The sequence below is a fragment of the Rhodococcus sp. NyZ502 genome (assembly GCF_041464245.1).
GTDB classification, from domain to species: domain Bacteria; phylum Actinomycetota; class Actinomycetes; order Mycobacteriales; family Mycobacteriaceae; genus Rhodococcus_F; species Rhodococcus_F qingshengii.
Window position 1 is genome coordinate 5,772,959 of sequence record NZ_CP167155.1, and the last position, 57,671, is coordinate 5,830,629.

Below are 57,671 nucleotides of genomic sequence, written 5' to 3' on the forward strand. Positions count from 1 at the left end.
TCACCGCCGCGGATGATCATGTCCTTGAGGCGGCCGGTAACCCGGACGTATCCACGTTCGTCCATCGTCCCCAAATCGCCGGTATGCAACCAACCGTCCTTGTCCACGGTGTCGGCCGAAGCCTCCGGATTACGGAAGTACTCGGTCATGACGAGGTACCCGCGCGCGCAGATCTCGCCTTGTTCGCCGAGCGGCACGCTGTCCCCGGTCACGACGTCGGAGATCTTCACCTCGACCTGCGGCAACGCGAGTCCGACCGTCTCCGACTTGTCTTCGTGGGTGTCGGCCGGGCTGGTCTGTGTGATGACGGGGCTGGCCTCGGTTTGTCCGTAGACGATACTGAACCCCGCCCCGAAGGCCGACTCCACCGTGCTGACGAGTTCGGGCGGGACCGACGACCCGCCGGATACGACCACCGAACAGGCCGAAAAGTCGCGACTCGCGAAGCTGGCGTCGTTGATCATCGCGATCAGCATCGTCGGCACTCCACTGACCACGTCAGCGTGAAAGCGTTCCGCCGCATCGAGAACCGCAGTCGGATCGAAGTACTGGATCAGGCCGATCGACATTCTTCGCTGCGCGGCGCCGAGAACCAGGATGCCGCACCCGGCGGTGTGGAACAGCGGCATGGCCGACACAACCGAACCCCGCTCAGGGAATCGGCCTCTCCGACTCACGAAATCGGCATTGTTGACCAATCCTCGGTGATGCAACAGAGCACCTTTGGGAACCCCGGTGGTTCCCGACGTGTACTGGATCTGCGCATTGTCGTCAGGCGAGACTTCGGGCAGAGCGCCCCGCTCGCCCGCCCAACCTCGAACCTGGCGATCCCACTCCTCGAAGTTGACTGCGAGAACTTCTTCTCCCGAAATCGAAATCGCCTCGGATGCAACCGCTGCCATATCGCCACCGCGGAACTTTCCGGTGTGGAAGAGCCCCCGAGACTGGGACTGCGACAGGACGTACGCGAGTTCCTCCGCACCCAACGCCGGATTGGCGGTCACCAGAACCATCCCGGCGAGCGCGGCGCCGTATTGCAGAATCATCCATTCCGGAACGTTCGGAGCCCAGACGGTGATCCTGTCTCCGCGATCGAACTGGGACAAGAGGTAGTGCGCACACCCCTCCGCTTCGTCCAGCAGTTGCGCGAAGGTCCACGTGCGATCGGTTTCAGCCGCCCCGGAAAGCGAATGCGATTGCGTCGGAACCACTTCTCTGATTGCAATCAGATTCGGCGAGTCCGCGGCGCACTCTCGCAGCAGCCCACCCACCGATTGCTCCTCTATCGGGTCAGACACGTCAGCGGGGAAGTACGACGTTTCGAGAACACTGCTCATCTCACATCCACTTTCTATCGAGGAGGGGCGTCGGACGCGGGGAGCGGCCCGCCTCCGTCTGGAATCTTGCGTCCGGAATCGCGGTACTGAACCGCGGCATGGAATCCGTCGCGCTCGGCAAAATCCTTGAACCAGCGCCCCTCCGGGGAGTGACGCGTAATTCCGTCGAACAGGGTTGCCAGCACCTGGGTGCCCTGCAGCCCCATGTTGTCGTACGCCTGGTTGATCATCATCTTCTGCATGGCCAACTGATTGAGCGGAACACCGGCGATGCGATCCGCCAACGCTTCCACCGCCGAGTCCAATTCGTCGGCCGGCACCGCTTCGAGCGCCAATCCCCAGTCAGCCGCAGTGACACCGTCAATGGTGTCTCCCGTCAACAGCATTCGCTTGGCACGCTGGGCGCCGAGCCGGTACACCCACATCGCCGTCGTCGGGCAACCCCACACACGCGCAGGCGGGTATCCGATGCGAGCGTCGTCGGCCATGATCAGCATGTCGCAGGACAGCGCGATGTCACTCCCACCGGCAATCGCATATCCCTGAACCTTGCAGATCGTCGGCTTGAGCGATCGCCAGAGCGTGAAGAAGTCGTCGGTGTTCTGCTTCATCCCGCGAAAGTCCTTGATGGGGTCCCAGACCGGGCCCTGGTTCCACTTTCCGTCAAGGTCACCTTCGGCAAACTTCTTGAGGTCGTACCCGGCACAAAACGCCTTGCCCGCACCTTGCAAGACGATCACACGGACCTCGTCGTCGTCATTGGCTGCTGCCACCGCGTTTCGAATGTCAGACGGCATCCGGTCGTCGATCGCGTTGAGCCGATCGGGACGGTTGAGCGTGATATACGCTTTACCACCGGACGTCTCGTACTTCAGGGTCGCAAAATCCGTCATCATCGGTCCTGTCGACAGAGCGCGCCTCGCTCGGAACGAGTTGCGCTAGTTCTGGGTGAGGAGCAGACGAACGACGCCTGCCCATTGACTGATCGAACGACGCGCAGACGCGTCGCTCTTCTGCACTGCCCGGGACAGCGCCAAACCACGGAGCATCAGCACCGTCAGATCTGCAATCTGCGAATAGTTCTCGGAAGCAACAATTTCGGGACCGAAAGCGTCGTGGACAACTCGCCGCAGATCCCGTCCGGCGATTCGCTCCGATTCCCGGAGCACCTCGGCCAACACCGGATCCGTCCGCGCTGCGGACCACAGTTCGAGTTCCGCTTGAAATGGCGGCTGAGTCAACGCCGAATACAGAGCGGAGATCGAGTTCTCGATCGTGTCAACCGACGAATCCTGCCGAGACATGGCAGCTCGTACCGCCACCTCGTTCCGTACGACGATGTTCGACACCAACGCCGCAGTGAGCTCCTGCATGTTCGGAAAGTGGTGCAGCAGAGCGCCCCGACTGACTCCGGCAGCGGTTTGCACCGACTGCGCCGTCAGAGATGAATAACCGTCCGCTATCAGTAAATCCGTTGCCGCATCGAGAATCCGGTGGCGCGTCGCTTCGCGCTGCGCATCGCGCAGGGTCACGGTCTCACCTCCAACTTCTCGAGTGGCATGGCTCACAGTTTCACAGTCCATTCAGACTGTCAATGGCCGAAAGCCTCCGGCGTACTCTCGATGCACCGGCCCTTCGGACTGATCGGAGCAACACGTGACGACCTCACCGCCGACCGTCTCGCTGACGCTCGACCAACTTGCTTCACGCGCTGCTTCCCTGATCACCGACGACGGTCGGAGAATCCTCGGCATCACGGGCGCACCGGGAGCCGGAAAATCGACGGCGTCACAGGCAATTGTGCGGAAATTGGGTTCTCGTTGCTCCATCGTCGAGATGGACGGTTTTCATCTTGCCAATCGGGAACTCGACCGACTCGGCAGGCATGAACGCAAAGGCGCACCGGACACCTTCGACGTCGACGGCTACGCGGCTCTACTACGCCGACTCCGAGCCTCGAACTCGACGGTCTATGCTCCGGTCTTCGATCGCGAGTTCGACGAATCAATAGGCAGCACAACGGCTGTCGATCCATGTACACCGCTGATAGTCACCGAGGGGAACTATCTCCTCCTACCCAGTGGTGGATGGCAGGAAGTGCGAGCAGCACTCGACGAGGTCTGGTATCTCGACGTTCCGGAGGAAACTCGGACGAAGCGCTTGGTGAAACGCCACAGCCGCTTCGGAAAGAGTTCCGAAGCGGCTGCAGAGTGGGTGAAACGGGTAGATCAGCCGAACGCCGAGTTGATCAGCGCAGTCAGGCCACGCGCGGATCTGATCGTCAGAATCGAACGGTCCGAGCCTCACTGATGTCAGCTGAAAACCTAAGAACCGCCGCCGGTTCCGAGAAAAGTGGCCAGCCCGGCAACTCCGGCGATTCCGCCGAATATCGCCGCCAATGCACCGGCGACGGTGATAACGCTGTCGAGCGCTTTGAGATCGGTGTCGGATGAACCCATGGCAGTCTCCTGGAGTCAGAATTGAAAGTGGGGTTGAATGTGCGCCGAAGTGCGCAATGTTGCACACGTCACTTTACCGGCATTCGCGACCCGAATCAACGAAAATTCTCTCTAAACATGTTGCACTGCAACATATTAAAACAGCAGCTTGCAGGTCCACCGAGGCACGACGACGGCCACCGTCCCGCAGCGCGGGCAGGTGGCCGTCGTTGGATATTGCCGAGGAGTCAGACGCTCGTCACATGCATGACGTGCTTGGCCCTCGTGTACTCCGCCAGTGCGAGCTCCGACAGATCCTTGCCGTAACCCGACCCAGCGAAGCCACCGTGAGGCATCTCAGCGGCGAGCATTCCGTGGGCTCCCACCCAGACGCAGCCGAAGTCCAGTTCGGCCGTCATCCTCATCGCGGTGCCGTGGTCGGACGTCCACACGCTCGACGCGAGAGCGTACTTGGTCCCGTTCGCAAGTTCGATCGCTTCAGCCTCGGTGGAGAACGACTGTACGGTGACAACCGGCCCGAATATCTCTTCCTGGACCAGTTCATCTTCCTGCTGCACCCCGGAAATAACAGTCGGCAGATAGAAAAACCCTGGTCCAGCTGGCTTTCCCCCGCCAATACATACGTTCGTATTTGCTGAGCGTCTCTCTACCAACTCCGCCACTCGATCACGGTGAGCGCGGCTGACCAGGGGGCCGAGACAATCGCCCGATTCCGGTCCGCCCAACCTCAAGTCCGCGGCCGCAGCCGTCAACTTCTCGGTGAACTCCTCCGCAACCTCCTCTTGAACGAGAATCCTCGTCGCAGCGGTGCAATCTTGACCGCTGTTGTAAAAGGCCCCGGCAACAATCCCCGCGACTGCGCCGTCGAGGTCCGCGTCGGCGAAAACAACGGCAGGTGCCTTGCCTCCGAGTTCGAGATGCAACAGCTTGACGTCTTCCGACGCGGCCTTTGCGACCGAAATACCCGCTCTCGTCGATCCCGTCAGCGCAATCATCCGAGGAACCGGATGAGCGACGAGCGCGGCTCCGGTATCGCGATCGCCGCACACGACGTTCAGCACCCCGGGCGGATAGATCTGCGCTGCAAGCACTCCCAGCATCACCGCGGTTTCCGGAGTCTCCTCGGCCGGCTTGAGCACGAGGGTGTTTCCCGTCGCGAGTGCCGGCGCGATCTTCCAGATCGCCATCATCAACGGGTAGTTCCAAGGAGCGATCGCACCGATCACGCCAATGGGTTCACGTCTGACATAAGACGTAGCACCCTCCGTGTACTCCATTGCGGCAACGCCCGGCAGAGAGCGGGCAATACCCGCGAAGTACCGCAGAAAGTCAACACACTGCGGGATCTCGTCGTCTCGCACCTGCCTGAGAGGCTTGCCGGTACTGCGGCATTCGACCTCGAGGAAATATTTCGCGTTTGCTTCCAGCGCGTCCGCGAGGGCCAGCAGCAACTCCTGACGGCGCGCAGGGGTGGACCGGCGCCAGGACCGCGCAGCCTTCTCGGACGAACGGCAGGCTCGGTCGACGTCATCGGAGGAACCGACGGCAGCACGGGCATACGGATTGTCGGTCACCGGATCGACCAGCACGGAAAGTCTACCTGCCGGGCTCTCGCACGTTCCGTCGATCACGTGACCAAACGCTGCGACAGTCATCGAAGTTTCCACCGTCATGAGCGCGATCCGGGGAGCGCGACGAAGAACTTCTTCGACGGCTCAACCGTCTCCCAGGTACCGCGAAACGACTGCGGCACGAAAAATGCTTCCCCAGCGGAGAATTCGCGACGGTTTCCATCGAGGTCGATCAGCGCCACCCGGCCGCTGATCATGATGCAGACCTCGTCGTACGGATACGGGTCGCACAAGAGCGTGCCGGGCTCGCCTTCCCAACCACCGCCGAAGTATTCCCCGTTCGGATCTCCGAATGACCTCCATTCGGATTCCGACCAGTTCGGGCTCGCGTCGTCACCCCACTCCGGGATGAACCGCGTCCCCTGCCCTGGCCCGAACATTCGAATGTCGTTGACACTCATGTCATTTTTCCTTCGTGTTGGAGCTGGAAATTCGTGCAGCAAACAGATTCAGTACGTTTGCAGTTATTCGTTCGGTGAACGGATCGTGATGGATCAGCCCGTTCACCCATTCGGTGGAACCTGCGTTGAACACGGAGCCGAGACCTCGCTTGTGACAGGCGACCATTCCCGATCCGTATTCGAGATCACGAAGGTGATCTGGAGGCTCACTGCCATAGAAGCATTCGATGATTCCCTGCACTTCGGCGAAAGGCGCACCGATCGGAACTTTCCCGTTCCATTTGTCCCGCGAACCCGAAACTGCCGGCGCCATCGCGATGATCTCCAGATCCTCGGGAGCGCCGTCGACGCCGGTCGCATACGGCTGGCCCTTCCGGAACGTGAAATCCACGCCGTCCATCTCGAATCCGGCAACACAGATCGGGGCGATCCCGAAGTTGTCTCCGTAGTACAGGTCGGTTCCGTTCAACGCCCAATGATCCGGCCGGTATACCGTGAAACCGCCCGAAGACCTGGGAGTTGTTGCACCGTAACGATTGTAGACACCGGCCATGCCGGTCAATCCCATCGTCCACGCCCCCGGTCGGGCAACCTCGGGCGAATCCCACGCCGTCGTCACCCGGGTCGGGTCGACTTCTCGCATCGGATCGTCGAACGGATTCTTGTAACAGACTTGTGCGTCGTTTTCGAGGCGTACCTGCCACAGGAAGTTCCCGCCGAATCGCGCCAGACCACCACCCTCTTCGACGAAATCATCTATGCGGTCACGCATCTCCCAGGACCAGTACTCGTCGTGACCGACGACAACTGCGCATGAATATCCATGCAGCGCTGACGGATCGTTATGCAGATCGTGTTGTGTCACGTGGTGGACGCGGAACCCCTGCTCTTCCGCCCAGACCGTGAACGGCCTCTCGTAAGTGGCCCAGAAGGCGTCCGCATGGTGACGCGAGTAGCCGTTCACCCACGCCCATTCGTACGGCGGGTGACGGGGTATCCATCCGATTCCCGGTGTGTCGGTGTGGATGTTGCGTGCTGCGCCCTCGGGTTTGCGCAACATCCCCCGCGCGACGGGACGCTGCGTCGAGGAAATCGGTGTCGGCACATCGCCGGAGCCGTCCGGAACACCTCGGTAGTGGTTTGCCCCACCCCAGTCGTTGTAGGCCAACATCGTGCTGGTGGTGTGAATGAGTACGAAGTCGGCATGCTCGGGTTCGCGCGCCTTGACGACGAAGAAGCCCTCCCGCTCAATAGTCACCCCTTCGTGGAGCATCCGGACCAGAACCAAGTACATGCCGGACGTCCATTTCGGATCTATCTCGACGGCAAGGGATTCCGCCCAGTCGCAGCCCACTGCGTACGCGTCGGCAGGCGTCTGCTGCTGCTTGCCCGGCAGACCGACGTATTGCGCGACCTGTTGCGGCCGGGCGCCGTCTCGAACAATTTCGAGGTCGTATTCTTCTGCGGTGGTATGCACTCGGATCGAGACGGTGTCACCACCGAAGTACGAGAACCTGTCCGCATAGACCCATATCTCTGGAGCGCCCGGAACAATTCCGGGACGTTCGACCAACCCTCCGGGGACCGACCATGCGTATTCGCTCATGCCGACAACTCCTCGACCGAGTGTTCACGTACGCGCATCCCGCGGACCACGCCGAATGCGAAAGCCAACAGCAATGGCGCTGCCAACAAGAAGTTTTGCGCGGTGGTCAACCCGGTCAGGTCACTCATGTTCATCAAGAGGTATCCGAGCGCGACGATCAACGCCACTGCAGCGAGCGAGGGTGCAATCAACCTCTGCCACAGACCTTCACCGCGAGAATCCTGCGAGAAGAACCTGAGCACGGCGACGGAAGTGAGAACCTGCAACACCAGCACACCGATGATCGTTGGTGTATTCGTCCACACGACTACTTGGGTGTACGGGTCTGCGGGCGTCAGCGCAAAGCCGGCGATTGCCGCGAATACCAGTGCGCCTTGTGTGATTCCGGCGACGCTCGGCGTTCCAGTGGTCGGCGAAACCCGTGCCAGCGCGGCAGGAAAGACTCTCGCGCGCCCCATGGTGAGCAGATAGCGACTGCAAGCATTGTGGAGGGCAAGGCAACCCGCGAAGAAGCTCGTGACGATCAACAGATGCATCATGTCGGTCATCATGGAGCCGGCAAATTCATTGTTGAGATCGAAGATCAGCTCGGACGGGTCACCGCCGAGTAGGTCGCCCATCCGACTCGGGCCGACGGCCTGCACGATCACCCAAGCACAGAATGCGTAGACCACGGCCAGAACAGTGACTGCTGTGTAGGTCGCACGCGACACTGTGCGTTTGGAATCGACAACTTCCTCGCTGTAGATCGCCGTCTGCTCGAAACCGACGAAGGAGGTGAAGGTCAACACGAAGACGCTCGCCAGTCCGGCTGTCATGAAGGTCGACGGCGAAAAACTGTCGAGCGACAGTCCTTCGTGGCCGCCTTTCAACAGAACCGCCACACAGAAGACTGCGAGGACGCCGAGCTCGAGCGCCATCAAAACGGCCAGCACCTTCGCGCCGATATCGACCCTGCGATATCCCACCACCACGACCAGAACTGCGACCGCCAATGCGCAGGTGTAGACGGAAACGGTTACTCCCAAGAACAACTCGATCGTCGACGAGAGAAAGATGCCGCAAGCGACGACGAATCCGATCTGGCCACCGAGATAGCCGATGTAAGCCAGCACAGAGGCGCCTGCGCCGACTGTTTTTCCGAGCCCTTCGGTGATGTAGGCGTAGAACGCGCCCGCGCCGCGGATATGCCTGCTCATCGCCGTGAAGCCGACGGCGAACAGTAGATAGACGATCCCGGGAACGACGTACCCCACCGGAAGCGCAGCGCCGGAAACCATCAGGCCCAGTGGCGCGAATCCCACCAGGATCGTCAGTGGCGCCGCTGCGGCGATGACGAAGAAGACCAGATGACGGCTGTTGATAGTTCCGGCACGCAGGCCCGAGGATGACGTGGGAGAACCGGATTCAGAATGCGTTCCTGCACCGGGAGGGTCGGTTTTTTCGGTCATGGGGAGGCTCCGCGAGTTAAGGCAAGTATGCGCCTGCCTGGTCAGGTTTCCCGAGGTTCGCCCGAATTTCTCTCGACGTTCGCCCGGTGTTCCTAAGAGAGTGCCGAATCGTTTCATCAGTGTCAATACCTGCGCTGAAACGATTCGACGATTTGCTTTGAGGTGCCCCTTAGCGGTGCACGCAACATGCCGAAACGATTGATCGATAGGCTGGAGACAAACCGACCAACGAGTAGAAACGATCCGCAGTGGCTACCCCTGTTTCGCCGACGCTTCGTGATGTCGCCAACGCCGCCGGCGTCGCGGTGTCCACGGTCTCCTATGCACTCAACGGCAAGGGCCGGGTCGACGCGGCCACTCGCGCTCGGGTTCAAGAGGTTGCCGACCGCCTTGGATACCGTGCCAATCGGTCGGCCCAGAATCTCAGGTCAGGCCGGACTGCCACCCTCGGGTTGATGCTCCCCGCTCCCGACCAACTGTCATCGGCCGAGTACCTCAATTTCGACTGGTACGGGCGCGTGGCGACCGCCGCGACCCAGGCTGCATTCCACGCCGATCACTCACTCCTCCTACTGCCGTCGATGAAAGATCCGAACGGACTGCGGCGCATCGAGATGGACGGCGTACTGGTCGTCGACCCGATGGTCGACGACCCGCGCGTCGAAGTTCTGCAGAAGATCGGAATCCCCTCTGTCGCAGTGGGTCCTGGACAATCCGGGCAGTTCGGATACTCCACCTCACCGGACCTCGTCTCCACCACGGAGACTCTTCTGAACCACCTCGCCGAACGTGGCGCAAGGGACATTTTCGTCCTCACTCCCGGAATGCATTCGGAGTGGACCCGCGCAACGACTTTCGCTTACTTCGAGTGGTGCCGCGCCCGAGGCGTGGCACCACGCACCAGCGAGGAATTGACGTCGTTTCCGGGCGCCAGCACCGTCGGAGGCCTCATCGGGGCCGCGTATGCGGCCACCCGCGAGGCCCTCGACTCCTCGACTCCGCCTGACGCGATCCTGTCGTTGATTCTCGGTTGCGCCCCGGCAGCGGCGCGAGCGGCCCTCGATCTCGGGCTGTCGATTCCGGGTGACGTCTTGATTGCACAGGACAGTGACGAACCCGCCCTGCTGGTTTCCCAGCCCCCGATCACTGCCTTCGACTTCTTCCCCCAAGAACAGGCGGCAGCGGCCGTAGATGCACTGTTGGCTCTGGTCAACGGTGACGAACCCCCAGTTCAGAGCTATACGCGTAGCGAACTCCGCGTGCGAGCGAGCACGGCCCATTCGCTCACACCATAAATTCACCTGGCACCGATAGACTGATTTCCGAATTATCGTCCGTCGCCTGCCGAGAGGAATCAGGTCATCGCGCACCGCTCCCGCGACCGCTTGGCCGGGTATCTCGCCGTAGTGCTGGTCTGTGCACTCGCCCTCCTCGCATCTGTCAGCAGTGCGACCGGCCTCGACCGCGACGTCGCTCCGGTCCGCATCGCCTACGCCGCGGCCGCAGACACTTTCGGCGATCTGTATCTTCCAGAAGGATCGGACGGTGACCTGCCGGTCGTCGTACTCATTCACGGCGGTGGATGGGCCCAGAAGAGCAATCTCGAATACGCGGGCGCGTGGGCAAAAACCCTGACCCCGTACGGAATTGCGGTCTGGAACATCGAATACAGACGCGTCGGCGGTCAGGGTGGTTGGCCGACCACGCTCTCCGATACCGTTACGGCCACCAACGCCCTGGCCGGCATCGTTCAGGAAAAGGCCTCCGGGCGACTGGATTTGAGCCGTGTACACATCGCCGGCTACTCCGCGGGTGGACAACTTGCCGCCTGGGTCGCATCGCGATCCCAACAGGGTGCAGACGCCCCGGAACCAAACCTCTCGGTGCCGGTTCGCTCGACGACGATCATGGCCGGCGTCTTCGACATGACGCTCGCCGCAACCGCGGGCAAAGATCGATTTGTTCGAAATCTTCTGGGCGGCATGCCTACCGATCATCCCGATCGCTACCGCATCGCATCACCGATCGAGCACCTCCCCACCGGCCTCCCCGTCACGGTGATCCACGGACTCGGAGACAAGGTCGTGTCGGTCGAACAGAGTCGGCGCTATGCCCGTGCCGCCCGAGCAGCAGGCGACGTGGTCGATCTGATCGAACTTCCCGGCGTCGGCCACGGCGAGTTCGGCAACCCGACGACCGACGCCTGGGCTACCACCAAGCAAGCAATAATCGGCCACATAAATGCCTCTTGAGCAGGTAATACGGGCCACAGTGCTCTCAGCCGCTCGAAATAGAATTAGCTGAAACTCAATCGATGACGTACGGTGGGGTTATCAGAGGGCAGCCGTCAGTCAGGCAGCCGGTCGCTTCGCCCGGAACAACAGTTCCAGTATTCGTTCCAGGGGCAGACTTCCAGTTCGGTGCAAATCCGCGCCTTTGATCACTACGCACTTTCATCAGTCCCGCAGATTGTTGACCAGGCCGAAGGCTCCGACGGAGTCCGCCGCCAATCGCGTACCGACTGCACCAGTATCAACATGCGCTACACACCGCACGGGCCCAAAGACCCTGCGGTTCAAAGGAATACCTTGATCAACACCATGATTCACCCCGACGACACGAACAACCAGACGAACAGCAACTCGACGAACGGTCTACGGATCCCGACTACTTCGGGCCGGATCCGCGAGCGCGGTATCGAAATCGTCTGCACCCTCTACCGTTGCAGCACCGACGAAGCCGCCGAGCTCTTGCTCCGACATTCTCAGACCAACAACCTCAAGGTCACCAGCCTGATCAAAGCGCTTGTCGCCCTGATCGACGAAGACACGTCCGGCACTGGTTACGGAAGCAGTAACACGCTGGCGTCTCACTTCTGGCTGCGTGAGATCAGAAATCTCAGCCAGGCCCACCGACGCAGCGATCATTTTCATCGCCATCTCGTCGGCGCGTAACCGGCGCTGAACGACAACTGACCTGAAACGACAGCTGGGGCAGTACACGGAAATCGTGTACTGCCCCGGCTGTCGTGTTTTCAGTTGTCAGGCGGAAGCCGACTCTCGGCAATCAGGCGGAAGCCGATTCCTTGTTCAGGCCCTGCGGAGCACCGTCGGTATCTGTCGCCTCGTCCACATGCTGCGGAGCGAAGAGCAGGCAGACGATGCTCAGGACGCACATGCCGATCAGCAGTGCGATGACCGGCCAGATGCTGCCGGTTGCCTTGTACATCAGCGTCGACACCAGCGGAGACAACCCACCGAAGATCGCGCCTGCACCCTGGTACGCCAACGAAATGCTCGTGTAGCGGGCCTGCGGCTTGAACATCTGCGACAGGACGGCGGCGATCGGGCCGTACGTGGCCGCCAGCACCAGTCGCATGACAGCGAAGGTCAGGAAGATCAGGAACACGGATCCGGACTTCAGCACCAGGAACTGCGGCGCTGCGAGAATCGCGACTGCCGCAAGGCCCCAGATGACCACGCGGACGCGTCCCACCTTGTCGCCGAGCCACGCCACGCCGAGAGTCGCGATCAACTCGACCACTGCAGCGACACTGAGCGCGTTGAGAATCAACGTCTCCGACAATCCGACGTCGGGGTCGGTTGCGTATGCCGTGATGAAGGTCGTCACGAGGTAGTAGCCGCCGACTGCGACGGGCAGAATGCCGATGCCCAGGATGATCGGGCGCCAGTTGGTCACCAGCGCGTACTTGAGCGGGAGCATTTCCGGTACGTCCGCGGACTTCACCTCGGATTCGAAAACCGGGGACTCTTCGACCTTCAGGCGAACGACCAAGCCGACGAGAATCAGCAGCGCCGAGCAGAGGAACGGCAGTCGCCAAGCCCACTCGCGCAGAGCGTCGTCGCCGAAGGTGGAGAGAATGCTGAAGAAACCTGTGGCCAGGAGCGCGCCGGCCGGGTTGCCCAGCTGAGCGAAACCGCCGTAGAAGGTCTTCTTGTCCTCGGGTGCATGCTCGACGGCCATCAGGACCGCGCCGCCCCATTCGCCGCCGACGGCAAAGCCCTGGACGAAGCGGAGCAGTACCAGCAGTAACGGCGCCCAGAACCCGATGGACGCGTAAGTGGGCAACATGCCGATGAGGAACGTGCCTGCACCCATCAGCGTCAAAGTCACAACCAATGCGGTGCGTCGGCCCATCTTGTCACCGACATGGCCGAACACGATTCCGCCGAGCGGGCGAGCGAAGAAACCGACGGCGTATGTCGCGAACGCCGCCGCAACGCCGGTCAGGCGGTCGGTTCCAGGTGGGAAGAAGATGTCACCGAACACCAGGGCTGCTGCCGTGGCATACACGTAGAAGTCGTACCACTCGATAGTTGTACCGACGAAGGCTGCAAATCCCGCCTTGCGGGCCTTCACGATCTGTTGCTCTCGGTTCATTACTTTTCCTCGGTGGTCGAAGTGCTCGACAATAGGTGGTTATGACCTGAATGTGCGAGTTCGCCGTCGATCCAGGTCTCTCGGACCTCGATCTGCGCAATCGCGTCGGTCGGAACCTCGAGGGGATCCGCGCCCAGAATGACGAAGTCGGCCCGCTTGCCGACCGAGATGCTGCCCAGCTCTGCTTCGCGGCCCAGCGCACGCGCACCGTTGAGGGTATGAGCCTGCAATGCCTGGTCGGCGGTGATGCGGAGTGCATCGGAGCCGAGCTGATGGCCCTGACGCGTCACACGAGTAACGGCTGCCTGAATTGCTTCGAGCGGCTTCGGCTCTGCGACGGGGGCGTCGGAGCTGATGGTCACGGGAACTTCGGCAGCGATGAACTCGCCGAGCGGGTTGAACCGCTCGCCCGGAGTGCCGATCGCAGCGGTGACGCCCTCGCCCCAGTTGTAGTAGTGCTGTGGCTGGTTCACCGGGTAGACACCGGCCAGGTTCATCCTTGCGATCTGCTCGGCCGTCGGGAGTCCGCAATGCTCGATGCGGTGACGAGCGTCGGCGTCGGGGTGAGCCTTCTGCGCAGCTTCGATGGCATCGAGCACCATGTCGATGGCGGTCGGTGACTGAGCGTGCGTGGCGGTCTGCAGACCCACCGAATGTGCCTTGGCAATCAGCTCCGAGTAGTCCGCCGGCTCGTGGTAGAGCTGCCCGGTGCGGCACGGGTCGCCCACGTAGCCGTCGGGGAAGTATGCGGTCCAGCCTCCGAGTGTGCCGTCGGCGTAGAACTTGATGCCCCCGAACGCGAGCCGCGAATTGCCGAAGGCTCCGTGCATTCCCGTGTCGATGACGTGATCGAGGAGGTGGCTGAGCATGTACATGCTGACGCGGGTCTTGAGCTGATCCTGCTCGGCCAGACGCAGGTACATGTCGAATTCACGCCGGGTCACCTGGCAGTCACCGATGGTGGTGACGCCACCGGCCAGGAACTTGTCCTGAGCGACCGACAGCTGGCGAAGGTGCTCTTCCGGCTCGTCCTCGAGATGGAAGTTGGGGCCGTGATGGCCGACCTTCACTCCGTTGACGCCGGTGAGAATGTTGCACGCGGCGTCGGAGAGCTCACCGGTGAGTTCGCCGTCTTCATCTCGGAAGAACTCGCCACCGGCCGGATTCTCGGTGCTCGCGTCGATACCGTGCTTGTCGAAAGTGAAGGAGTTGACGACGCCGCCGTGACCGCTCGCGTTCATGAGGTAGACCTCGCGATCGGTGGCCACCTGATCGAGCTCTTCCTTGAGCGGGTGACGCCCTTCGATCAGGTTGCGGTGCTCGTAGCCGTATCCGCGAATCGGGACGCCCGCAGGTGCTGTGAGCGCCGCTTCCTGAAGTAGCGCAATGATTCCGGGGATGGAATGTGCCTTCTCCGGCCCACAGTCCACCCAGCTGAGCATCTGCCCGTACATCAACGGGTGTGCATGTGGATCGACGAAGCCGGGGACGACGGTGGCGCCGTCGAGTTCGACCACCGCGGTTGTGCGAGTGCTCAGCCGACGCGCCTCGGTGCGGCATTCCTCGAGCGTTCCCACCGCTGCAAAGCGGTTTCCGAACACCAGGAACGCTTCGGCTCCCACCGTGCTGTCGTCAACGGTGTGGATCTTGGCGCCGGTGAAGATCGTGGCGGTGGCGTCGAGAGGCGAGGCTTCGTGCGTGTGCAACTTGCGCATGGTGGTCCTTCGTCGAGATGGTGGTGCAGGTCACTGCGTGTTGAGCGAAAACTACGCCCTGACCTGGAGCTATGCAATGCATCAAAGTTTCAGACCAGGCGGTATACAACTTTTTTGTATGAGTTCTTGAGCATTTCTGCACTTATCCACATCATCCATGGCCACATGCGACTGTTCTAATAGGAAGCTCATACAGAAAAATCTCTGGAAAAGTTGGGGCAACCATGACGGTCGATCTCGATTCCAAGCTCATTGCCGCACTTCAGCGCAACGGGCGAGCGACGTACCGCGAACTGTCCGTGGCGGTCGACGCCCCACGAGCGGCGGTGTCCACCAGAGTGCAGGCGCTACTCGACTCGGGAACGGTGTCCGTAGTGGCCGTCGCGCACCCCGAACTTCTCGGGCTGAAGGCGCTTGCACACGTCTCGATCGCAGTGTCCGGACCGATGACCCCGGTGCTGGACGCATTGATCGCATCCGAGGCCGCCGTCTACATCTCGGCAGTCAGCGGGCAGTACAACGTGATTGCGGAACTTCGGGTGCCCAGTCACGACGATCTGTACCGTGCCATCGCCGAACTCCGCTCACAACGTGGCGTTCGATCCGTGAGCACGCTGGTCTACGTCGACGTCATCAAGGGAATCTTCATGCCCGAGACCGCTTTACAAGCCGATATCCGACTCGACTCGACAGATGTCGCGTTGATCGAACTGCTCGAGCGCAACGGGCGAATGCCCTTTCTCGAACTGGCCGAACACACCGGACTGTCGCCGAGCGCCGTGCGCAACCGGGTCAATCATCTGATCGCGAGCACGGCACTGCGCGTCGGCGCTGTCGTCAAGCGGCGAGGTGGTGGCCGAACGCTGGCGATGGGCATCGGCGTCAATCTGGGCTCACGGGACGACAACGCGGTATCGGAGATCGAGTCGCTGCCCGGAATCGAATTCCTCGCCCGGACCCTCGGACGATACGACGTGATCGCGACGGTCGCCGCCAACTCGTCCAACGACCTCCATGCCCTGTCCGAGCGAATCCGGGGCATCGACGGTGTCAGCGGCTTGGAATCGTGGGCGCATCTCGAGGTCTTCAAGGAGCACTACGCCCGCAGCCTGGACGTACGCGGATAATTCCCAAGTCATTGACCCACTCGTGAGAGCACGCTAACCTCGGACAAAGTCATTGACTCACTTACCCGAGGTGGCACACATGTCCGACTCCGGACGCAAGGTAGACATCGTCGCCGCGGCGATCGAGGAGGCGATCTCGACCGGTCGATGGCCCGTCGGATCGAAACTCCCGCCGGAGACCGCACTGGTCGAGGAATTGGGAGTCGCCCGAAACACCATGCGCGAAGCGGTACGGGCGCTTGCACACGCCGGAGTTCTGTCCGTTCGTCACGGTGGCGGCGTGTACGTCATGGCGGCGTCGCCGGTCGAAGGACTACTCGGGCGCAGGCTCGCCAGAGGTGACGTTCTCGACGTACTGAGCCTGCGACGCGGACTCGAGGTCGAAGCCGCGCGACTTGCAGCGCAGCGCCACACCCCCGAAGATCTCGCGCGGATACATGCAGCCTGGAATGCCCACCCCGGTCACGTCGGTGGCTTCACTGTCGAAGCCGGCATGGCCCTGCACCTTTCGATCGTCGAGGCGTCCCACAATTCCGCACTGATCGACGTCTACCGGGGAGTCCTTGCCGCCGTGACGGATTCGCTGTCCGCAGTCAGTGTCGGTCCAGGTTTCCACGTCGACGAGCACCGACCCTTGATCGCAGCCATCGAGGAACGCAACCCCGACGAAGCAGCGCACGCGGCAGGCGCAGCGCTCGACACGGTCATCGACGCCGTCGAAAGGAGCTTGGCGTGAATCGGGGAAACTGGAACGGTACGACCTATTCGACTCTTGCCGAGCAACTCTCACCGGCATCGACGGAGGCACTGCGCTCGATCGGGCATGTGAGCACGGTGTACGACGTCTGCGCCGGAACCGGGAACTTTGCGCTCCCGGCGGCTCAGTCAGGCATGACGGTCCACGCACTCGACCTCTCCGCCAGCCAGCTCGAGGTCGCACGCGAACGCTGGATTCCCCACCCCGGCACTACCCAACCCAACTTCACGATCGGCGATGCGCAGTCTCTACCCTGGCCGAATTCGAGTGCCGACGCCTGCGTCAGCATCTTCGGGATCATCTTCTGTCCCGACCCCTCGATTGCCCTCGCAGAGATGATGCGGGTGACCCGGCCAGGCGGAAAGATCTGCGTCGCAACGTGGTCGGAGAACGGGTGGGCAGCAGCACTCCGCCGGGAGGCCGCCTCGGCGTGGAATGGCATCACACCACTACCGACGACATGGTCGAGCTCGAGCGAATTCGAGAAGGCAGCAGCCGGATTGGAGTCGGTGAGCTCGGCCTCCCACCTGCTCGAGTGGCAACTACCAGCCGGATCGGATCCCGTCGAGGAACTGTGCGACCAGGCACCGGCGTTGAAGAACTTTCGCGAGGCCGTTCGAAGCACAGGGAATTGGGCTTCGATGTCAGCGCACCTCCGCTCGACGCTCGAGCCCTATCTCAGGTCGAGCGCGGCCGGCCCCGTCGCCACCAGCGAATACATCCTCCACGTTGGCACTGTCCCGAACTCTGACACCGCGCTCTTCCGAACGCGCGGGTAACCCTCTTTGCCGGATACGGTCTCTTCACCGTCCACCGAACCGAGGAGGCCCGCTTGATGTCTGAATCGAACTCCCTACCTGAATTGAAACAAGCATCGCAGCAAGCATCGAAACAAACCTTGTCCATGTCCGTCCTCATGACGCCGGACATGTCAAACTTCTCGGGCAACGTGCACGGCGGAACGATTCTGAAGTTTCTCGACCAGGTTGCCTATGCGTGCGCGAGTCGATATGCCCAGACCTACGTCGTGACTCTGTCGGTGGATCGTGTGGTGTTCCGCGAACCGGTGCATGTCGGCGAACTCGTCACGTTCAGCGCTTCCGTCAATTACACCGGGCGCACCTCGATGGAAATCGGAATTCGAGTCGAAACCGAAGACATTCTTCTCGGAAAATCTCGCCACACCAATAGTTGCTATTTCACGATGGTGGCGATGGGAAGCGACGGGAAACCGGCTGAGGTACCCCAACTCCGGCCGACCGGAACAATCGCCAGGCAGCGATTCGAGGCCGGGCGACGGCGTCGTGAACTGCGCAGAGAGAACGAGCTTCGTGAACAGTCCATCCGGGCCGCAGTTCGGGACTTAACGCCCGAACACGATGACTGAATCCAGTCATATTTAAGTTATAACCTTATGCATTAAGCTGATCGAGTGACTTCGAAGGCACGGGAAAAGTATGACGTTGTGATTGTCGGCGCGAGCATCGCGGGATGCGCGGCCGCAATCATGTACGCCCAGCAAGGTCTGCGGATAGCGCTTCTCGACGCTCGCTCCGACATCCGGGCGCACAAAGTCCTGTGCACTCACCACCTGCAACCGTGCGGTGCCCCGATCTTGCAACGACTCGGCGCCACGGAAAAACTGCTCGCCCTGGGAATGGTGGAAACCGTTCCGACATTCTGGACCCCTTGGGGAGTGATCACCCCTGACGCGGCAGAGAACTCACCGCCACCTGGGTTCAACGTCCGAAGGGAAACTCTCGACCCCCTACTGCGCCAACTCGCGAACGACTACCCGAACGTCGACCTTCTTCTCGGGTATCGCGTTTCCGGACTGCTGACCGAGAACGGCACTACTGCAGGCGTCTACGGCACCGAACAGGGTTCGGTCTTCACTGTCGAAGCACGATTGACCGTCGGAGCGGACGGCAAGGATTCGACCGTCGCACGATCCGCTCGTTGCGACTCCGTGACTGCATCCAACGGGCGTTTCAGCTATTTCGCCCAACTCTCCGGACTTGAACGACCCGGCGGAGAAACGTCATTGTCGTGGTTCATGGATCCCGACGTCGCCTATCTGCTCCCCAACGACGGCGGAATCAGCGTGCTGGTCGTCTTCCCTGCCCTCGACAAGCTCGGCTCGTTCGCTGACGACCTGTCTACTGCTTTCCTCGAGTACGCCAACGCATTACCCGGCGCTCCGCTTGTTCGGCGAGAGCACATCGTCGGGAAGATCGTTGGTACCAAACACTTCTCCACAACCCTCACCGAACCCGTAGGTAACGGGTTCGCACTCATCGGCGACGCTGCGGCAACCAACGACCCGTTGTGGGGTATCGGATGCTCGTGGGCACTCGAGACCGCTCAGATGCTGGTCGATGCGACCGCGCACATGCTGACGGAGACGCCGGCAGACACACTCGACTCACATCGGAACGTGACCGCTGCATTGACCGAATACCGTAGCGCCAGAGCGAGTATGACGAATCACATCGACTACATGAGTGGTTACGCCGGTGGGCGAAAGTTCACCGCGATCGAACGTCTGCTCATCTCCGCGGCCACCCACGACCACGACGAAGCCCGAAGGTTCTACTTGTTCGGTTCCCGGTTGATACCGGCCGAACAGTATCTCTCGACTCGCTCGGTCGCGCGGGCAGCACAAAAACATCTCAGGCACCGTCTGCGTCGTAGATCTGTGGCCGGGACGTAATCTGACAAGCGTTTTTTCGGCGCCGGCAACGGGGAACCCTCCGATCGCAACCGAGCCGGAGGAGCGACCATGCGTGCACACATCGCCATTCCGAGTGAATCGACTTGTCACAGGTACGTAGTCGCCGTCGCCAGCTCCACCTTCGCCGAATCGGTCATCTGGTGCGACGGCCCCGCGTTCGACGCAGTACTCGTTCTGGGCAGCGAGATTCCGCAGCACAGTGGCCACCGAGCCGTACTCGCCTGGAATCACTACTTCGGGTGGGCGCTCGGCGTGGAAACCACACCGGATGCGTCGTTCGCCGTTGTCGAATGCCTCGGTATCGGGAGAATGCCGGATCCTGAACTGTGCGCCGACCGCGCTGTCGAGTTGATTGCCCAGGCGGGTAGTTAAGGAACTCGTCGCGCGGCGCACAATCCGGCGGGCATAAGATCGAGCGCGAGTTTCGCACGCCCGACGAAAGAGAGCCCGACATGGACCCGCTGAACAGGCCTGCCGGTCAGCTGGCTCTCGAGAACGAACCGGACGGCAGGGCGACTTTGCGGGCGCGTCAGACGCCGCGCAGTGAGCGTCGCAAGATCGGGAAAGGCCTGCGCAAGCGAGTGGCGCGATCGTCGCTCGGCGACTGGACGCCCCCATCCGATCGACGTGACCCGGTCGATCAGGTCAACACGGCACACGAGGGAAGACTCGACTGGTTGGTTCCGATCCGTGTGGGGCGAATGGTCGCTTCGCCATACGGATTCCTGCGCGGTACCGCCGGATTGATGGCAGAGGACATGGCGCAGCTGCCGTCCACCGGCATCACTCCCGTCATCTGTGGAGATGCGCACGTCGGAAACTTCGGGTTCTACGGATCTCCGGAACGCGAACTTGTCATAGACCTCAACGATTTCGACGAAGCACATCCCGGCCCCTGGGAATGGGATCTACGAAGGCTGGCTGCGAGCATCTGGGTGGCCGGTCGACAGAACGGTCTCACCGAAGCTCAATGCGAAACAGCAACAACCTCGTGTGTGTCCGCGTATCGCCTCCACTTGGCGAAGCTCTCCGAGCGTCCGCTGTTCGATCGCTCCTTCGACCGGGTCGATCTCGACGGACTCACCGACCACGTCACCGATCCTGGGTTGCTGGCCGAGATCAGGCGCGCCGCGGAGCGCGCCCGGCGGCGTACGAGTGACCATGCGGTGCCGCGGTTCACCGTCGAGGATCACGGACGGCGCCAGTTGGTCGAGAACCCGCCGCTCACAACACGACTCACGCCGCAGGACACCGACTTCCTCCTGGAGGGTCTGGACGAGTATCTCGAAACCCTTGCACCACACTGGCGCCGAGTCGTCTCGGGATACAACGTCATCGACGTCGCGCACCGGGTTGTCGGAGTCGGGAGTGTCGCTCTGCGCGCCTATGTGGCCCTGTGCGAAGGGAGCATCCCGGACGACGTCATCTTCTTGCAGCTCAAGCAGGCTCGCCGATCCGTCGTTGCACCCTTCGTGCACGGTGACTCGGCCTGGCACGACCACCAAGGACGACGCGTCGCGGAATACCAGCAGGCTCTCCAGACAGTCAGCGATCCACTGCTCGGGTGGTGCACCGTGGACGACCGCCAGTACTACGTCCGTCAGTTCCGGAACATGAAAGGTTCTGTGGACCTGAACAATATCGATGCAGCAGCCTTGACCGACTATGTCGCGATCTGCGGTCGCCTACTGGCCAAGGGACACGCACGAACCAGTGGCGCGTCACTGATTTCCGGTTACCTGGGAACCTCGGACACGGTCGACACCGCCCTCACCCGGTTTGCTCGGCTCTACGCCGATCAGACCGAACGTGACCACGACGCTCTGTGCCGGGCGGTGTCGGCCGGCACGATCGCCGCGGAGCCGGGAATCTGATCCCTCACGCCGCGACAATCCTGCCCTGCTCGAACTTCACTCCACCCCAGATTCCGGTCTGACCAGTGGCAGAGGCGAATTCGCGACACGATTCCACAATCGGGCACCTGTTGCACACGTCGGTCGCGTAGTCGTATCCCTCGGACGGAAAGGGAAACCACCGGTCCGGCTCGGGGTCTCCTCGGCATTCCGCCTGCCACCACGTCCGGTCGTCCGAGATCGGCAAAAGCTTAGCCAAATTGGAGATTTCGTCAGCGCACATCACTGGCTCCCTTCGACTGGCACGTCCGACTCAATTCGCGCCAGATCTTCTGCTGCACTTTCTCGATGCGCCGAGGTGCCTTCGGCTCCCACAGCAGCCGCATACCGGCCTCGGCCGGAGTGCGATCCGCCTTGCGCTGATTGCAGGAACTGCAGCACGCCACCAGATTTCCCCACGTGTTGGGCCCGTTACGGCTCCGCGGCTGGACATGGTCGATGGTCGTTGCCCGGGCGGCGCAGTACGCACATTGACGACCGTCCCGGTCGAAGACACCGGCAAAAGTGGCCCGACTGGAATCGGTGACCGTCACCCGGTGAGCAACGTACACGTACTCGGCGAGCAGGATCGTCCTCGGCAGTGGGATTTCGACGTGCTTGGAGCGCACCGGAAATATCGGGATCACGTCTTCGGTGGACTGCGCGGAGCCGGTGGCGATCAGGACGACCGCACGATCGGCGCTCACTTCACCGAGGTACTCGTACGTGGCGTTGAGTACCCGGACGGGGCGGTTCATCCAACTGTGAGCAAGTGCGCGGTTCGGGTTCCGCATGAGAGTTCTCAGTTCGTGTCGAGGAGTGAAACTCCTGGACACGAAGACGGGTCAGGAGCAAATGCAAGAAATGGGGAACGGCATATATCCAGCGCCGCTCTGTTCCCCGAATGCGGGATGGGAAATACCGCGGGGTGAGTGCCCGCGCAGGTGCAACGCTTGCTTCCAGTCGCGCATGCCTGTCCCCTTCCACTTCTTGTTCTCGTCACCGGCTATTGCCGACGCTCATCATCACACGGAAGGCATCCTCAGCGATATCGATTTATCAGGCCGGAAGAGCCGTCCTGGAAATACCGCGGTTTGACGCCGGAACACGCGGCTTGATCGAATGAGCCATGACTTCGTCGTACATCGACCTACGCTCGGACACCGTCACCAAGCCTGATGCGGAGATGCGGAAGGCGATGGCCGACGCCGAGGTCGGTGACGACGTCCTCGATCACGACCCGACCATGGCGGCGCTCGAGGAAGAGGTGGCGCACACTCTGGGTTTACCGGCGGCACTGTGGGTGCCGAGCGGATCGATGGGCAACCTGATTGCGCTGATGCTGCACCTTCACCGCGGCGATCAGTTCCTGGCACCGGAACACTCTCACGTCTTGGGCTCCGAATTGGGCACCGCTGCCTGGCTCGCCCAGGGAATGCCGATGGCGTTGCCGCACGACGGCGGACCCGGACGTCCCACCCCCGAGACTGTTGTGAAGGCGGCGGGCTCCCCCGGCCCGTACTTCGCGTTGAACACCACGCTGCTCTGTCTCGAGAACACTCATAACTTCGCCGGCGGTGCCGTCATGAATCCGACCGAATGGACGAAGCTGGTCGACGCAGCGCGATCACGCGGCTTGAAGATTCACCTCGACGGCGCCCGTCTCTGGAATGCCGCTGTTGCACTCGATGTTTCGCCCACCGAATTGACTTCCGGCGCCGATACCGTACAGGTGTGCCTGAGTAAGGGACTCGGTGCGCCGGTCGGCTCGATACTCGCCGCATCACCCGAATTGATCACCGAAGCCCGAAGGATCCGCAAGATGCTCGGCGGCGGCGTTCGTCAGGGCGGAGTGCTGGCCGCAGCCGGCATCGTCGCGTTGCGCTCACAAGCTCGCCTCTCCGACGATCACGACAACGCGCAGCGCCTCGCGTCGGGGCTTCGTGAACGCGGTTGGGCCGTCGACGAACCTGCCACCAACATCGTTCTGGCCGCGACAGCTGATCCGTCGGTCACCGTTGCTCAGCTCGCCGGTGTCGATGTCGGCGCGGTCACCGTTGCCGGGAAGGTTCGGTTCGTGACGCATCGCGACGTGAGCACTGCCGACATCGACGCGGTTCTGTCCAGAGTAACCTTCTGAACTACGCCACCAGGGGTTGAACCTCCTGCGCGACAAAGCGAATGAACTCGCGGACATCCGGCTCGTCAACAGTCGGTTGGAGTACCACGGTGGTTGCACCTGCTGCAACCCATCGCCGTGCTGCTGCCGCGACTTCGGCCGCGTTGCCCACGGCAATCGCATCCTCCGGCGACTCGCTACCGGACGCTGCGGCCTCGGCAAGGGCGCGCTCACGACCGCCGGAACCGAAAGCACAGATGACGTAGACGACGACCTCGTGATCCGACGCCCCGATGTGAGCGATCGCCCGACGCACGCCGTCCGGGGTCGTCCCACCCGAGAGCACGGTGCCCTGCGCCAACTCGCCACTGAGCGCCAAAGTCTTTGGCCCCGTGGCGCCGACGAGCAACTGCGGCACCGTCTCCGGTGGCCACGCCAGCGTGACGTCCGTGAGATTCACGTATCGACCGGACACCGTCACCGACTCACCGCCCAGTAGCCGCTCGACTGCTCCGAACTGCGCCCGCAGGAGGGTCAACGGCGATTCGGCTTTGGCCCCGATCTGCCGCATCCAACTCTGAACGCCGTGACCGAAGCCAACCCGTAGTCGATCCGGATGAACTCTGGCCAGCGCTGAAATCTCCATCGCCGTGATCGCGGTGTTGCGCATCGGGGTCGGCAGCACACCGATCGCCACACCCACGCGATCGGTCTCAGCCAATACAGTTGCAGCAGTGGCTATTCCTCCGCCGAAGAAGCAGTCTTCCCACAACCAGACCTCGTCGATACCGACTTCGTCTGCATACCTGGCATGTCGAACCAGATCTTCCGGAGATTGCTCCGGGCGCACGACGACGGCAATCCGTGCGGCGCTCATGCCGTCACCAGAAACGCGGCGATCTCGTCGGCGGTTCGACGGCCCTGGTCGCGGCCGAGTTCGGCTGCGGGGCGCCTGGTTGTCGGTGAAAGCGAGTTCGTTCCGATCGCTTCGACGACGGCGTCGTCGGCGAAGACAGGCAGCACGGGCAAGGGCGTCATCACGTCGATTTCCTCTCGTAGACTGCCGCCCAGAAGATTCGGGGCGGGGTCGGCTGCGGGTGAAAGAACCACGACCACATCGCAGTCGGCAGCCAGATGAACATTCGAGCCACTCGCCATTCCGCCGTCCATGTACCGCTCGCCCTCGATCACGACTACCGGCCACACCCCTGGTACGGCGCAACTTGCTCCGACTGCGTCGATCAGTTCTACGCCGTCAGCGTTGCCGAACACCCTCAAGTCACCGGTCTGTGCGTTGATCGCCGGGATGCGCAACTCCCGGTCGGGCCACAACCGATTGGGCAGCCTCGCCTCGATGACCGCGCGACGCACGGCAGGTTCGACGGTATCGGCTCTCATCGCTGCTTCGCCGAGCAAACGGAGCTGCTCGGCCCGGTCCTGCGATCCTGCGATCGCGTCGACGAACATCTGACCGAGTACCTCGACATCGACCTTCGGGTCGAGCTCCCCGGTGGCCTCCGCTGTTTGTGCGTCGAAAAGCTCTTGCAGTGTCACGCCGCTCGCTATCTGAGCGCTCACCGTGGAACCTGCGGAAGTGCCGATCAACACGTCCGCCGTCAGCAGCGCAGCGGCAGTGTCCGGTGATTTGTCCTGAAGGCCCAACAGAAAACCTGTTTCCCAGGCGATTCCCGCAACGCCGCCACCGGCAAGTACCAACCCCAATTTCACGCCGTCCACCTCTCGTCGATCGTGATCCGTGCCCGAAGTCGACGTTAGACCTACTCTGAAGTGATGTTCATGCGCAGCGCAAAGACATTTGTTCCCGACGCACTCCGTGGGTTGATCGCATCCACCGACGACATCGCGTGGAATCCCGACCCTGGGTACCTCACACGCGCAAGGCCACTTCCCCGTGGACGGGTCGCGCTCGTCTCCGGCGGCGGTTCAGGCCACGAACCCATGCACGCCGGATTCATCGGCGAAGGAATGCTCACAGCCGTCTGCCCCGGATTGGTCTTCAGCTCACCCAATGCACTTCAGATCCACGAGGGATCCAAGGCTGCCGACGCCGGCGGCGGCGTCCTTCACATCGTGAAGAACTACACCGGCGACGTGATGAACTTCGGTATCGCCCGAGAGTTGCTACGCGAGGACAAGATCGATACGGACGTCGTCCTGGTCGACGACGACGTCGCGACCGAACGCGCAGACGGCAGTGGCCCGGGGCGACGCGGTACTGCGGCAACCATCGTGGTGGAGAAGGTCTGCGGCGCATCCGCCGCCCGCGGCGACGACCTGGCCGAGGTGACCCGGATCGGACAACACGTCGCGCACTCCGCTCGGAGCATGGCCGTCGCCCTTCGCCCATGCACTTTGCCGGGGGCTGACGAGCCGTCGTTCGACTTGCCGGCGGGTCAGATGGAACTCGGTATCGGCATCCACGGCGAACGCGGCACAGAACGCGTGGACGCCCTGCCCGCACCGGAATTGGTGCGGCGGCTGACGGACCCGATCATCAAGTCCCTGAGTCTCGCCGAAGGCGACCGCGTCATCGCCGTCGTCAACGGTCTCGGCGCCACCCACCCGCTGGAGTTGCAACTTCTGTTCGCCGAACTCGGAGATTATCTGGACGAACAGGGAATTCACATCGAGCGGACACTGATCGGAACCTTCGTCACTGCATTGAACATGGCAGGCGCGTCCATCACCCTTGTTCGCACAGACAAAGAAATCCTCGAATTATGGGACGCACCAACAAAAGCGCCCGCCTGGCCGAATGCTATAGCGCGTGAGTACACCGGCATGGGCACGCGCGAATCTTTCGGTCCCACATTCACACCCGACACCTCACGCACCGCCGAAAGCAGCTTCGTCGGAAGCTGGATTGCGGACTGGGCCGAGAAGGTACTGGATCAGGAACCGGCACTGACCGATCTCGACCGACGAGCGGGCGACGGCGATTTCGGGACCAACATGGTGGCCGCACTGGATCAACTCGACATCTCGGCGATCCGTGACACGTACTCCACCGCAACGATATTCGATGCAGTCTCACAGGCGTACCTCGGCCACGCCGGTGGCACCTCCGGCGCATTGTTCGGCATCTGGTTCCGGCATTTCTTCCGCGTTGCCGCAGACTCGGCGGACTCCGAACTCGACCTCGGCGCGATCGCGGCTGCAGCGCGAGCGGGACTCGACAACATCACCTCGCTCGGCGGCGCACGCGTCGGCGACAAGACGATGGTCGACGCGATAGTTCCGGCGGTCGAGTCGTTGGAGCAATCCGTGAGCTCGGAAGCCGATCGAGATGCTGCGCTGGCGAGCGCAGCGGAAGCCGCAGCGGCCGGGGCGGAGTCGACCGAAACCATGCTCGCGAACCGCGGACGTGCAAGTTATGTGGGCGAAGCCGCTCGCGGAGTAGTCGATCCGGGAGCGCTACTCATAGCGTGGTTCTTCGCCAGTGCAGTGGGTCACTAGCGAGCACTTCGGGGCTGTGACTAATCTGGCAGCCACAGCACATCGTTTGTGACGACCCGTGGGCAAAAGCACCGGTCTCACACACCACACAGGAGCAGCCCATGCTGAGCACCATGCAAGACGCCCCCCTCTCCATTGCTCAACTTCTCCGCCACGGTGCCTCCGTTCACGGCGCCTCCGAGGTTGTCACGTGGACCGAGTCCGGCCCGCGCCGTGTGTCCTACGCTGACGTCGGCAAGCGCTGTGCTCAGCTCGCGCACGCCCTGCGCGGGCTCGGCGTCGAGGGCGACGAGCGAGTCGCCACGTTCATGTGGAACAACTCCGAGCACCTCGAGGCGTACCTGGCGATCCCCTCGATGGGCGCTGTGCTCCACACCCTGAACATTCGTCTGTTCCCCGAGCAGTTGATCCATGTCGCCAATCACGCCGAGGACCGCGTGATCATCGTCGACCCGTCCCTGATTCCGCTTCTCTCTCCGCAGCTTCCGTCGCTGACCACCGTCAAACACATCGTCGTCACCGGCTCCTCCACTGCAGGACTCGAAGCTCCCGAGGGAGTGCAGGTTCACACCTACGAGGGCTTGATCGCCGATCAGCCCACCGAGTTCGACTGGCCCGAGGTCGACGAACTGAGCGCTGCCGCAATGTGTTACACGTCCGGCACCACGGGTGACCCCAAGGGCGTCGTCTACTCCCACCGTTCGATCTACCTGCACTCCATGCAGGTCTGCATGAGCGACGGCCCCAACCTCGCGCAGGGCGATCGTGCACTCGCCGTGGTGCCTCAGTTCCACGCCATGTCGTGGGGACTTCCCTACGCCGCATTCATGATCGGTGCTTCGCTGATCATGCCCGACCGCTTCCTCCAGCCTGCCCCGTTGGCTGCGATCATCGCCAGCGAGAAGCCGACGTTCGCCGCAGCCGTCCCCACCATCTGGCAGGGCCTGCACCTCTACCTCGAGCAGAACCCGCAGGACATCTCCTCGATGCGCGAGGTTCTGATCGGTGGGTCCGCGGTACCGCCGGCCCTCATGCACGCATTCGAAGCCGACCACAACGTCTCCGTCCTGCACGCCTGGGGCATGACCGAAACCTCCCCACTCGGATCCGTCGCCCGCCCGCCGGCCGGTGTCACCGGCGACGCGATGTGGAAGTACCGCTACTCTCAGGGCCGCTTCCCGGCATCCGTCGAGGCACGTCTCATCGACGATGACGGCAAAGTTGTTGCACACGACGGCGTTTCCGTCGGCGAGCTCGAAGTGCGCGGCCCCTGGATCACCGGGTCGTACTACGGCGTCGATGCGGAAGACAAGTTCAACGACGGCTGGCTCAAGACCGGTGACGTCGGATCCATCACGGCCGACGGCTTCCTGAGCCTGTCCGACCGCTCCAAGGACATCATCAAGTCCGGCGGCGAATGGATCTCCTCGGTCGACCTCGAGAACGCCGTCATGGGTCACCCTGACGTCACCGAAGCTGCCGTCATCGGCGTGCCGGACGAGAAGTGGGACGAGCGCCCGTTGGTCGCGGTTGTTCTGCGCGCCGGATCCGAGACCACGATGTCCGAACTCCAGCAATATCTTTCGGACAAGGTAGCCAAGTGGCAGCTCCCCGAGAACTGGGCTGTGGTTCAGGAAGTTCCGAAGACGAGCGTCGGCAAGTTCGACAAGAAACGCCTTCGCGCCGACTACCACGAGGGCGGACTCGAAGTCACTCGCCTCTGACACGGAGTGAATGCCGAAGTATGAATACTGAAGGTGGGCAACAGGTTTTCACTCTGTTGCCCACCTTCATTTAACGAGCAATGCACTTTACGGACGATAACCGACCGTGCGAAAAGCGATGTCGACGTACTTCTGCGCCAATTGCGACGGCGACATCGGACCGCCGGTCTGGAACCAACGCGGCAGTGACTGCGCCATACCGAGTATTGCCCGGACGGTCTCTTCGGTATCGGTGACCGCGAAATCTCCCGATGCCACACCGTCGTCGACGATCCTGCGCATCAGCAACTCGAGCCGCTTACGACTGGCGGCGTATCGACTTCGGCTTTCCGGTGAGACATGCCGGATCTCGGTGTCCAACGCAGCATGCCGCGACCGGTGGGTCATATAGAGAACTATCGCCTCCACCACCAAGGCGAAGCGTCGTACCGGATTTTCGCCGGCCTCCGCTTCTGCCGCTTCGGTTCTGGTATTCAGCTCACTCATCGAGACCTCGAACAAAGCGACGAGAATTGCCTCTTTGTTCGCGTGGTGATAGTAGAGCGCGGGAACGGTTACCCCGACACGATTGGCAATCTGGCGCACCGTCGTGCCGTGGTAACCATTCTCGTCGAAAAGCTCGAGCGAAGCCATCAGGATGTCGGTCATCACCAGCGGCGGGAAGGACCTCCAGTCCACTGCCACCGAGCTCACCGACTCCACCTCGCCAGTCATGTGATAGCCGAAATTACCGCGGTGCCATACGGATTGCACCGTCGAGGCGGATCGTCTCACCATTGAGCATGGGGTTGGAAACGATGTGCGCAGCAAGCGCGCCGTACTCGCTGGGATCACCCAGGCGAGAGGGGTGAGGCACCTGCTGACCCAACGACGCCTGGGCTGCTTCGGGCAGTCCAGCCAGCAACGGGGTCTTGAACAAGCCGGGTGCAATGGTGTTGACGCGGATCAGCAGCGACGCGAGGTCACGGGCGATGGGAAGCGTCATACCGACGACGCCGCCCTTCGACGCGGAGTACGCAGCCTGCCCGATCTGGCCGTCATACGCTGCGACCGAAGCGGTGTTGATGATGACGCCGCGTTCACCGTCGATCGGCTCGGTCTTCGAAATACGTTCCGCAGCAAGACGAAGGACGTTGAAGGTGCCGATCAGATTGACGTCGATGACCTTCTTGAACGCGTCGAGCGGGAAAGCGCCCTTCTTGCTGACCGTCTTGACTGCGTTGCCGATTCCGGCGCAGTTGACTGCCACGCGCAGGGGTCCGAGGGACTCGGCCACGTCGAGTGCCGCGGTGACCGCAGCCTCGTCGGTGACGTCTGCAGCCGCGAAGCGGACCCGGTCGCCAAGTTCCTTGGCGATGGCTTCACCGTTGGACGACGGAAGGTCGATAATGACGACGCTGGCACCGTCGGCAAGAAGGGCTTTGGTCGTAGCCAGGCCGAGGCCGGATGCTCCACCGGTGACGACGGCGACGCTGTCGTTGACGATCATGAGAGTTCCTTTCGAAAGGTTATGTGTTTCAGATGCGTTCGATGATGGTGGCGTTGGCCATGCCGGCGCCCTCGCACATGGTCTGCAATCCGTAGCGTCCGCCGGTGGCCTCGAGGTGGTTGACCATCGTGGTCAGCAGACGAGTACCCGAGGACCCCAGGGCATGGCCGAGTGCAATCGCGCCGCCCCACGGGTTGAGCTTTGCCGGGTCGGCGCCGAACTCGTGAGCCCAGGCGAGTGGAACGGGAGCGAAGGCTTCGTTGACCTCGTAGGTGTCGATGTCGTCGATGCTCAGACCCGCGCGAGCGAGCACCTTGTGGGTGGCTGGGATGGGTGCGGTGAGCATGAAGATCGGGTCATCGCCCGCAACGGAGAAGGAATGGAAACGAGCTCGCGGCGTCAGCCCCAGCTTCGACGCCATTTCTTCGCTCATGATCAGTGCTGCGGACGCGCCGTCGGTGAGCGGCGACGAGTTACCGGGAGTGATCGACCACTGCGCCTCGCGGAAGCGCTGCGCGTACTTCTCCGAGTAGAACGACGGCTTCAAACCGGCGAGTCCCTCGGCGGTAGTAGACGCGCGAACCGTCTCGTCGACGATATGCGAGACGGTCTCACCGGCGGCGTTGGTCACCGAGATCGGCAGAATCTCCTTGTCGAAGAGCCCCTTCGCCGCTGCCTCTGCTGCCCGCTGGTGGGACTGCGCGGAGAATGCGTCGAGAGCGTCGCGGTCAAGCTTCCACTTGGCGGCGATCAATTCTGCAGAGATTCCCTGGTTGACCAGGCCTTCGGGGTAGCGAGTCGCGACGCCCGGACCGGAAGCGTCCTTCCCCATCGTCGTGGTACCCATCGGGACACGACTCATGGATTCGACGCCTGCCGCGATCACGATGTCGTAGGCCCCGGCGATCACGCCCTGCGCCGCAAAGTGCGCAGCTTGCTGACTTGATCCGCACTGGCGATCAATCGTGGTGGCGGGTACCGACTCGGGGAACCCTGCCGACAGGACCGCGCTGCGGGTGATGTTGAGCGCCTGCTCACCGGCCTGGCCGACGCAACCGCCGATCACGTCGTCCACCAGGGCGGGGTCGAGGCCGTTTCGCGAGGTGATGGAACGCAGAACGTGGGCCATCAGTTCGACAGGGTGCGTCCCGGACAGTGCTCCGCCCGGCTTTCCCTTGCCGGACGCGATCCGGACTACATCGACGATCACTGCCTTGGTCATCTTCGTTCCCTTCGAGGACGTGCATTGCTGGGGCGGTCCGGCACCCGAGTTTCGTGGCGCCGGGTACCGGACCGAGATCGAGGGAGCACCCTGACTTAGCGCTCGCTAAAGGAGTACCACCGACTTGATCCTCTCGTCAAGAGGGGGCCTCCGAACTCGAAACAAATGCGGCCGACTAAAAGCTGGGCGATCAGTGACCTCGCCTGGCCCACGCCATTCATTAGTACTTTCGAATGATAGGTTTTCAATCTTCGCCCGAAATGTCCGGAATCGGATAACCTTCCGCCACAAGCAATCCAAGCCACAGGGGATTCGGGGCGTGGCACCAATCGATGACAACCGCAGGGGGACTGACTGGGAGGTTTGGCGTGGACCTGCGATACGTTGCCTTCACGCGTGCCGACCCGCATTTCTACGACCGAATCAGAACGGTCACCCGACCAGATACATCAACTGACCAGCACTTTATCCCCGCGAAGTCGGTGGATTGGTCGCTCTGGCGGCGCGGTCCCCAAAGTGGACCGTGGAACTACTTCCAACCGCCCGACGGTCTGCTGCCAGAACAAGGATGGAAGATTCACTGCTCCGCTACCCAAGCCAACGCGCGGGAGCTGCTCGATACCGTTTCCGTGTATTGCGGTCACAATCATGTGCCGTTCAAATTTCTTCGGACGGCAGCAGACCTCATGTTGTCCAACAGCAAGCAGGCCAATCGAACTTCCAGCGGAAAATTCATCACGATCTATCCGGCGGATGGTGTTGCCACACAACGTGTCATCACCGAACTGGACAAGCTTGTCACCGGTGCCGACGGGCCGTACATCCTCAGCGATGTGCGATGGAACCGGGGACCGCTCTACTTACGGTACGGCGCGTATCTGCCCATGCAGACCTACGATTCATTCGGCGATCGCGTCCCCGCAATTCGGCGTCCTGACGGATCGCTCGAACCCGATGTGCGCGGCACTTCCTTCAGAACTCCGGACTGGGTACAAATCCCGGACTTCGTTCGCGCGCAGCAAGACAAGCTGAAATCACATGACGAATTCCCCTATTCGATCAATGAAGCCCTGCACTTCAGCAACAGCGGGGGGATCTACTCCGCATTCGACGACGCCGGCATCGATCTGGTCATCAAAGAAGGCCGTCCCTTTACCGCCCCGGACGCAAACGGCCGGTACGCAATCGACCGCATCCGTAACGAGTACGACAAGTTGACTCACCTTGCCGACAACCCGTACACACCTTCTGCCATCAGCTTGTTCGAGCGCGAGGGACACCACTTCCTTGTCACCGAGCGCGCTGCCGGCACTCCACTGAATCAGGAAGTTGCGCTCCGCCACCCACTGATACGCGCCGACCAGACACTCAGTTCCCGAACGGAATACAGAACCTGGGCACTCGACATTGCACAACAGTTGACTACCGCAGTCGAGAGCTTCCACAACGCCGGAATCGTTCATGCCGATCTTCACCCTGGCAACGTCATGTGCTCACCGTCCGGTATTCGGATCATCGACTTCGAGATGGCCCACAACATCGACGAGCATCCGCCCCGGTCCACCGGAGCCCCCGGATACACAGCACCTCGACAGTTGACAGGAATCGCGGCGGATCGATACTCGTTGGGATGCATCGAGCTGGGACTCTTTGTCCCACTTACTACATTGTTCCCTCTCGATTGCAACAAGATTCCCGAACTCATCGACTATGCGGTGTCTCGCTTCGATCTTCCTCGTGCCTTCGGTGCTTCGCTCTATTCGATGCTCGACGTACTCCCGCCGGAACCGGAGAATCGCCCGCATCGTTGGGACACGTCGTCGAACGAAACCTTGCAACGCACGGCCGCTCTATTGCGCTGCGGCATCCTCGCCTCGCTTGATCTCGCCCGCCCTGATCGACTCTTTCCCGGTGACATCGCCCAGTTCGAGGTGAACGGCTACGGCATTGCTCACGGCTCGTGCGGAAACCTGCTCGCCGATGATCTTCCCGCAGACACCTTGGAGTCAGTTCTGGAATGGACTGAACATCAGGTTGATTCGGATACTCAACCAAAGTTCGGCTTCTTCGACGGGCTCGCGGGTGCGGTGTATACCTTTCGGCAACTAGGGCGACATTCGACTGCCGACAGGTCGGTAGAGACTTTGTGCAAAGCTCCACTCGACGAGCACGACTCCAGCCTTTTCAGCGGCCTTTCCGGAATCGGGTGCCTTCTACTCGAGGAATCGGAGTCATGTCCGGCGGCATCGTCAACTCTCGCTGTCGTGACCGAGACTCTGCGCGAACGAATTTCAGCTGCTCGCTTGCATGTCCGCGACGCCGGCGGAACACCTTGGGCAGTGGCCGGCCGAGGTGGGCTGATGCGGGGACCGAGCGGACAAGCACTGTTCTGGACTCGCCACTACGAACTGAGTGGTGATCCTCGATCGCTGGAACACGCACGCCAGCTCGTCGACATCGATCTGTCTGTGATGTCGATGTGCCCTGACGGGTCGATGCAGCTGAGAGAGGAGCGCCGGACGATGCCGTATCTCGGATCCGGGTCTGCCGGTGTGGGCCTGGTACTTCTACAACTTCTGCGCCATGTCGACGAACCGCGTTACGCAGCTGCGGTGCGTGCGATATCCCGCGCCGCCACAGTCGAATTCACTGCCCAAGCCGGACTACTCAACGGGCGAGCCGGGCTGATTCTGTTTCTCAGCGAACTCTCCAAGACTCCATACGCCGGCGCCGATTGTGAACAGACGCTTGCACAGCAGTTTCAGCTTCTGGGCTTGCACAGCCTCAATCACGCAGGAGGCCTGCACTTTCCAGGTGAACAGAACCTGAGACTCTCGACAGACTGGGCAACCGGATCTGCAGGAATACTGGCGTTGCTCCGATATACCCGATCGGCAACTGCCCGACAGTCGTTTCCACTGATGTGCGCGTCGAACTGCCACATCGCCTAATTGTTCGGAAGTTATCACCCACGGCAGATTGGAGCACAGAAGTACCAGGCGAAAAACCTGGAATTAAATCAACACCGCAAGCAAACTCGATCGATCAAATCCATCGGCAAGAACGCCGATCAACAAAGGAAATGACAATGGACGCTATTCTCTCCCTTCAAGATCTGTCAGTCGCCGCCGGCAACGTCGGAGATGCCGGCCAACTCGAGCAGAACGCGGCAATCAGTTCGCTCAGTTTCTTCTGCCTCTGACCTCAGGCCGATACCTCGGAGCAAGTCCGGGGTATCGGCTTTCGGAATCCGTGCGGATCATCAGACGAACAATATTGTTTCATCATGAGACGCATCCGCACTTCACCGAGCTGTATTCGCCGATGATGTGTGCGACCTGGCGGCAATGCCGAGGGTAGATCGCATGGTCACTGGCGACGATATTCCTACTGATCCTGACAGCCGCACTTTCGGGCTGGTTCGTTCAGCGTTGGGGCGAGAGTTGGGACTTCGGGGACATCTGCTCGCGCTGGTACGACGGGGGGTGGCGGTTGCCGCGCCGCCACCGCCTTGACCTTCACGACGCTTTTCGTACTCCTACTTCCCTTCGCCTCAGGAATGCTGGTCGGCGTCACCACATTCGCCCGAGACTTCGAGCGGAGGGTCTGGTGGTTTGAGTTTCAATAGCTGTCAACGACAAGATGAGGGAATCGGTACCATCCGCCCCCGATGTCTTCCAGCCGGAGCTGATTGAAGGTCTTGTCGGACACACCATCGGGTGCGTACACCCAGCCGGGATTGTCCAAGATGTCCAATCCATCTCGTGCGTCATAGAAATAGACGTGACCTTCACTGCTGACGTTGGCATAGGAGATATCGAATCTGCCGATTCGTAGATCACGATGATACCCATCGGAATAGGGATCGTCAGGTTCTTGAAGTAGTTGCTGTGCAACGGTTTCGAAGTCTGCCCGATACTGATCGAAATGTGGCTGCCCCGCGGCCGCGATCCCGAGTGCGATCACCACGAGAACCGGAACAGCGACATCGGACCACAACCATCGGCGTCGCTGCCACCAGCACACTCCGAGCAGCACGATTGCAACACTCGCCGTGAGGACCCAGAGAACGACCGCACCGGCGATCGAGAGTGCACTATCCGCAGGTTCGGGCCAGGCGAGATGGCATTTCGCTGCGACATACATCGCCGACGCCGACGCTGCGATAAGTGCGTTTACCAAAACAACCCAACGAAGAGCACCGGACCTTCTCGTTGCCTGCGAGTTCGACACTGCCTGATCCATTCGATGAGAATAGCGAGCTGTTTGTCGCGGACTAGCAGTAACCACTTCCCCGATCTCACGATCGATTGTTTCTCGGCACGGAGAAAGTGTCCACGGTGCCATCTTTGCTGACTATGGGAGGCAGGGCTGCGAGGATGGTCGATTTGAACTACCGATGTCAGGAGAGCTCGGCGACTCCCAAAGTCGACAGGTCAATTTTGAGCACGGCTGGATTCGGTGGATCGCAGCAACCAATACCATCGTCACCCCATGATGACGTGACTGTTGCGGGCGAGTCGTGAAGATTCGATTATTACGAGCAAGCCAAGCGTCTTTAGCAATATCGCTGATCGCACTAACCTTGGTCTATTTGTTGGACGCATTTTCTTTGCGCCTCCAACATCAGCCCAGCTGGTGCATTGATCACTATGGAATCCCATCACGATTCAATTATCTCCTTCCCGACCGGGCGGAGAGGGTAGCGGCAGGAATTACAGACTTCTGGGGATGGTTCCCTCCAGGCATAAGCTGTACATTCACTGATGCAGTGACCAAAGAAAGCGAAACGGTGGCACCGGCCGCGGACAGGTCGTACATCGTCGTCGTTCTTGTGGCGCTGATCATGATCTCGGCTGTCGGCGTATTGTTCGGCCGCCGGAAGCGCTGAAGATTGGTTTTGGCTCGGGACTGCAGATGCGCACTCGACACCAGACCGATGAGTAATAAATCGGTGTCCGTCGTGTCCGGCGCTTCCACTACTCGTCGATCTTCGCGAATCCACCAGCCTTGTTCGAGGGCATTTCTTGCGGGTCCTGGTGGTCTTCGTTCCCATCACGCTGGCGATGACACTCCTGGGCCTGGTGCTCGGCTGGACCCATGCGCTTGCCGGGGACAGGCGGCAACATGATCGACGCCGATTACACAATGTGCTGGGGCTCAGACAATTCCGACGTGATGCTGTTGCGCTCCGGGTTGATGGTGGCGCTCGCACTCGTCGGCGCACGTGGACTACGTCGGCGACCCGCCTATAGCCGACTGTCCGAAATGTCGAAATCGATTTGATAGCAGCAATTTTCGATCCACATTCTCTTGTGTTCGAAACTTTGTTCGATTATGCTTTCGGCATGGACAGTCGGGATGCGTGGCAACTGGATGGTGAGGGCCTCAAGAGCGAGGTTCTCGATCTGGTGCGCGCCCGGCACGAGTTGCAGTCGCGGATGGTGTTGTTGATCGTGGAGATGTTTTCCCGGGAAGTTCTCGGCGGGAAGGGTTTTCGGGCGATCGCGCAGTGGTTGCATGGTTCGACGAATCTGGAGATCGGTGAGTGCAGTCTGCTGGTCGGGTTGGCGCGGTTGTTGATGCTCGAACCTGTTGTCGCGGATGCGTTTCATCGCGGTGACGTGGATGCGTTGAAGGCGCGGCAGGTGGCGTCGTTTTGTCAGCATCCGCCGAAGAACATGACCCTGGCGGATGTGGACAAGGCTCGCGGGATTTTGTTGTCGTTGGCGTCGAAGAACATTGCGGATTGCGATGCAGTGCGGGCAGCGATCCGCCGAATCGAGAAGCAGTACGGCAAGCGCGAGGACGGCATCCCGGTCGGCGAGGATTCCGAACGTAACGAGTTCTACGCCTCGAAAGGCTTGTACGGGCGGGTCACTGTGAAGGGGGATCTGGATGCGATCAACGGGGCCCGGTTGATCACGTTGTTGTCGAGCCTGTCTGCGCCGACGCCGGAGAAGGACGGCGTGAAGGACACCCGTACGCCGGCATTACGACGGGCGGACGGGTTCTGCGAATTGTTGCGGCGGTACGAGCGGGCGGGGTTGGGTCCGATCGAGGGCGGGGTGAAACCGCACATCACGGTGACTGCGTCGGCGAAAGACATGACGGACCTGCAAGCGTTGAAAGACCTCTTGCCGTCGACTCAGGAACTGGGTTTCGCGTGGACGGATTGGGTGGGCCCCATCAGTATCGATACCGCGCGGATGTTGGCGTGCGACTGCACCGTGACGCGAATTTTGTTGGATGAGAACGGGGTTCCGCTCGACTGCGGCAAGGAAGCGAGAACAGCGACGGTTCCGCAAAGGCGAGCACTGGCCGTCCGGGATGGCGGGTGCGCGTTTCCGGGGTGCGGGACTCCGTCGGGGTGGTGCGATGCCCATCATATTGTTCACTGGAACGATGGTGGCCCAACAGATCTCGACAACCTGGTTCTGTTGTGCGGTCATCACCACCGGACGATGCACCACACCGAGTGGCGTGTCGAGATCGGCCCGGATCGGAAGACGGTGTTCTATCCACCCATGTCGATCGATCCGTATCAACAGCCGATCGGCGGGAACAGCCCACCCACAGCAGCCTGAACCGCGACAATCGAATACATCAGCACCGGGGACGAACCATGCCCCGGTGCTGGTGCACGTTTCTGGTCAGATCCCAACCCCTCAAATCCCAGCCCCTCAGATCCCGGCCCTTCGCACGAGAGCGTCAGTGGCAGAAGGGGATACAACGTCAATCGCTCGTAACAGCCCCGCGTACCGCGGATACAGCTCGACGGGACGCGTATTGATCGCCCTCAAGATCCACGATGCAGCTTGATCGGCCGTCAGCGCCGGCTGGCTCACGTAATCCGCCGTCGGCGCGATCATCGGTGTTCGTATGAGTGGGAATTGCACTGTGGTGACATCGACACCGGTGCCGTGACATTCCGCGCCGAGGCTTCGGCCGAATGCACTGAGAGCAGACTTCGACGCGTGATAGGCGCTGAACCTGGGCATCACGCCCGCAGTGACTCCCCAGGTTCCGACGTTGATGATGTGTCCGGACTTCGCCTCGAGCATCGCGGGCAGTAGCCGCAACGTCAGTCTTGTCGGCCCGAAGTAGTTCAGCGCCATGGTGCGCTCGTAGTCATGGAATCGGTCGACCGAATCCAACGCGGTACGCCGGATCGAGCGACCCGCATTGTTGACGAGGATATCGACCGACCCGAATCGATCCGCGATCGTCTCCGCGAGTTCGTCGACGGCTTCACCGCGGGAGAGGTCCGCAGGCACGATGTGTGCCCATCCTCCCCTGCGGTGAATCTCGTCCCGTACGTGTTCGAGGTTTTCCTCACCGCGCGCGACCAGGATCATCTCGGCTCCCCGACGAGCCAAGAGATGAGCTGTCGCCTCACCTATCCCCGAGGAAGCTCCTGTCAGAACGATCGTCTTGTCGGAGAGCGTGACGCCGCGTGACGGAACAAGGGAGCGCAGACGCGTCGGCGGACTCAATGCAAGATTGCTGAGAATCGATCTGATCACGTCGGCCTCGGTTCGATCTTCGCGTGCGATTCGGTGCGAACCCGTCCCTGAACAGCCCACTTCGGACGCACCGCGGAAATTACTCAAAAGTAAGTTATGGCGCCGTTTCGGCCGTGTCAAGAATTCGTCGGGATTCAGGAGTATCTGCCACTAGCTTTTCCTGATACCTCGGGTTACATTAAATCCAGACCGAGTGCCAGCGATCACACAACCGGCCCTCGATTCCACCGAACACCGCGAGAAATACCAGCGGTGACCGAAACGAAGAGGAGACGCCATGACGCTCACATCGCCGCTCGACAAGCGCGGAGAAGCATCCGACGACTCGTACAACGAGACGCTTCGACTCCTGTCCGAGGGCTCGGTGCACAAGCACTTCGACCCGTACCTCGACATCGACTGGGACTCCCCCGAGTTTGCCGTCGTCCCGAACGATCGCCGCTGGATCCTCCCGGCCGAGACTGACCCGCTGGGCGCACACCCGTGGTACCAGTCGCAGTCCGAGGCCAGGCAGATCGAAATCGGCATGTGGCGCCAGGCCAATGTCGCGAAGGTCGGTCTCCAGTTCGAGAACATTCTGATCCGCGGCATGATGCAGTACGTCTTCTCACTGCCCAACGATTCGGCCGAGGCGCGCTACTGCACGCACGAGTCGGTCGAAGAGTGCAACCACACGATGATGTTCCAGGAGATGGTCAACCGCATCGGTGCCGACGCTCCCGGCATGAGCCGTCCGATGAAGATGCTTGCACCCTTCATCCCCCTCGCTGCGGGTCCGTTCCCCGAACTGTTCTTCGTCGGTGTCCTCGCCGGTGAAGAGCCGATCGACCACATTCAGAAGAGCATCCTGCGCGCCGGCGGCCAGATCCACCCGATCATGCAGTCGGTCATGGCCATCCACGTAGCCGAGGAAGCGCGTCATATCTCGTTCGCGCACAAGCTTCTGAGCCGTCGCATCCCGCTGATGTCACGCCCGAACCGGTTTGTCCTCTCGCTGCTGTTCCCGATCGTCATGCGCATTCTCTGTGACGCCATCGTCATCCCGCCGAAGTCCTTCTGGAAGCAGTTCGACATCCCGAAGTCCGTGAAGAAGGACCTGTTCTGGGATCTGCCCGAGTCGCGCCAGACCCTGCGCAACTACTTCGGTGACGTCCGCATGCTGGCCACCGACACCGGCCTGATGAACCGTGCCTCGCGCCTGGTGTGGAAGGCCTGCAAGATGGACGGCCGCGCATCACGCTTCCGTAGCGAACCTCACCGCAGCTCGCACAACGCCGCCGCGTAGCTCCCGGACAGTCGAGATCGGACTCATAGCGCCATGCCACACGTAGTCACGCAGTCCTGTTGCAGCGACGCCTCGTGCGTCTACGCCTGCCCGGTCAACTGCATCCATCCGACGCCGGACGAGCCGGACTTCCTCACCGCCGAGATGCTGCACATCGATCCGCAGGCCTGCGTCGACTGTGGCGCATGCGTCTCGGCCTGCCCGGTCGACGCCATCGTCCCCGAGTCGAAGCTGACCGACCCGCAGCGAGTCTTCCTGTCCATCAATGCGGACTTCTACAAGGAAGAGCGACCCAGGCCGCTTCTCGCCAAGGTCATCCCGGCAGCCCACGTCGACAAGGGCCGACCGCCGTTGCGCGTTGCGATCGTCGGTTCCGGACCGTCGGCGATGTACGCCGCGGACGAGTTGCTGACTCAGCCTGACGTGCAGGTCAACGTCTTCGATCGCCTTCCTGTGCCTTACGGCTTGGTTCGCGCCGGCGTTGCTCCGGACCATCAGAAGACCAAGCAGGTCACTCGCTTGTTCGACAAGATCGCCGCACAAAAGGGTTTCGAGTTCTACCTCAACGTCGAGATCGGCATGCACATCTCGCACAGCGAACTGCTCGAAAATCACCATGCGGTGCTCTACGCAGTCGGCGCTTCGTCCGACCGTGGTCTCGGCATTCCGGGCGCTGATCTGCCTGGCACGGCCTCGGCCACCGACTTCGTAGCCTGGTACAACGGCCACCCCGATCACGCCGACGACGTCTTCGACCTCTCACATCGCCGCGCGGTCATCATCGGAAACGGAAATGTCGCGCTCGACGTCGCTCGCATTCTGACGGCCGATCCCGAGAAGTTGGCCGGTACCGACATCTCCGCTCACGCACTCGCCGCTCTACGGAAGAGTCGCGTCGAAGAAGTTGTCATCGTGGGTCGACGCGGAATCGCGCAGTCCGCGTTCACGGTCCCCGAGTTCACCGGCCTGATGGCACTGCCGGACATCGAACTCTCTGTCGGACCCGACGACATGGTTCTCGACTCGGCCACCGAAGAACTGGCAAAACGCGGCGAACTCCCGCATGCCGTCGAGCAGAAGTTGCGTCTCCTCGAAGCCCTGAAGAACCGCGATCACGTCGACGTCGGCAACAAGCGCATCACGTTGCGCTACCTGCTCACGCCGACCTCGATCACCGGCGACGATCAGGTCAGCGGAATCGAGTTCGCTCGCAACGCTCTTGTCGACGCAAACGGAACCGTGCAGATCGAAGCAACCGGCGATACTGAGACCATCGATACCGGCTTGGTCCTCACCTCGATCGGCTACCGCGGAGTGCCCATCCCCGGCGTCCCGTTCGACGAGCGTGCGTCGGTCATTCCGAACGAGAACGGCCGAGTCCTCGAAGCTCCGAACGGTGATCCCGCCACCGGGGTCTACGCGACCGGTTGGATCAAGCGCGGACCGAGTGGGTTCATCGGCACCAACAAGTCCTGCGCGCAGGAAACGATCAGGATGCTCGTCGACGACTTCAACGACGGACGCCTGACCAACCCGGTCGCCGACGACTCCGCAGTCGATCGTCTGGTCCGGGCGCGACAGTCCGACGTCGTCGACCGCGAGGGCTGGCATGCCATCGACAAGGCGGAACTGGAACGCGGCGCTGCGCACGACCGTGTCCGCGAAAAGGTTCTGGATCAGGTCGAGATCACCTCCATCCTCGACGCTGCGGCCCGGGTGAAACCGACGCGTCGATTCGGTCGACCCGTTCGCGCTCGCTGATCCGCTACAGGTAAACAGCTACTTTCACGCACACGGCCCCGCCTGCAGACTCGTCTGCCCGGCGGGGCCGTCTGCGTTCCGGCAGCGTCCCACTCAGCGAAAATTTTTGCCCGTCAGCGGCCGAAATCGTGTAATACTGCAACCTGTTCCAGTAAGCGGCACAGCGGGCCCACGATCCCCCCGGATCAGGCTCGCCAACCAGATGAGGATTGCATGAGCGAGACTGCAACGCCGGCGCCGAACGGGAGTGTGACGCCTGCAGTAGAGGGTTGGTTCACCACCGGCGACGAACCTGCTCTGATCGGCACGAAGTGCCAATCCTGCGGCACCATTTCCTTCCCTCGTGAGGCGACGTTCTGCAAGAACCCGAGCTGCTTCAGCGAGGAGTTCGACGACGTGGAACTCTCCCGCCGCGGCACTGTCTGGTCGTACACCGACGCGCAGTACCAGCCCCCGCCGCCGTACATCCCGCGCTCGGATCCGTACGAGCCTTTTGCTCTCGCAGCAGTCGAACTGCCCGAGGGCATCGTCATCCTCGGCCAGGTGGCCGACGGATTCGGCGTCGACGATCTCAAGGTCGGCAATACCGTCGAATTGGTTGTCGAGCCGCTGTACACGGACGAAACCGGAGTACGTACGACGTGGCGCTGGAAGCCTGTCGCCGCCGATCAGGAGTTGCAGTCATGAGCAAGGACGTCGCAGTACTCGGTGTCGGTATGCACCCCTGGGGCAAGTGGGGGCAGTCGTTCGTGAAATACGGCGTTGCGGCCGCTCGCGCCGCGCTCGCCGATTCGGGTGTGAATTGGCAGGATGTCGACTTCATCGTCGGCGGCGAGACCGTCCGCAACGGGTACGGCGGATACGTCGCCGGAGCCACCTTCGCCCAGGCACTCGGCTGGAACGGCGCTCGCGTCGCCACGTCGTACGCCGCGTGTGCGACGGGAGCCCAGGCACTCGACACCGCTCGCGCACGAATCCTGGCCGGCCTCAGCGAAGTTGCCCTGGTCGTCGGCGCCGACACCACGCCGAAGGGCTTCCTCGCTCCCGTCGCCGGTGAGCGTTGGGACGACCCGGACTGGCTGCGCTTCCGCCTCATGGGTATGACCAACCCGGCGTACTTCGCGCTCAACGCGCGTCGTCGCATCGACCTCTACGGCGCCACCGCGGAGGACTTCGCCAACGTGAAGGTCAAGAACGCCAAGCACGGACTCAATAATCCGAATGCGCGCTACCGCAAGGAAGTCACCGTCGAGAACGTGTTGGCCTCCCCCGTGGTGTCCAATCCCCTTCACCTGCTCGACATCTGCGCGACGTCCGACGGCGGCGCCGCAATCTTGCTGACGTCGATGGAATACGCCCGCAAGATGGGCATCGCGGAACCTGTTCGCATCAAGGCTATTTCGACGGTCACGCCGACGTTCCCCCAGACGATCATGGACATGCCGAACTTCTCCACCGATTCCAGCTCCGCCGTTCCCGCTCCGGAGCGCACGTTCAAGGAATCCATCGGCTACGCCGCATACGAAGAGGCCGGGATCTCTCCCGAGGACGTCGACGTCGCCGAAGTCTACGACCTCGCTACCTCCGTGGAACTGGACTGGATCGAAGACCTTGCCCTCTGCAAGCGGGGCGAGGCCGAGCACCTCCTGCGTGCGGGTGACACCAGTATTGGAGGCCGCATCCCGGTCAATCCGTCCGGCGGTCTCGCGTGCTTCGGCGAAGCCGTTCCCGCACAGGCACTTGCGCAGGTGTGCGAGCTCACTTGGCAGCTTCGTGGACAGGCCGAAGGCCGTCAGGTCGAAGGCGCCCGCATCGGTATCACCGCCAACCAAGGTCTGTTCGGACACGGCTCCTCGGTAATCGTTTCCGCCTGACCCTGTTCTACTTTCGTGGCGGTCGCACACTCACCCGTGAGCGGCCGCCACGATCACGTCTGCCACTGCCCCTGGCCGGGAAACCAGCGATGCGTGCGAGGTCGGGAGTTCGCTGGTGTTCGCGCCCATCCGGTTTGCCATGAACCGCTGCGCCGATGCTGGGATCACGCGATCCTCACCGGCAACCAGATACCAGCTCGGTGTGTTCGCCCACGACGGTGGCCCGCCGAGCTCGAGGTTCGCCCACAAAGCCGCAGACTTCTGATGCGCCAACATCGTTGCCGCTGTCTCGTCGGAAACATCCTGAGCGAAGACGGAATGGAAATACTCGTCCGTGACGTAGCCGTCGACGTTCTTCCCGCCGATCGCGTGAGGATCGTCGACGATCTTCAATCCAAGAGCCGGAGGAAGCAATTGGCTGCCAGGAAACCTGATGGGATCGATCGTGATCTGCACCGGCTCACCCTGAACCGGAGCAAACGCCGCGATGTACACCAACGACTGCACCTTCGGGTCGTGAACATTGGTGATCACCGCGCCGCCGTACGAGTGTCCGACGAGCACGACAGGTCCGTCGATGTCCGCAACCGTCTTCTCGATCACGGACGCGTCGTAAGCGGGCCCGCGTAGAGGATTGTCCGGCGCCACGACGCGATAGCCACGCGAACGTAGGTCGGCGGCAACGCCGTCCCAACTGGTCGCGTCGGCAAAAGCGCCGTGGACGAGAACGACGGTTGGCTTGGGGCTCGCCACCGCAGCGCCGGAGCCGAAGATCACTCCAGCCGCGACTGTCATGAGTAACGCCAGAACTGCGGTGAATACACGTGAGATCTTCATGCGTTTCCTTCACTCTCGTCGAAAAGCGAGAAACTGCGGTAGGCCGGGACACGCCCGTTTCGATCCTAGAAATACCTGCTGCGACGGACGTGACTGTCCGTGCAGACTTTTGAGCTCACACTGCAGAACTTCTGGTTGAGCGTCCGCATCGCGGGGTATCAGGGCTGCATGGCTTTGCTCCTGGATACTTCCGTGTTGGAGCCTGACCAACGCGCGGACGCCTTTGTCGACGCGATGGGTCGTGCCTCGGTCCCGTGTGCAATCCACTTGGAGAACCCGGAACGGGTGAGCGCGAGAATGAACGTGTGGAACCTCGGTGCAGCATCACTGTTCCGCTCCGAGTCGACCGGTATGCGGTTGACCCGAACACCACGTCACGTCCGGTCCGCGTCGATGCCCGTCCTTGCGATTGCCCTGCAGGAGATCGGGATCGGCCATCTAGATCAGCACGACGAACAACGCAGAGTGCCCGCCGGTGAGCTGTTGATGACGGACCTGACGTCGACCTACGATTTCTCCTGGCCGGGAACGGGCGCTTCCCAGTGCCTCTACGTTCCGATGGATCGGCTGGGACTGCCGATCGACACCGTGCGGGACGCAGCTACCCGGCCTCATCACAGCAATCTGTACCCCGTGATGATCGCGCACGTTCGTGAATTGTTCCGCAGCGCCGCTCTGTTGGAGACCGATCCTGCCGCCGAACAATTGGGCGAGGCCTCGATCGAACTCGCACGTGCTTTGGTCGCTTCGATCGCACATGCGAATCCTGACGCATCCGCTCCGAGATCGGCCCTTGCCATGACTTCGATCCGTCGATACATCCGTGAACACCTTCACGATCCGACACTGAATCCCGCACGAATTGCTCACGCCCACAACATCTCACTGCGACAGCTGTACAAGATCTGCTCGGACAACGAATTCCGGCTCGAACAGTGGATCATCACCCAGCGCCTGCAGAAGGCTCGGGACGAACTGGCTCGACCCGCTACCGTCGACCTGCCGATCGCGACCGTTGCGCACCGGGCGGGGTTTGTCGACGCCGGACACTTCAGCCGACGCTTTCGACAGGCCTACGGGCTGAGCCCGACTCGTTGGCGTCAGCTCCGCGATTGAAGCAGCTCCACAACGTCTGACTGACCACGACTTTCGGCATTGTCCAACGCGGTCTTCCCCGATGCATCCCGGATCGAGGGATCTGCCCCCGCGTCGAGAAGCTGAGTGATCACGTCGATATAGCGCGCCGAACCATCGCCGTACACAACGGCTTCGAGTAGCGCCGTCCACCCGGGATCGTTGACGTGATTGACCGGAACCCCGGCAGCGATCAGCATCCGGACGCTCTCGACATGCGCGTGTTCACTCGCGGGAATCAGCGCCGTACCGCCGTAACGGTTCACGCTGTCGACGTCCGCGCCGTGGGCGAGCGTGAGCGCCAGAATCTCGTTCAAACCCTCGGCTCCGGAATACAGGAAGGCCGAATCCTGCATGGAATCCTTCGCGTTCACGTCTGCTCCGGCAAGAATCAACGTAGAAGCCGCAGCGACAGCGTCGTTCTTGGTGGCCTCGACGAGTGGAGTCCGTTCGCCCTCGCCGCGAGCTTCGATGTTCGCGCCCGAAGCCAGGGCCGCGGTGATCGCTGCCGGATCATTGCGGTCCACCGCATCGAAGAGTGCCCGTTCGGATTCCGGCGTCGATGGCGGCTTTACGCCCGTAATCGATACAGCTGCCGTTGTTGGTGCTGACGCCGCGGTTGTCGGCGTCAGCGGGGTGTCGGACGAACTGCAGCCAGCCAACGCTCCGGTCACCGATGCCGCGAAGATTGCGCAGGCGAGGACAGACTTGCGCGGCCGCGCCATCACAACGAATCACTTTCTTGGACAAGTGTTTCGAGCGTCATCCTGACGGCGTCCAGGTGTTCGGCCATCGCCCTGGAGGCGTGGTCGTAACTCCCGGATGCAATTCCTTCGACTATTCGTTCGTGTTCCTCGTTCGACTTTTCCTGGCGACCGGCAACAAGATTGAGTGTCTCGGATTGCCTTGTCAGCGCTTCACGGATATCGACGATTACCGACTCGAAGACCCGATTCCTACTGGCTTTTGCAATCAGTCCGTGAAATTGGGCGTCGAGTGCAACCCATACGAGCGGATCGTCCTCGTCACGCATCTGCTGGACCAGTCCGCGGAGGGCTGCCAGTTCCTCCGCTGTGTGCCGTTGGGCAGCCCACCCTGCGGCCGGAATTTCAACATGCGGCCGCGCTTCGACCAACTCGTTGGCCGCGTAGCTGCCGAAGTCGAGGTCTCGCGCTATCGAATCGCTGACGACGAAGGTGCCGAGCCCGGATTTCGTCTCGGTGAGCCCGAGGGCATGGCACGAGCGCAGGGCTTCACGGATGACCGATCGACTGACCCCGTGTCTTTCGGCCAGGGACGCCTCGGACGGGAGACGCTCTCCGACTGCCAGTTCGCCGGAGGTTATTGCGGCACGGAGGTCGGCGAGAACCGCCTCGGCAGCACTCACCCGCGAGGCGACGGGTCGCCTGGAGGCCCAGCTGTCTGACAGGTTCATGCCGTCATTGTTGCGACTGCCGAAGACCCGCGTCAAACATCGCACTTGATGAAGGGTTGACGTGCCGGAGTGAGCGAGGTAACAATTACACCTGTCAGACAGCCTGATAGCCCGATAGCTGGGCGGGACTACTACTCGACCGTCAGCGCTGCGATCCCGAAATACACCCACCGCGCAGAGTGATGCTTGCGCGAAGAGACACGAGGAATTGATCAAGTGCTCGAAACGCGAACAGAACACGATCTGCTCGGCGATCGCGAGGTTCCAGCCGATTCGTACTGGGGTATCCACACCTTGCGCGCAATGGAGAACTTCCCGATCACTGGTCGAACAATCGCCACGAACCCGCATCTGATCCGCGGCATCGCTTACGTCAAGTGGGCCGCAGCCAGCGCAAACGAAAAGCTGGGCATCCTCGACCGCCCGCGCGCGGAGGCCATCTCACAGGCATGCAAGGAGATCGTGGACGGGCGGTGGCACGAACAGTTCGTGGTGGACGTCATCCAGGGTGGCGCCGGCACGTCGACGAACATGAATGCGAACGAGGTCATCGCCAATCGCGCGTTGGAAATCCTCGGCCACCAGCGCGGCGACTACGAACGGCTTCACCCCAATGAACACGTGAACCTGAGCCAATCGACCAACGACGTCTACCCCACGGCCGTGAATATCTCGACGATCTTCGCGATCGATGACCTGCTGGATGCACTTCTTACACTCCAGAACGCATTCACGACCAAATCTCTTCAGTTCGCCGACACAGTGAAGATGGGACGCACCCAACTGCAGGACGCCGTGCCGATGACTCTGGGTCAGGAGTTCGGGACCTACGCGGTCATGATCGAGGAGGATCGGGCGCGTCTGGCTGAGGCCGCTCTTCTCGTTCACGAGATCAACCTCGGCGCGACTGCTATCGGCACTGGCCTCAACGCACCCGCCGGCTACGCCGAGGTGGCCTGTTCCGACCTGGGCGCACTGACCGGACTGCCGCTGGTGTTGGCAACGGATCTGGTCGAAGCGACCCAAGACGTGGGCCAGTTCGTCCACCTCTCCGGCGTCCTCAAGCGGGTCGCTGTGAAGTTGTCCAAGGTGTGCAACGATCTCCGACTGCTCTCTTCGGGCCCGCGAGCGGGATTGAACGAGATCAATCTTCCACCGGTGCAGGCAGGTTCGTCGATCATGCCGGGCAAGGTCAATCCTGTCATTCCCGAAGTCCTCAATCAGGTCGCGTACGAAGTCATCGGCAACGACGTGACGATCACGATGGCTGCGGAATCCGGTCAGCTCCAACTCAACGCTTTCGAGCCGATCATCGTGCACTCACTGTCCGAAGGAATGCGACACCTCGGTGCGGCTTGCCGCATTTTGGCGGACCGGTGCGTACTCGGCATCACGGCTAACACCGAACTGCTGCGCGCCCGAGTCGAAGACTCCATCGGCCTCGTCACCGCGCTCAACCCCTACATCGGATATACCGCGTCCACTCGGATCGCCCAGGAGGCGTTGATTTCCGGGCGTCGCGTCGCAGATCTCGTAATCGAAGCCGGCCTGCTCGACCGAGAGGAACTCGATCGGTTGCTCAGCCCCGAACATCTCGCCAATCTCCGCGTTTCGGGCGAGAAGCCTCATGCCACCGCTGTTGCGGAGGAGGTTTGATGACCGTCGAACGGGAAGAGACAGGCCGCGCCGAAGCTGCGACTGAGGAGGATCTTGGGTATCAGAAAGCGCTCGGCCCCAGGCAAATTCAGATGATCGCGATCGGTGGTGCGATCGGAACCGGCCTTTTCATGGGTGCGGGAGGGCGACTACAACAGGCGGGCCCGGCCTTGGTTCTCGTGTACGCGCTGTGCGGATTCTTCGCGTTCCTGATCCTGAGGGCACTCGGCGAACTGGTGATGCACCGACCGACCTCCGGATCCTTCGTTTCCTACGCACGCGAATTCTTCGGCGAAAAGATGGCTTTCGCTGCGGGCTGGTTGTACTGGATGAACTGGGCAATGACTGCCGTGGTCGACGTCACGGCTGTGGCGTTGTACATGAACTTCTTCAAAAAGTACTGGGCGCCACTGGGACACATCGATCAGTGGATGTTCGCTCTGATCGCGGTGTTGCTGGTTCTCGGACTGAATCTCGTGTCCGTGAAAGTCTTCGGAGAGTTGGAGTTCTGGTTCGCGTTGATCAAGGTCGTGGCCTTGACCGCATTCCTCGGGTTCGGTGTCTATTTCGTACTCTTCGGCACGCCCATCGAAGGGCATTCCTCCGGATTCAGCCTGATCGCCGACAACGGTGGGCTGTTCCCCAACGGAATACTGCCGGCAGTCGTGGTGATTCAGGGCGTCGTGTTCGCCTACGCTTCAATTGAACTCGTGGGGACCACGGCTGGAGAGACCGAAAATCCCCGGAAGGTGATACCCAAGGCGATCAACACAGTGATCATTCGGATCCTCGTCTTCTACGTGGGGTCGGTCCTGCTGCTCTCACTGTTGCTCCCGTACACCGAATACCACGCCGGTGAAAGTCCATTCGTCACATTCTTCGGTTCGATCAACATCCAAGGCGCAGATGCGATCATGAATCTGGTCGTTCTCACGGCGGCGTTGTCTTCCCTCAATGCCGGATTGTATTCGACCGGACGAATACTCCATTCGATGGCGACGGCCGGTTCGGCGCCTGCCTTCGCTGCCAGAATGAACAAAGCCGGAGTGCCGTACGGGGGAATCGCACTCACCGGCGTGGTCATCCTGTTCGGCGTCGGGCTCAATGCTGTTGTCCCAGCGCAAGCCTTCGAAATAGTCCTCAATCTTGCGGCACTGGGCATCATCAGTGCATGGGCGGTAATTGTGCTGTGCCAGTTGAGGCTCTGGCAACTTGCGAAACAAGGCAAAGTCACTCGCCCTTCCTTCCGCGTATTCGGCGCACCGTACACCGGGATCGCGACACTGGTCTTTCTTGCGGTCGTTATCGTGTTGATGGCATTCGACAACCCTGTTGGAACGTGGACCGTCGGATCCATCGCGATCATCGCACCGCTCTTGATGATTGGTTGGTACGCCGCCAGGAATCGTATTCGCGAGTTGGCCATCCACCACCCCGCAGCTTGACGTGAAAGGACCACAGTGTCGAAAGTCGCAGTTGTCACTACCGGTGGCACCATCGCCAGCACCCGGGATGCGCATGGAATCAGCCGGCCCGCAATCACCGGTGCAGATCTGGTCGGCAACGAGCAGACCGACATCGAGCTTCGAGTCGTCGACGTGATGTCGAAGGACAGCTCGAGCATGACCTTCGCGGACATGGATCGTGTTCGCGACGCCGTAGCCGATCAATTGAAAGATCCCGGACTCGACTCGGTGGTCGTGCTTCACGGCACCGACACGATGGAGGAAACTGCGTTCTTGTTGGACCTGCACCACGACGACCAACGCCCGGTGGTCTTCACCGGCGCGCAGCGCACTTTCGACCATCCCGAATCCGACGCTCGTTCGAATCTCGCCGCGGCGATCTCAGCCGGACTGGACATCTCGTCACACGGGCGTGGTGTCCTCATCGCCTTCGGCGGTTCGGTCCATCCAGCCGCAGGTACGCGAAAGTCCGATACGACGGCACTCGATGCCTTCCGCCGCGTGCACATCGATCCGCTCCTGCTGCGCACTCCCGAACCATTGCCGTGGCATCCGATTTCGGACACCCGCGTCGACATCATCGCCGTGTATCCCGGGGCAGACCGCGTACAGATCGACGCCTGCGTGCACGCCGGGGCGCAGGGACTTGTTCTCGACGGACTCGGTTCGGGAAATGCCAATCCGACGATAGTCGAGGCCGTACGAGACTGCGTCGGCGCTCACATTCCGGTAGCCGTGACAACTCGGGTGCCCTCGGGGCCAATCTCCCCGGTTTACGGTGGCGGTGGTGGCGGGCACGACTTGATCGCCGCAGGCGCTGTATTTTCCACCGATCTTCGAGCCGGGCAGGCACGTGTACTTCTGGCAGCCTTGTTGTCAGATCCGGATCTCGTGGGCCTGGAAAAGGTATTCGACCGCTATTCGAGGTTTGCTCGCACCCCGCCGTTCGGGCGGTAGAACTGGCGACACCATTCATTGTTCGAAATTCACTCCACTAAATCAGGGACTTTGGTCCGAATTTTCGACTTGGACGCTTATTTGGTGTCCGAATTGGGTAGTTTCACATCATCTAACTCGTTCAAAATTTCGATCCAGCGGTCACGTCCAGTGCAGCCAGTCGAACAGGAGTCGGATGAGCAGCCCATTTCGTGATGCCGCTGCAGTAACGCTCGACGCGTCTCACCGCGTCGGGCAAGCGCACGTGCCAGGCGCCGCACTCAACGGTCGTTTTCACCCGCCAACTGCCGTGAAAGGACTGGTCGCGCGTCCGCGCCTGCACCGCAAACTCACCGCATCCACTGCCACCAAAGGCTCAGGCCCCGGGCCTGTCGGGTTGCTCTCGGCTCCGGCCGGTGCGGGGAAGACCCTACTTCTGGCCGATTGGGCTCGCGAATATTCTCGAGCCTCCCCTGATGTTGCGCTGGCCTGGCTGACGTTGGCCGAGCGCGACAACAACGTGTCGATACTGTGTGAATCCCTCGCCGAGGCGATCGCGACCTCCGTCGATGCGGCCGGCCAGAGGCTCCCCGTGCAGACCGGATCCAGGCCGCCCGTCGAGCAGTGGCTCGCGCACTTTGCGGAAACCCTCGAAACGCACGAGCGCCGAACAACGTTGATCCTCGACGACGTTCACACCCTCCACGATCCGATGTCGATCGGTCTCCTCGATCGGATACTCACACAGACCCCGGGCAACCTGTCGATTATCGTTGCCGCCCGCTACGAACCACCGCTCACGTGGCATCGTCTGGCTCTCGACGGCCGACTCACCCGCTTTGCATCCACCGATCTCGCTTTCGATCGCTCCGAGATCACCGCGATATTCGGCGAGTACGACATCACGCTGCGCGACGACGAACTCGCAATCGTCGAGAACTTCACCAAGGGGTGGGGCGCCGTCGTTCGCCTGACCGCCGCGTTTCTGGCCGGCCGCAGTGACATCGGCGATGCACTGGACGAGTTCACGCACACACCCCGCCCGATCGCCGACTTTCTCGTCGACGAGGTACTGACGTCCTTGCCCGAACATGTCACCTCGTTCATGTTGCGAACATCGGTAGTCGATTCTTTCTCCGCCCAACTGGCGGAAACTCTGACGGACTCGAACGCTCGATCCGAGATCGACTCGCTGATTCAGTTCAACTTCCCCGTGACCCGTACCGATTCCGCCGACCACACAACGTGGTTCAGCTATCACCCTCTCTTGCGCGAGCACCTTCGGGCAGAGTTCCGTCGCGTCGATCACGTCGAGAGAAACCGCGTACACCTGCGAGCAGCAAGCTGGTTCGAAAGCAATCACTTCGAACTCGAGGCGCTCGAACTCGAGGTGTCGATCGGAGACCCACACCGCATTCTCGCGTTTCTCGAACGCTGCGGGCTGGGCCTCGTACTCGACGGGCACTGCGGGGACGTCGTGCGAGTCCTGGAATCGGTGTCGACGCAGGTTTCGGAATCCCCGATCACCCGACTGGTGCTGGCGGCGGCCGCCCTCCACTCCGGTGACGTGACCTCGGCGACCACGTGCCTCGATCTTCTCGAGGCAACTCATCCACCGATTGCAGAAGATCCATTGTTCCTGGCGATGAGCCTGGAAATCTCCTGCGTTACGGCGACTTCCGACAACGAGCCGCTGGCGGCACGTCTGGAGCGGCGCCAGAAAAGCACCCACTCCGACATCGAAGCCTACGCACACATGGAATTGGCGACGGCACACTTACTGCGACGTGAGTTCGACAGGGCGACTGTCGAATACACTCAAGCCGTCGCACTCGGGACAATACGGGGCAGGGCGCGATTCGTCTTGAAGTCGCTGACCGGACTGGGCTACGTAGCTTCTCTCAGCGGAGACATCGGGGCGATGAGGGCTCACTCCGTCTACGCTCTCGACTACGCGGTCGAACATCGCATCACGACGACTGCGGAGTACGAGTTGTCCGCGTCGGTGGCCGCCTTTGCCACATATCTCTCCGCTTCGAGCGAACTCCCGTACCGCATCCCGACAATCGGAAACTACCGGAGCACAGACGTTCTCGGCGCCAGCGCGCCGGTGTTCGGGTGGCACTCCGTCGTAACCTTCGGCCTTCACAGTCTCGACGGCTCGACCGACCGACGCTCGACCGCCGCCGATGTCCGCGACGCGATGCTCAGCGCGATCGAATTACGTACCTTCGCGTTCGCGACCTTGGCTCTTCTACCACCCGTCGTCCACGCATGCCTTTCCGTCGGCGAGGTGGAATGGGCAGCGAGACTCGTGCGTGACGCAGCCGATCAATTCGGAGAAACGTCGGAGATACATCTCGCACGGGGTGCCGTCGCCTTCTCGTCCAACAAGTTCGCGGAAGCACTCGTCGAAGTTTCCGAAGCTCTCGGGTCCTCCGAAATCCCGTTGCTCGCACATCACGTCTACGCCTGGACACTCGAAGCCGGGATCCACGCTGCAACAGGTCACGAGCGCAAGTCGTTTCGCTCCCTCCACAAAGCGCTGCGCGCCGCGGAAGCCGGTAGCCTGCTACGCCCCTTCCTCGACTACGGCGCATCCCTGCGGCCGGTGTTCGACGAGTTCAGTGGACATTTCGGCGATCAGGAAGCATTTGCCGAACAGGTACGTAGCCGCATTCGCCCACAAGAATTGGTGAGTGCACCGATCCTCACGCCAGGCGAATACACCGTGCTCCGTGAACTGGCTTCCGGAGACACCACCGAGTCCATTGCCGACACGCTGTTCCTTTCCGTCAACACCATCAAGACGCATCTTCGCGGGATCTATCGCAAGTTGGAAGTGAGCAACCGACGCGACGCGCTCAAGGCTGCGCGACGCGGCGGACTCATCTGAGCAAGACTGCTTCCATGCCCCCGAAGCTGTATTCCGATACGCGCGATCGATTGACCGTGTGGGCGAGACGTACACCCAGTCGACGGTTGGCGACTGATGCAACCATCGGGGTCTTCGAAGTCGGGCTCGTGGACAGCGCCATGACTTTGGCGGCCCAGGCCTTTACGTCATTGCTCCCGGTCATGATTGCAGCGTCGACCTTGGAGAAGCTGAAGCCGTTGGCTGATGCCGCCAAAGACGACCTCGGCGTCCAACTCCCCGACACCGTATTGACCAGTACCTCTACCGCGGCAGCGTTCGGGATTGTCGGCTTGCTCATGCTGCTGATCAGTTCCACGTCCTACGCTCGCGCTCTCGGCCGGATGTACGGACGGATCTGGAGCGTGCCGACGGCGACACTCCGTCAGGCGTGGCGGTGGTTCGCGGTAGTGTGCGTCGTGGCCGCGTCGGTGGTCGGTGCGGCCCTGTGCCGTGAGCTGAATGGCGTTCCGGGAGTTGGCAGAGTCCTGGAATTCACAGCGGTCTACGTCGTGTGGGCACTCGTGTGGACAGCCGTGCCCATGCTGCTGACGGCCAATCGCATGACCACTCGAATGTGCGTCGGGTCAGGATTGCTCACCGCGACGGGCCTGACCGGACTGCACGTGGCCGGCACTCTTTTCCTCCCCCGAATGACAAAGACGTCGCAGGACGAGTTCGGTCTTCTGGGCGTGATGTTCACCGTCATCGGCTGGCTGTTCATCTTCTCGGCCATCGTGGTTGTCGCGTCGTCGATCGTCGGATCAGTGGCCAAAGATTCCGGTCCCCTGGGAATCTGGCTTCGGACATCACGCTGAGGTGTTGTCTCGACCTGCAAGCGCTTGCGAGACGGTCGGATAGACGTCGACCTTCAGCGCGCCCTGGTCGGCACCGGACAGAACGTCGCGGAACTGCCCGATGTCGCGTGCCACTCGGAAGCTCACATTCCTGCGTGCCAACGAATCTCGAAGCTGAGCCAACATCTGCGCAGCGCTGACGTCGATGAACGGTGACGTCTCGGCGTCGAGAACGACCATGGTGGTGCCGGCGGTCACCAGACCGGTGATCTGATCACGCACGTGATCGGCATTGGCGAAGAACATCCCCGCTTCGACCCTGACCACTACGACGCCGTCGAGTGTCTTCAGATCAGGATGCCCACTGATGTCGACCCAGCGCGTGCCGTCCTTGGCCAGAGCAGCCACGTGCGGTTTGGAGACTCGATACAGGAGCAGCAACATCGAGACGGCGATTCCGATGATCAGACCGGGCAACGTGTCGAAGAGGAGAACCCCGAACATCGCCGCGATCGCCGCGGCGAAATCGGCCCGGGCAGCGTGCCCGTAGATACTGCCCAACCTCTTCGTCCACACCCGGTACAGCGCTGCGAGAGAGGAGAAATCGACCAGTTCGATCACTGCTGCGATGACCACAGCCGAGAGCGTCGCCTCTGGCAACTTCTCGAACAGGCCGGTGAGAAACAGCAGTGTCACCAGCGTCAGTGCCGCGACCACCAGTCCGCTGACCTGAGATTTGGCGCCCGCTCCTCCGTTGACGGCGGTCTTCGACAGGCTGCCGTTGACCACCATTCCCGAGCAGAGACCCGATCCGAGATTGGCCGCACCCAGTCCTGCCAGTTCACGATTCGCGTCGATGGTGTAGCCGGCCTTGGCCGCGTATGTCTTTGCAGCGCCAAGACCTTCGGCGAAACCGATGAGCAGAACGCCGACCGCCGGTCCGACCAGGTCGAGGTAGTCCTCGGCTCCCACACCACTCGGCAGACCCATCGACGGCAGGCCCGAGTCGATGTGTCCGACAATGTCGATGCCACGATCGTCGAGGCCGAACAACGCTACTGCGGTAATGCCCAGCAGCACGACGAGGAGCGAACCCGGTACGAGCGGAAGCCATCGCTTGACGCCCAGGACCATTGCCAGGCTGAGCAATCCGATGATCACGGTCGGTAGGTCGACCTCACCCAGTTCCTTCACCACTGTCCACGTCTGGACGAAGAAGTTTCCCTCCCCCTTGTCCACGCCCAGGAGTTTGGGTACTTGACCGATGATGATCGTGAGCGCCAGACCGACGATGAATCCCTTGAGAACCGGCTCGGAGATGAAGGACGCGATGAATCCGAGGCGCATGAATCCTGCGAGCAGTCCGACGAGCCCGGTCACGATCGCCAATGCCGCCGACAGCGCGATGAATCGGCCGTCGTTTCCTGAAGCCAATGGCGCAATCATCGCCGCGGACAACGCTGCGGTCGCCGACATCGGCCCGACGATCAGATGGCGCGAACTGCCGGCTGCTGCATACAGAATCAATGACGGAACCGCAGCATAAAGCCCGACCACCGGCGGAACTCCGGCGATGGTGGCGTACGCGAGCGCTTCCGGAACAAGGACAGCCCACACCGTAAGGCCCGCAATGATGTCGGGGCGAAGCCAAGCGCGTTGATAGTCGGACAACGATCCGAAGACCCACCAGGTCCGCGTGTGCGGAGCACTCATAGTCCTTGCACCCCTTTACTGATCTGCATCGCCGCGATCAGGACGAGGAGCCCGACGTTCAGCAAGTGCGTGTTGGTGGCTATCCAGGTGCGGATCTTCAGCAGCGGTTCGGTTGCCTCGTCCTTCTTGATCAGCAGGAGGGCAACAGGTACCGCGACCGAGGTCACGGACACCAACGAGAAGATCACGGCCGAGACGATCTGCGACGTCGGTGCCACGGTGCTGAGACGAAGGTTCATCGCTGCTGCGATGGCACACGACATGTCGATGGGGTTGAGAACGAACAGCGCGAAACCGAGCACACCGGATCGCATTGGTTGGAAGTGCTCAACCGATTGCAGCATCTTCGGCAGCTGAGGGGCCGCAGCCACAACGTCGCCAGGGGCAACTGCAGCCGCCATCGCCTGAACCCCGCGACGACTGCGTGAGTAGACGAACCAGGCACCCGCCAGCAGAGTTGCCCCGAGAACGAGATGGATGATGGGCACCCACAGCGGAGGGTGTGTGCGCTGATGAACCTGGAGTGCGGTCAAGATGACGTACGAACCGGCCAGCGCGACAACTATTCCGAGATACCACCCGATCAAGTACGCAATGCTGTTGATACGCGCTCGTTCGGAAAACAGTACGGCCACAACGGCGACAACCGCCAGCGGGCTCATGATGATCCCGAGCGCCAGCGGGATCTGTTGCAGTAGCAGCGATCCCATAACTACCTCCAGTTGTCAGAGACCGCCGATGCCCTTGCCGATGAGAACAACACCAATAACCAGGATCAACACACTCATCACCGTG

General features: G+C 61.6%; 51 protein-coding genes (2 of these 51 running past the window's edge). 26 read left to right on the forward strand and 25 right to left on the reverse strand.

All coding sequences use genetic code 11. From position 1 onward, the window contains the following. The 3 genes in view from ACBG85_RS26760 to ACBG85_RS26770 are tightly spaced (at most 45 nt apart) and all read right to left on the reverse strand, a layout consistent with a single transcriptional unit that may run on beyond the window. Positions 1 to 1,337 carry the 5' portion of an AMP-binding protein gene (locus tag ACBG85_RS26760; protein ID WP_372025469.1) on the reverse strand. 307 nt of this gene lie to the left of the window's left edge, so the window shows 1,337 of its 1,644 coding nt (coding positions 1–1,337); it begins with the start codon at positions 1,335 to 1,337; its stop codon lies beyond the left edge, outside the window. Between the two features lie 14 nt (positions 1,338 to 1,351). Beyond that, positions 1,352 to 2,230 (reverse strand): crotonase/enoyl-CoA hydratase family protein, encoded by an 879-nt coding sequence (locus ACBG85_RS26765; protein WP_372025471.1) that lies wholly within the window; start codon positions 2,228 to 2,230, stop codon positions 1,352 to 1,354. Between the two features lie 45 nt (positions 2,231 to 2,275). After that, positions 2,276 to 2,869, reverse strand: coding sequence for a TetR/AcrR family transcriptional regulator (locus ACBG85_RS26770; RefSeq protein ID WP_007730510.1), 594 nt, complete (start codon positions 2,867 to 2,869; stop codon positions 2,276 to 2,278). A 124-nt stretch (positions 2,870 to 2,993) separates the two neighbouring features. On the opposite strand from ACBG85_RS26770, the gene ACBG85_RS26775 reads away from it, so the two are divergent. Next, the gene (locus tag ACBG85_RS26775; RefSeq protein WP_136471991.1) at positions 2,994 to 3,647 is read left to right on the forward strand and encodes a nucleoside/nucleotide kinase family protein; all 654 of its coding nucleotides are present in this window, start codon (positions 2,994 to 2,996) and stop codon (positions 3,645 to 3,647) included. A 14-nt stretch (positions 3,648 to 3,661) separates the two neighbouring features. Here ACBG85_RS26775 and ACBG85_RS26780 read toward each other — a convergent pair whose 3' ends face one another. From ACBG85_RS26780 to ACBG85_RS26800, 5 genes are all read right to left on the reverse strand, one after another. Next, positions 3,662 to 3,796: a hypothetical protein gene (locus tag ACBG85_RS26780; protein ID WP_003942853.1), complete on the reverse strand. Its 135-nt coding sequence runs from the start codon at positions 3,794 to 3,796 to the stop codon at positions 3,662 to 3,664. 227 nt (positions 3,797 to 4,023) lie between these two features. Beyond that, positions 4,024 to 5,469: an aminobutyraldehyde dehydrogenase gene (locus ACBG85_RS26785; RefSeq protein WP_372025473.1), complete on the reverse strand. Its 1,446-nt coding sequence runs from the start codon at positions 5,467 to 5,469 to the stop codon at positions 4,024 to 4,026. Further along, positions 5,466 to 5,828, reverse strand: coding sequence for a cupin domain-containing protein (locus ACBG85_RS26790; protein ID WP_007730501.1), 363 nt, complete (start codon positions 5,826 to 5,828; stop codon positions 5,466 to 5,468). Before ACBG85_RS26790 ends, ACBG85_RS26785 begins: the two co-directional genes overlap by 4 nt. Before the next feature lies 1 nt (position 5,829). Then, positions 5,830 to 7,434: a N,N-dimethylformamidase beta subunit family domain-containing protein gene (locus ACBG85_RS26795; protein ID WP_058226853.1), complete on the reverse strand. Its 1,605-nt coding sequence runs from the start codon at positions 7,432 to 7,434 to the stop codon at positions 5,830 to 5,832. Continuing rightward, the gene (locus ACBG85_RS26800) at positions 7,431 to 8,885 is read right to left on the reverse strand and encodes an APC family permease (protein ID WP_054187002.1); all 1,455 of its coding nucleotides are present in this window, start codon (positions 8,883 to 8,885) and stop codon (positions 7,431 to 7,433) included. The genes ACBG85_RS26795 and ACBG85_RS26800 overlap by 4 nt, the downstream gene beginning before the upstream one ends. Positions 8,886 to 9,133: 248 nt before the next feature. Here ACBG85_RS26800 and ACBG85_RS26805 point away from each other — a divergent pair, with 248 nt between their 5' ends. The 3 genes from ACBG85_RS26805 to ACBG85_RS26815 all read left to right on the forward strand — a co-directional run bounded on the left by ACBG85_RS26805 (position 9,134) and on the right by ACBG85_RS26815 (position 11,839). Further along, a complete protein-coding gene (locus ACBG85_RS26805; protein ID WP_007730477.1) occupies positions 9,134 to 10,180 on the forward strand; it encodes a LacI family DNA-binding transcriptional regulator in 1,047 nt (348 codons plus the stop codon). Positions 10,181 to 10,270: 90 nt separating this feature from the next. Beyond that, on the forward strand, positions 10,271 to 11,137 hold the full coding sequence (locus tag ACBG85_RS26810; protein WP_030536126.1) for a S9 family peptidase: 867 nt from the start codon (positions 10,271 to 10,273) through the stop codon (positions 11,135 to 11,137). A 336-nt stretch (positions 11,138 to 11,473) separates the two neighbouring features. Further along, positions 11,474 to 11,839: a hypothetical protein gene (locus tag ACBG85_RS26815; protein ID WP_007730475.1), complete on the forward strand. Its 366-nt coding sequence runs from the start codon at positions 11,474 to 11,476 to the stop codon at positions 11,837 to 11,839. Positions 11,840 to 11,951: 112 nt separating this feature from the next. Here the strand turns inward: ACBG85_RS26815 and ACBG85_RS26820 are convergent, their stop codons facing one another. Further along, on the reverse strand, positions 11,952 to 13,286 hold the full coding sequence (locus tag ACBG85_RS26820) for an MFS transporter (RefSeq protein WP_003942898.1): 1,335 nt from the start codon (positions 13,284 to 13,286) through the stop codon (positions 11,952 to 11,954). Next, positions 13,286 to 15,001 carry an amidohydrolase gene (locus ACBG85_RS26825; RefSeq protein ID WP_372025475.1) on the reverse strand — a complete coding sequence of 572 codons (1,716 nt, stop codon included), beginning with the start codon at positions 14,999 to 15,001 and terminating at the stop codon, positions 13,286 to 13,288. The genes ACBG85_RS26820 and ACBG85_RS26825 overlap by 1 nt, the downstream gene beginning before the upstream one ends. Positions 15,002 to 15,225: 224 nt before the next feature. Between ACBG85_RS26825 and ACBG85_RS26830 the strand changes: the two genes are divergently transcribed. From ACBG85_RS26830 to ACBG85_RS26860, 7 genes are all read left to right on the forward strand, one after another. Further along, positions 15,226 to 16,128, forward strand: a complete 903-nt coding sequence (locus ACBG85_RS26830) for an Lrp/AsnC family transcriptional regulator (protein ID WP_042921480.1) — start codon at positions 15,226 to 15,228, stop codon at positions 16,126 to 16,128. Between the two features lie 79 nt (positions 16,129 to 16,207). After that, on the forward strand, positions 16,208 to 16,864 hold the full coding sequence (locus ACBG85_RS26835) for a FadR/GntR family transcriptional regulator (RefSeq protein WP_063315519.1): 657 nt from the start codon (positions 16,208 to 16,210) through the stop codon (positions 16,862 to 16,864). Beyond that, positions 16,861 to 17,664 carry a class I SAM-dependent methyltransferase gene (locus ACBG85_RS26840; RefSeq protein ID WP_063315518.1) on the forward strand — a complete coding sequence of 268 codons (804 nt, stop codon included), beginning with the start codon at positions 16,861 to 16,863 and terminating at the stop codon, positions 17,662 to 17,664. The genes ACBG85_RS26835 and ACBG85_RS26840 overlap by 4 nt, the downstream gene beginning before the upstream one ends. Before the next feature lie 125 nt (positions 17,665 to 17,789). After that, complete coding sequence (locus ACBG85_RS26845) at positions 17,790 to 18,272, forward strand: acyl-CoA thioesterase (protein ID WP_030536130.1); 483 nt, start codon at positions 17,790 to 17,792, stop codon at positions 18,270 to 18,272. Positions 18,273 to 18,317: 45 nt separating this feature from the next. Then, on the forward strand, positions 18,318 to 19,598 hold the full coding sequence (locus ACBG85_RS26850) for an NAD(P)/FAD-dependent oxidoreductase (protein ID WP_231915122.1): 1,281 nt from the start codon (positions 18,318 to 18,320) through the stop codon (positions 19,596 to 19,598). Positions 19,599 to 19,667: 69 nt separating this feature from the next. Next, positions 19,668 to 19,991 carry a DUF6292 family protein gene (locus ACBG85_RS26855; protein ID WP_003942947.1) on the forward strand — a complete coding sequence of 108 codons (324 nt, stop codon included), beginning with the start codon at positions 19,668 to 19,670 and terminating at the stop codon, positions 19,989 to 19,991. Positions 19,992 to 20,071: 80 nt separating this feature from the next. Beyond that, entirely contained in the window at positions 20,072 to 21,493 is a 1,422-nt protein-coding gene (locus tag ACBG85_RS26860; protein WP_030536132.1) for a DUF2252 domain-containing protein, read from the forward strand. 4 nt (positions 21,494 to 21,497) lie between these two features. On the opposite strand, the gene ACBG85_RS26865 is transcribed toward ACBG85_RS26860, so the two are convergent. Both ACBG85_RS26865 and ACBG85_RS26870 read right to left on the reverse strand, forming a co-directional pair. Further along, the gene (locus ACBG85_RS26865; RefSeq protein ID WP_372025478.1) at positions 21,498 to 21,755 is read right to left on the reverse strand and encodes a WhiB family transcriptional regulator; all 258 of its coding nucleotides are present in this window, start codon (positions 21,753 to 21,755) and stop codon (positions 21,498 to 21,500) included. After that, complete coding sequence (locus ACBG85_RS26870; RefSeq protein ID WP_372025480.1) at positions 21,745 to 22,305, reverse strand: HNH endonuclease; 561 nt, start codon at positions 22,303 to 22,305, stop codon at positions 21,745 to 21,747. Before ACBG85_RS26870 ends, ACBG85_RS26865 begins: the two co-directional genes overlap by 11 nt. Before the next feature lie 335 nt (positions 22,306 to 22,640). Between ACBG85_RS26870 and ACBG85_RS26875 the strand changes: the two genes are divergently transcribed. Further along, a complete protein-coding gene (locus ACBG85_RS26875) occupies positions 22,641 to 23,651 on the forward strand; it encodes a low specificity L-threonine aldolase (protein WP_058038371.1) in 1,011 nt (336 codons plus the stop codon). Position 23,652: 1 nt separating this feature from the next. Here the strand turns inward: ACBG85_RS26875 and ACBG85_RS26880 are convergent, their stop codons facing one another. Further along, complete coding sequence (locus tag ACBG85_RS26880; RefSeq protein WP_372025482.1) at positions 23,653 to 24,507, reverse strand: LLM class flavin-dependent oxidoreductase; 855 nt, start codon at positions 24,505 to 24,507, stop codon at positions 23,653 to 23,655. Continuing rightward, a complete protein-coding gene (locus tag ACBG85_RS26885; protein ID WP_372025484.1) occupies positions 24,504 to 25,367 on the reverse strand; it encodes a patatin-like phospholipase family protein in 864 nt (287 codons plus the stop codon). Before ACBG85_RS26885 ends, ACBG85_RS26880 begins: the two co-directional genes overlap by 4 nt. Positions 25,368 to 25,421: 54 nt before the next feature. Here ACBG85_RS26885 and ACBG85_RS26890 point away from each other — a divergent pair, with 54 nt between their 5' ends. Together ACBG85_RS26890 and ACBG85_RS26895 are read left to right on the forward strand one after the other, a co-directional pair. Further along, positions 25,422 to 27,107: a dihydroxyacetone kinase family protein gene (locus ACBG85_RS26890; RefSeq protein ID WP_039973156.1), complete on the forward strand. Its 1,686-nt coding sequence runs from the start codon at positions 25,422 to 25,424 to the stop codon at positions 27,105 to 27,107. A 101-nt stretch (positions 27,108 to 27,208) separates the two neighbouring features. Next, complete coding sequence (locus ACBG85_RS26895; protein WP_003943212.1) at positions 27,209 to 28,831, forward strand: long-chain fatty acid--CoA ligase; 1,623 nt, start codon at positions 27,209 to 27,211, stop codon at positions 28,829 to 28,831. An 87-nt stretch (positions 28,832 to 28,918) separates the two neighbouring features. Here ACBG85_RS26895 and ACBG85_RS26900 read toward each other — a convergent pair whose 3' ends face one another. The 3 genes from ACBG85_RS26900 to ACBG85_RS26910 are packed head-to-tail and all read right to left on the reverse strand — an operon-like array spanning position 28,919 to position 31,542. Next, positions 28,919 to 29,545: a TetR/AcrR family transcriptional regulator gene (locus ACBG85_RS26900; protein ID WP_050656998.1), complete on the reverse strand. Its 627-nt coding sequence runs from the start codon at positions 29,543 to 29,545 to the stop codon at positions 28,919 to 28,921. A 13-nt stretch (positions 29,546 to 29,558) separates the two neighbouring features. Then, a complete protein-coding gene (locus ACBG85_RS26905) occupies positions 29,559 to 30,320 on the reverse strand; it encodes a 3-hydroxyacyl-CoA dehydrogenase (RefSeq protein WP_003942978.1) in 762 nt (253 codons plus the stop codon). Between the two features lie 28 nt (positions 30,321 to 30,348). Then, the gene (locus ACBG85_RS26910) at positions 30,349 to 31,542 is read right to left on the reverse strand and encodes an acetyl-CoA C-acyltransferase (RefSeq protein ID WP_372025487.1); all 1,194 of its coding nucleotides are present in this window, start codon (positions 31,540 to 31,542) and stop codon (positions 30,349 to 30,351) included. Between the two features lie 368 nt (positions 31,543 to 31,910). Between ACBG85_RS26910 and lanKC the strand changes: the two genes are divergently transcribed. Then, the gene (lanKC, locus tag ACBG85_RS26915) at positions 31,911 to 34,493 is read left to right on the forward strand and encodes a class III lanthionine synthetase LanKC (protein WP_372025488.1); all 2,583 of its coding nucleotides are present in this window, start codon (positions 31,911 to 31,913) and stop codon (positions 34,491 to 34,493) included. A 670-nt stretch (positions 34,494 to 35,163) separates the two neighbouring features. Here lanKC and ACBG85_RS26920 read toward each other — a convergent pair. Beyond that, positions 35,164 to 35,787 carry a hypothetical protein gene (locus tag ACBG85_RS26920; RefSeq protein ID WP_064443584.1) on the reverse strand — a complete coding sequence of 208 codons (624 nt, stop codon included), beginning with the start codon at positions 35,785 to 35,787 and terminating at the stop codon, positions 35,164 to 35,166. A 1,103-nt stretch (positions 35,788 to 36,890) separates the two neighbouring features. Here ACBG85_RS26920 and ACBG85_RS26925 point away from each other — a divergent pair. Beyond that, positions 36,891 to 38,129 (forward strand): DUF222 domain-containing protein, encoded by a 1,239-nt coding sequence (locus ACBG85_RS26925; RefSeq protein ID WP_372025490.1) that lies wholly within the window; start codon positions 36,891 to 36,893, stop codon positions 38,127 to 38,129. 96 nt (positions 38,130 to 38,225) lie between these two features. On the opposite strand, the gene ACBG85_RS26930 is transcribed toward ACBG85_RS26925, so the two are convergent. Continuing rightward, positions 38,226 to 39,068 (reverse strand): SDR family oxidoreductase, encoded by an 843-nt coding sequence (locus tag ACBG85_RS26930; protein WP_073512519.1) that lies wholly within the window; start codon positions 39,066 to 39,068, stop codon positions 38,226 to 38,228. A 277-nt stretch (positions 39,069 to 39,345) separates the two neighbouring features. On the opposite strand from ACBG85_RS26930, the gene ACBG85_RS26935 reads away from it, so the two are divergent. The 4 genes from ACBG85_RS26935 (at position 39,346) to ACBG85_RS26950 (ending at position 43,988) form a co-directional block, all read left to right on the forward strand. Beyond that, positions 39,346 to 40,353 carry a diiron oxygenase gene (locus ACBG85_RS26935; protein ID WP_003943163.1) on the forward strand — a complete coding sequence of 336 codons (1,008 nt, stop codon included), beginning with the start codon at positions 39,346 to 39,348 and terminating at the stop codon, positions 40,351 to 40,353. A 33-nt stretch (positions 40,354 to 40,386) separates the two neighbouring features. Continuing rightward, positions 40,387 to 42,114 (forward strand): FAD-dependent oxidoreductase, encoded by a 1,728-nt coding sequence (locus ACBG85_RS26940; protein WP_372025492.1) that lies wholly within the window; start codon positions 40,387 to 40,389, stop codon positions 42,112 to 42,114. Between the two features lie 213 nt (positions 42,115 to 42,327). Then, positions 42,328 to 42,801, forward strand: coding sequence for a Zn-ribbon domain-containing OB-fold protein (locus tag ACBG85_RS26945; RefSeq protein ID WP_007730419.1), 474 nt, complete (start codon positions 42,328 to 42,330; stop codon positions 42,799 to 42,801). Further along, positions 42,798 to 43,988 carry a lipid-transfer protein gene (locus tag ACBG85_RS26950; protein WP_020909545.1) on the forward strand — a complete coding sequence of 397 codons (1,191 nt, stop codon included), beginning with the start codon at positions 42,798 to 42,800 and terminating at the stop codon, positions 43,986 to 43,988. The genes ACBG85_RS26945 and ACBG85_RS26950 overlap by 4 nt, the downstream gene beginning before the upstream one ends. Positions 43,989 to 44,018: 30 nt before the next feature. On the opposite strand, the gene ACBG85_RS26955 is transcribed toward ACBG85_RS26950, so the two are convergent. Continuing rightward, the gene (locus ACBG85_RS26955) at positions 44,019 to 44,825 is read right to left on the reverse strand and encodes an alpha/beta fold hydrolase (RefSeq protein ID WP_064075045.1); all 807 of its coding nucleotides are present in this window, start codon (positions 44,823 to 44,825) and stop codon (positions 44,019 to 44,021) included. Between the two features lie 99 nt (positions 44,826 to 44,924). On the opposite strand from ACBG85_RS26955, the gene ACBG85_RS26960 reads away from it, so the two are divergent. Next, the gene (locus tag ACBG85_RS26960) at positions 44,925 to 45,941 is read left to right on the forward strand and encodes a helix-turn-helix domain-containing protein (RefSeq protein WP_372025494.1); all 1,017 of its coding nucleotides are present in this window, start codon (positions 44,925 to 44,927) and stop codon (positions 45,939 to 45,941) included. Here the strand turns inward: ACBG85_RS26960 and ACBG85_RS26965 are convergent. Then, positions 45,926 to 46,684 (reverse strand): ankyrin repeat domain-containing protein, encoded by a 759-nt coding sequence (locus ACBG85_RS26965; protein ID WP_372025495.1) that lies wholly within the window; start codon positions 46,682 to 46,684, stop codon positions 45,926 to 45,928. The two genes, ACBG85_RS26960 and ACBG85_RS26965, sit on opposite strands and share 16 nt — an antisense overlap. Next, positions 46,684 to 47,394, reverse strand: a complete 711-nt coding sequence (locus ACBG85_RS26970; RefSeq protein ID WP_372025497.1) for a FadR/GntR family transcriptional regulator — start codon at positions 47,392 to 47,394, stop codon at positions 46,684 to 46,686. Before ACBG85_RS26970 ends, ACBG85_RS26965 begins: the two co-directional genes overlap by 1 nt. Before the next feature lie 216 nt (positions 47,395 to 47,610). Between ACBG85_RS26970 and ACBG85_RS26975 the strand changes: the two genes are divergently transcribed. The 5 genes from ACBG85_RS26975 (at position 47,611) to ACBG85_RS26995 (ending at position 55,184) form a co-directional block, all read left to right on the forward strand. After that, a complete protein-coding gene (locus tag ACBG85_RS26975) occupies positions 47,611 to 49,050 on the forward strand; it encodes an aspartate ammonia-lyase (RefSeq protein ID WP_050655022.1) in 1,440 nt (479 codons plus the stop codon). Then, on the forward strand, positions 49,050 to 50,495 hold the full coding sequence (locus tag ACBG85_RS26980; protein WP_312638655.1) for an amino acid permease: 1,446 nt from the start codon (positions 49,050 to 49,052) through the stop codon (positions 50,493 to 50,495). The genes ACBG85_RS26975 and ACBG85_RS26980 overlap by 1 nt, the downstream gene beginning before the upstream one ends. 15 nt (positions 50,496 to 50,510) lie before the next feature. After that, the gene (locus ACBG85_RS26985) at positions 50,511 to 51,473 is read left to right on the forward strand and encodes an asparaginase (RefSeq protein WP_007730395.1); all 963 of its coding nucleotides are present in this window, start codon (positions 50,511 to 50,513) and stop codon (positions 51,471 to 51,473) included. A gap of 175 nt (positions 51,474 to 51,648) precedes the next feature. Then, on the forward strand, positions 51,649 to 54,348 hold the full coding sequence (locus tag ACBG85_RS26990; protein WP_372025499.1) for a LuxR C-terminal-related transcriptional regulator: 2,700 nt from the start codon (positions 51,649 to 51,651) through the stop codon (positions 54,346 to 54,348). Between the two features lie 14 nt (positions 54,349 to 54,362). Beyond that, the gene (locus tag ACBG85_RS26995) at positions 54,363 to 55,184 is read left to right on the forward strand and encodes a hypothetical protein (RefSeq protein WP_003942972.1); all 822 of its coding nucleotides are present in this window, start codon (positions 54,363 to 54,365) and stop codon (positions 55,182 to 55,184) included. Here the strand turns inward: ACBG85_RS26995 and ACBG85_RS27000 are convergent. The 3 genes in view from ACBG85_RS27000 to ACBG85_RS27010 are tightly spaced (at most 15 nt apart) and all read right to left on the reverse strand, a layout consistent with a single transcriptional unit that may run on beyond the window. Beyond that, positions 55,176 to 56,876, reverse strand: a complete 1,701-nt coding sequence (locus tag ACBG85_RS27000) for a SulP family inorganic anion transporter (protein WP_328599546.1) — start codon at positions 56,874 to 56,876, stop codon at positions 55,176 to 55,178. The two genes, ACBG85_RS26995 and ACBG85_RS27000, sit on opposite strands and share 9 nt — an antisense overlap. Next, positions 56,873 to 57,586, reverse strand: a complete 714-nt coding sequence (locus tag ACBG85_RS27005) for a GAP family protein (RefSeq protein ID WP_042451601.1) — start codon at positions 57,584 to 57,586, stop codon at positions 56,873 to 56,875. The genes ACBG85_RS27000 and ACBG85_RS27005 overlap by 4 nt, the downstream gene beginning before the upstream one ends. A 15-nt stretch (positions 57,587 to 57,601) precedes the next feature. Continuing rightward, positions 57,602 to 57,671: the 3' end of a GAP family protein gene (locus tag ACBG85_RS27010; protein ID WP_007730384.1), read on the reverse strand. It continues 590 nt past the right edge of the window; 70 of the gene's 660 nt are visible here — the last part of the coding sequence; its start codon lies beyond the right edge, outside the window; its stop codon occupies positions 57,602 to 57,604.

Coding starts and splice junctions, on each gene's coding strand:
- ACBG85_RS26950 (WP_020909545.1), top strand. CDS start 42,798: ATGAGCAAGGACGTCGCAGTACTCGGTGTCGGTATGCACCCCTGGGGC.
- ACBG85_RS26880 (WP_372025482.1), bottom strand. CDS start 24,507: ATGAGCGCCGCACGGATTGCCGTCGTCGTGCGCCCGGAGCAATCTCCG.
- ACBG85_RS26935 (WP_003943163.1), top strand. CDS start 39,346: ATGACGCTCACATCGCCGCTCGACAAGCGCGGAGAAGCATCCGACGAC.
- ACBG85_RS26970 (WP_372025497.1), bottom strand. CDS start 47,394: ATGAACCTGTCAGACAGCTGGGCCTCCAGGCGACCCGTCGCCTCGCGG.
- ACBG85_RS26875 (WP_058038371.1), top strand. CDS start 22,641: ATGACTTCGTCGTACATCGACCTACGCTCGGACACCGTCACCAAGCCT.
- ACBG85_RS27000 (WP_328599546.1), bottom strand. CDS start 56,876: ATGAGTGCTCCGCACACGCGGACCTGGTGGGTCTTCGGATCGTTGTCC.
- ACBG85_RS26925 (WP_372025490.1), top strand. CDS start 36,891: ATGGACAGTCGGGATGCGTGGCAACTGGATGGTGAGGGCCTCAAGAGC.
- ACBG85_RS26855 (WP_003942947.1), top strand. CDS start 19,668: ATGCGTGCACACATCGCCATTCCGAGTGAATCGACTTGTCACAGGTAC.
- ACBG85_RS26990 (WP_372025499.1), top strand. CDS start 51,649: ATGAGCAGCCCATTTCGTGATGCCGCTGCAGTAACGCTCGACGCGTCT.
- ACBG85_RS26900 (WP_050656998.1), bottom strand. CDS start 29,545: ATGACTGGCGAGGTGGAGTCGGTGAGCTCGGTGGCAGTGGACTGGAGG.
- ACBG85_RS26800 (WP_054187002.1), bottom strand. CDS start 8,885: ATGACCGAAAAAACCGACCCTCCCGGTGCAGGAACGCATTCTGAATCC.
- ACBG85_RS26835 (WP_063315519.1), top strand. CDS start 16,208: ATGTCCGACTCCGGACGCAAGGTAGACATCGTCGCCGCGGCGATCGAG.
- ACBG85_RS26790 (WP_007730501.1), bottom strand. CDS start 5,828: ATGAGTGTCAACGACATTCGAATGTTCGGGCCAGGGCAGGGGACGCGG.
- ACBG85_RS26940 (WP_372025492.1), top strand. CDS start 40,387: ATGCCACACGTAGTCACGCAGTCCTGTTGCAGCGACGCCTCGTGCGTC.
- ACBG85_RS26895 (WP_003943212.1), top strand. CDS start 27,209: ATGCTGAGCACCATGCAAGACGCCCCCCTCTCCATTGCTCAACTTCTC.
- ACBG85_RS26785 (WP_372025473.1), bottom strand. CDS start 5,469: ATGACGGTGGAAACTTCGATGACTGTCGCAGCGTTTGGTCACGTGATC.
- ACBG85_RS26870 (WP_372025480.1), bottom strand. CDS start 22,305: ATGCGGAACCCGAACCGCGCACTTGCTCACAGTTGGATGAACCGCCCC.
- ACBG85_RS26980 (WP_312638655.1), top strand. CDS start 49,050: ATGACCGTCGAACGGGAAGAGACAGGCCGCGCCGAAGCTGCGACTGAG.
- ACBG85_RS26905 (WP_003942978.1), bottom strand. CDS start 30,320: ATGATCGTCAACGACAGCGTCGCCGTCGTCACCGGTGGAGCATCCGGC.
- ACBG85_RS26845 (WP_030536130.1), top strand. CDS start 17,790: ATGTCCGTCCTCATGACGCCGGACATGTCAAACTTCTCGGGCAACGTG.
- ACBG85_RS26820 (WP_003942898.1), bottom strand. CDS start 13,286: ATGAACCGAGAGCAACAGATCGTGAAGGCCCGCAAGGCGGGATTTGCA.
- ACBG85_RS26955 (WP_064075045.1), bottom strand. CDS start 44,825: ATGAAGATCTCACGTGTATTCACCGCAGTTCTGGCGTTACTCATGACA.
- ACBG85_RS26795 (WP_058226853.1), bottom strand. CDS start 7,434: ATGAGCGAATACGCATGGTCGGTCCCCGGAGGGTTGGTCGAACGTCCC.
- ACBG85_RS27005 (WP_042451601.1), bottom strand. CDS start 57,586: ATGGGATCGCTGCTACTGCAACAGATCCCGCTGGCGCTCGGGATCATC.
- ACBG85_RS26995 (WP_003942972.1), top strand. CDS start 54,363: ATGCCCCCGAAGCTGTATTCCGATACGCGCGATCGATTGACCGTGTGG.
- ACBG85_RS26825 (WP_372025475.1), bottom strand. CDS start 15,001: ATGCGCAAGTTGCACACGCACGAAGCCTCGCCTCTCGACGCCACCGCC.
- ACBG85_RS26865 (WP_372025478.1), bottom strand. CDS start 21,755: ATGTGCGCTGACGAAATCTCCAATTTGGCTAAGCTTTTGCCGATCTCG.
- ACBG85_RS26965 (WP_372025495.1), bottom strand. CDS start 46,684: ATGGCGCGGCCGCGCAAGTCTGTCCTCGCCTGCGCAATCTTCGCGGCA.
- ACBG85_RS26830 (WP_042921480.1), top strand. CDS start 15,226: ATGACGGTCGATCTCGATTCCAAGCTCATTGCCGCACTTCAGCGCAAC.
- ACBG85_RS26860 (WP_030536132.1), top strand. CDS start 20,072: ATGGACCCGCTGAACAGGCCTGCCGGTCAGCTGGCTCTCGAGAACGAA.
- ACBG85_RS26765 (WP_372025471.1), bottom strand. CDS start 2,230: ATGACGGATTTTGCGACCCTGAAGTACGAGACGTCCGGTGGTAAAGCG.
- ACBG85_RS26780 (WP_003942853.1), bottom strand. CDS start 3,796: ATGGGTTCATCCGACACCGATCTCAAAGCGCTCGACAGCGTTATCACC.
- ACBG85_RS26890 (WP_039973156.1), top strand. CDS start 25,422: ATGTTCATGCGCAGCGCAAAGACATTTGTTCCCGACGCACTCCGTGGG.
- ACBG85_RS26945 (WP_007730419.1), top strand. CDS start 42,328: ATGAGCGAGACTGCAACGCCGGCGCCGAACGGGAGTGTGACGCCTGCA.
- ACBG85_RS26920 (WP_064443584.1), bottom strand. CDS start 35,787: ATGGATCAGGCAGTGTCGAACTCGCAGGCAACGAGAAGGTCCGGTGCT.
- ACBG85_RS26910 (WP_372025487.1), bottom strand. CDS start 31,542: ATGACCAAGGCAGTGATCGTCGATGTAGTCCGGATCGCGTCCGGCAAG.